50 protein-coding genes and 1 tRNA gene (2 of these 51 cut by a window edge) are annotated in these 57671 nt (G+C 45.2%); 32 read left to right on the top strand and 19 right to left on the bottom strand.

The features are described 5' to 3' along the window. From AC07M6_RS01360 to AC07M6_RS01345, 4 genes are all read left to right on the top strand, one after another. Positions 1-115, top strand: partial view of a DUF4905 domain-containing protein gene (locus AC07M6_RS01360; protein ID WP_494886933.1) — the end only. Its footprint begins 653 nt before the window's first position; only the last 115 of its 768 coding nucleotides appear in the window; the start codon falls outside the window, past its left edge; its stop codon occupies positions 113-115. A gap of 13 nt (positions 116-128) precedes the next feature. Continuing rightward, a complete protein-coding gene (locus AC07M6_RS01355; RefSeq protein WP_494886931.1) occupies positions 129-1313 on the top strand; it encodes a DPBB and LysM peptidoglycan-binding domain-containing protein in 1185 nt (394 codons plus the stop codon). Continuing rightward, complete coding sequence (locus AC07M6_RS01350; protein ID WP_494886929.1) at positions 1300-1941, top strand: uridine kinase family protein; 642 nt, start codon at positions 1300-1302, stop codon at positions 1939-1941. The genes AC07M6_RS01355 and AC07M6_RS01350 overlap by 14 nt, the downstream gene beginning before the upstream one ends. 382 nt (positions 1942-2323) lie before the next feature. Continuing rightward, positions 2324-3088, top strand: coding sequence for an SDR family NAD(P)-dependent oxidoreductase (locus AC07M6_RS01345; RefSeq protein WP_494886927.1), 765 nt, complete (start codon positions 2324-2326; stop codon positions 3086-3088). Positions 3089-3352: 264 nt separating this feature from the next. Here the strand turns inward: AC07M6_RS01345 and AC07M6_RS01340 are convergent, their stop codons facing one another. Then, entirely contained in the window at positions 3353-6229 is a 2877-nt protein-coding gene (locus tag AC07M6_RS01340) for a DNA gyrase/topoisomerase IV subunit A (protein WP_494886926.1), read from the bottom strand. A 755-nt stretch (positions 6230-6984) separates the two neighbouring features. Between AC07M6_RS01340 and AC07M6_RS01335 the strand changes: the two genes are divergently transcribed. Next, positions 6985-7344 carry a hypothetical protein gene (locus AC07M6_RS01335; RefSeq protein ID WP_494886924.1) on the top strand — a complete coding sequence of 120 codons (360 nt, stop codon included), beginning with the start codon at positions 6985-6987 and terminating at the stop codon, positions 7342-7344. A 66-nt stretch (positions 7345-7410) separates the two neighbouring features. Here AC07M6_RS01335 and AC07M6_RS01330 read toward each other — a convergent pair whose 3' ends face one another. The 3 genes from AC07M6_RS01330 to AC07M6_RS01320 form a co-directional block, all read right to left on the bottom strand. After that, entirely contained in the window at positions 7411-7821 is a 411-nt protein-coding gene (locus AC07M6_RS01330; protein ID WP_494886922.1) for a VOC family protein, read from the bottom strand. Between the two features lie 270 nt (positions 7822-8091). Continuing rightward, positions 8092-8511: a helix-turn-helix transcriptional regulator gene (locus AC07M6_RS01325; protein ID WP_494886920.1), complete on the bottom strand. Its 420-nt coding sequence runs from the start codon at positions 8509-8511 to the stop codon at positions 8092-8094. Positions 8512-8694: 183 nt separating this feature from the next. Beyond that, positions 8695-9201, bottom strand: a complete 507-nt coding sequence (locus AC07M6_RS01320; RefSeq protein WP_494886919.1) for a YdeI/OmpD-associated family protein — start codon at positions 9199-9201, stop codon at positions 8695-8697. A 163-nt stretch (positions 9202-9364) separates the two neighbouring features. Here AC07M6_RS01320 and AC07M6_RS01315 point away from each other — a divergent pair, with 163 nt between their 5' ends. The 3 genes from AC07M6_RS01315 (at position 9365) to AC07M6_RS01305 (ending at position 13368) form a co-directional block, all read left to right on the top strand. Next, positions 9365-9790 (top strand): nuclear transport factor 2 family protein, encoded by a 426-nt coding sequence (locus AC07M6_RS01315; protein WP_494886917.1) that lies wholly within the window; start codon positions 9365-9367, stop codon positions 9788-9790. 174 nt (positions 9791-9964) lie between these two features. Then, complete coding sequence (locus tag AC07M6_RS01310) at positions 9965-11146, top strand: acyl-CoA dehydrogenase family protein (protein WP_494886915.1); 1182 nt, start codon at positions 9965-9967, stop codon at positions 11144-11146. 110 nt (positions 11147-11256) lie between these two features. Then, a complete protein-coding gene (locus tag AC07M6_RS01305) occupies positions 11257-13368 on the top strand; it encodes a tetratricopeptide repeat-containing sensor histidine kinase (protein ID WP_494886913.1) in 2112 nt (703 codons plus the stop codon). 10 nt (positions 13369-13378) lie between these two features. Here AC07M6_RS01305 and AC07M6_RS01300 read toward each other — a convergent pair whose 3' ends face one another. From AC07M6_RS01300 to AC07M6_RS01290, 3 genes are all read right to left on the bottom strand, one after another. Next, positions 13379-14719 carry a GH1 family beta-glucosidase gene (locus tag AC07M6_RS01300; RefSeq protein WP_494886911.1) on the bottom strand — a complete coding sequence of 447 codons (1341 nt, stop codon included), beginning with the start codon at positions 14717-14719 and terminating at the stop codon, positions 13379-13381. A gap of 298 nt (positions 14720-15017) precedes the next feature. Further along, the gene (locus tag AC07M6_RS01295; RefSeq protein WP_494886910.1) at positions 15018-15467 is read right to left on the bottom strand and encodes a PA2169 family four-helix-bundle protein; all 450 of its coding nucleotides are present in this window, start codon (positions 15465-15467) and stop codon (positions 15018-15020) included. 171 nt (positions 15468-15638) lie between these two features. Continuing rightward, a complete protein-coding gene (locus AC07M6_RS01290) occupies positions 15639-15806 on the bottom strand; it encodes a hypothetical protein (protein WP_494886909.1) in 168 nt (55 codons plus the stop codon). Positions 15807-16053: 247 nt separating this feature from the next. Here AC07M6_RS01290 and AC07M6_RS01285 point away from each other — a divergent pair, with 247 nt between their 5' ends. From AC07M6_RS01285 to AC07M6_RS01265, 5 genes are all read left to right on the top strand, one after another. Next, complete coding sequence (locus AC07M6_RS01285; protein WP_494886907.1) at positions 16054-16281, top strand: hypothetical protein; 228 nt, start codon at positions 16054-16056, stop codon at positions 16279-16281. 67 nt (positions 16282-16348) lie between these two features. Beyond that, a complete protein-coding gene (locus tag AC07M6_RS01280; RefSeq protein WP_494886906.1) occupies positions 16349-17824 on the top strand; it encodes an ATP-binding cassette domain-containing protein in 1476 nt (491 codons plus the stop codon). 71 nt (positions 17825-17895) lie between these two features. Next, positions 17896-19449 (top strand): ArnT family glycosyltransferase, encoded by a 1554-nt coding sequence (locus tag AC07M6_RS01275; RefSeq protein WP_494886905.1) that lies wholly within the window; start codon positions 17896-17898, stop codon positions 19447-19449. Positions 19450-19512: 63 nt separating this feature from the next. Further along, positions 19513-19884 carry a DMT family protein gene (locus tag AC07M6_RS01270; RefSeq protein WP_494886904.1) on the top strand — a complete coding sequence of 124 codons (372 nt, stop codon included), beginning with the start codon at positions 19513-19515 and terminating at the stop codon, positions 19882-19884. Between the two features lie 34 nt (positions 19885-19918). Then, positions 19919-21106 (top strand): hypothetical protein, encoded by a 1188-nt coding sequence (locus tag AC07M6_RS01265; RefSeq protein WP_494886902.1) that lies wholly within the window; start codon positions 19919-19921, stop codon positions 21104-21106. 1 nt (position 21107) lies between these two features. Here AC07M6_RS01265 and rpe read toward each other — a convergent pair whose 3' ends face one another. The 4 genes from rpe to rpsO all read right to left on the bottom strand — a co-directional run bounded on the left by rpe (position 21108) and on the right by rpsO (position 25197). Beyond that, positions 21108-21770 (bottom strand): ribulose-phosphate 3-epimerase, encoded by a 663-nt coding sequence (rpe, locus tag AC07M6_RS01260; RefSeq protein WP_494886900.1) that lies wholly within the window; start codon positions 21768-21770, stop codon positions 21108-21110. 442 nt (positions 21771-22212) lie between these two features. Then, the gene (locus tag AC07M6_RS01255; protein WP_494886898.1) at positions 22213-22491 is read right to left on the bottom strand and encodes a hypothetical protein; all 279 of its coding nucleotides are present in this window, start codon (positions 22489-22491) and stop codon (positions 22213-22215) included. A gap of 160 nt (positions 22492-22651) precedes the next feature. After that, the gene (gene pnp, locus AC07M6_RS01250) at positions 22652-24787 is read right to left on the bottom strand and encodes a polyribonucleotide nucleotidyltransferase (RefSeq protein WP_494886897.1); all 2136 of its coding nucleotides are present in this window, start codon (positions 24785-24787) and stop codon (positions 22652-22654) included. A gap of 131 nt (positions 24788-24918) precedes the next feature. Beyond that, positions 24919-25197: a 30S ribosomal protein S15 gene (gene rpsO, locus AC07M6_RS01245; RefSeq protein WP_494886895.1), complete on the bottom strand. Its 279-nt coding sequence runs from the start codon at positions 25195-25197 to the stop codon at positions 24919-24921. Positions 25198-26147: 950 nt separating this feature from the next. Here rpsO and AC07M6_RS01240 point away from each other — a divergent pair. Genes AC07M6_RS01240 through AC07M6_RS01230 form a run of 3 tightly spaced genes read left to right on the top strand, consistent with a single transcriptional unit; the run spans position 26148 to position 27188 of the window. Continuing rightward, a complete protein-coding gene (locus AC07M6_RS01240; protein WP_494886893.1) occupies positions 26148-26480 on the top strand; it encodes an RNA recognition motif domain-containing protein in 333 nt (110 codons plus the stop codon). Positions 26481-26512: 32 nt separating this feature from the next. Next, the gene (locus AC07M6_RS01235) at positions 26513-26896 is read left to right on the top strand and encodes a hypothetical protein (RefSeq protein WP_494886891.1); all 384 of its coding nucleotides are present in this window, start codon (positions 26513-26515) and stop codon (positions 26894-26896) included. Positions 26897-26903: 7 nt separating this feature from the next. After that, positions 26904-27188, top strand: coding sequence for a GNAT family N-acetyltransferase (locus tag AC07M6_RS01230; protein ID WP_494886889.1), 285 nt, complete (start codon positions 26904-26906; stop codon positions 27186-27188). 222 nt (positions 27189-27410) lie between these two features. Here AC07M6_RS01230 and AC07M6_RS01225 read toward each other — a convergent pair whose 3' ends face one another. Genes AC07M6_RS01225 through AC07M6_RS01215 form a run of 3 tightly spaced genes read right to left on the bottom strand, consistent with a single transcriptional unit; the run spans position 27411 to position 30621 of the window. Continuing rightward, positions 27411-28001 carry a hypothetical protein gene (locus AC07M6_RS01225; RefSeq protein ID WP_494886887.1) on the bottom strand — a complete coding sequence of 197 codons (591 nt, stop codon included), beginning with the start codon at positions 27999-28001 and terminating at the stop codon, positions 27411-27413. After that, positions 27998-30154 carry a xanthine dehydrogenase family protein molybdopterin-binding subunit gene (locus tag AC07M6_RS01220; RefSeq protein ID WP_494886886.1) on the bottom strand — a complete coding sequence of 719 codons (2157 nt, stop codon included), beginning with the start codon at positions 30152-30154 and terminating at the stop codon, positions 27998-28000. The genes AC07M6_RS01225 and AC07M6_RS01220 overlap by 4 nt, the downstream gene beginning before the upstream one ends. Then, positions 30151-30621 carry a (2Fe-2S)-binding protein gene (locus AC07M6_RS01215; RefSeq protein ID WP_494886885.1) on the bottom strand — a complete coding sequence of 157 codons (471 nt, stop codon included), beginning with the start codon at positions 30619-30621 and terminating at the stop codon, positions 30151-30153. Before AC07M6_RS01215 ends, AC07M6_RS01220 begins: the two co-directional genes overlap by 4 nt. A gap of 200 nt (positions 30622-30821) precedes the next feature. Between AC07M6_RS01215 and AC07M6_RS01210 the strand changes: the two genes are divergently transcribed. Continuing rightward, entirely contained in the window at positions 30822-31616 is a 795-nt protein-coding gene (locus AC07M6_RS01210; protein WP_494886884.1) for an SDR family NAD(P)-dependent oxidoreductase, read from the top strand. 432 nt (positions 31617-32048) lie between these two features. Here AC07M6_RS01210 and AC07M6_RS01205 read toward each other — a convergent pair. The 3 genes from AC07M6_RS01205 to AC07M6_RS01195 form a co-directional block, all read right to left on the bottom strand. Next, positions 32049-32119 (bottom strand) — tRNA-Gln (locus AC07M6_RS01205). Between the two features lie 566 nt (positions 32120-32685). Continuing rightward, entirely contained in the window at positions 32686-33702 is a 1017-nt protein-coding gene (locus tag AC07M6_RS01200; protein WP_494886882.1) for a zinc-binding alcohol dehydrogenase family protein, read from the bottom strand. A gap of 16 nt (positions 33703-33718) precedes the next feature. Then, a complete protein-coding gene (locus AC07M6_RS01195) occupies positions 33719-34729 on the bottom strand; it encodes an aldo/keto reductase (protein ID WP_494886881.1) in 1011 nt (336 codons plus the stop codon). 197 nt (positions 34730-34926) lie between these two features. On the opposite strand from AC07M6_RS01195, the gene AC07M6_RS01190 reads away from it, so the two are divergent. The 11 genes from AC07M6_RS01190 (at position 34927) to argS (ending at position 51725) form a co-directional block, all read left to right on the top strand. Then, positions 34927-35349: a secondary thiamine-phosphate synthase enzyme YjbQ gene (locus AC07M6_RS01190; protein WP_494886880.1), complete on the top strand. Its 423-nt coding sequence runs from the start codon at positions 34927-34929 to the stop codon at positions 35347-35349. Positions 35350-35432: 83 nt separating this feature from the next. Continuing rightward, a complete protein-coding gene (locus AC07M6_RS01185; protein WP_494886879.1) occupies positions 35433-36368 on the top strand; it encodes a hypothetical protein in 936 nt (311 codons plus the stop codon). A 355-nt stretch (positions 36369-36723) separates the two neighbouring features. Next, entirely contained in the window at positions 36724-38169 is a 1446-nt protein-coding gene (locus tag AC07M6_RS01180) for an arginine deiminase family protein (protein ID WP_494886877.1), read from the top strand. 257 nt (positions 38170-38426) lie between these two features. After that, positions 38427-38639 (top strand): hypothetical protein, encoded by a 213-nt coding sequence (locus tag AC07M6_RS01175; RefSeq protein WP_494886875.1) that lies wholly within the window; start codon positions 38427-38429, stop codon positions 38637-38639. Between the two features lie 178 nt (positions 38640-38817). Beyond that, the gene (locus AC07M6_RS01170) at positions 38818-39648 is read left to right on the top strand and encodes an isocitrate lyase/PEP mutase family protein (RefSeq protein ID WP_494886873.1); all 831 of its coding nucleotides are present in this window, start codon (positions 38818-38820) and stop codon (positions 39646-39648) included. 101 nt (positions 39649-39749) lie between these two features. Continuing rightward, entirely contained in the window at positions 39750-41792 is a 2043-nt protein-coding gene (locus AC07M6_RS01165; RefSeq protein WP_494886871.1) for a polysaccharide lyase family 8 super-sandwich domain-containing protein, read from the top strand. A 99-nt stretch (positions 41793-41891) separates the two neighbouring features. After that, the gene (locus AC07M6_RS01160) at positions 41892-44612 is read left to right on the top strand and encodes a carboxypeptidase regulatory-like domain-containing protein (protein ID WP_494886869.1); all 2721 of its coding nucleotides are present in this window, start codon (positions 41892-41894) and stop codon (positions 44610-44612) included. 516 nt (positions 44613-45128) lie between these two features. Then, a complete protein-coding gene (locus AC07M6_RS01155) occupies positions 45129-46676 on the top strand; it encodes a DHA2 family efflux MFS transporter permease subunit (protein ID WP_494886867.1) in 1548 nt (515 codons plus the stop codon). Positions 46677-46857: 181 nt separating this feature from the next. Next, positions 46858-47466 carry a TetR/AcrR family transcriptional regulator gene (locus tag AC07M6_RS01150; protein ID WP_494886865.1) on the top strand — a complete coding sequence of 203 codons (609 nt, stop codon included), beginning with the start codon at positions 46858-46860 and terminating at the stop codon, positions 47464-47466. 437 nt (positions 47467-47903) lie between these two features. Further along, positions 47904-49826 (top strand): PAS domain S-box protein, encoded by a 1923-nt coding sequence (locus AC07M6_RS01145; RefSeq protein WP_494886863.1) that lies wholly within the window; start codon positions 47904-47906, stop codon positions 49824-49826. Between the two features lie 132 nt (positions 49827-49958). Next, positions 49959-51725: an arginine--tRNA ligase gene (gene argS, locus AC07M6_RS01140; protein ID WP_494886861.1), complete on the top strand. Its 1767-nt coding sequence runs from the start codon at positions 49959-49961 to the stop codon at positions 51723-51725. Positions 51726-51943: 218 nt separating this feature from the next. On the opposite strand, the gene AC07M6_RS01135 is transcribed toward argS, so the two are convergent. Beyond that, positions 51944-52984 carry a quinone-dependent dihydroorotate dehydrogenase gene (locus AC07M6_RS01135; protein WP_494886859.1) on the bottom strand — a complete coding sequence of 347 codons (1041 nt, stop codon included), beginning with the start codon at positions 52982-52984 and terminating at the stop codon, positions 51944-51946. A gap of 92 nt (positions 52985-53076) precedes the next feature. Here AC07M6_RS01135 and AC07M6_RS01130 point away from each other — a divergent pair, with 92 nt between their 5' ends. From AC07M6_RS01130 to abc-f, 3 genes are all read left to right on the top strand, one after another. After that, positions 53077-53829: an SGNH/GDSL hydrolase family protein gene (locus tag AC07M6_RS01130; RefSeq protein ID WP_494886858.1), complete on the top strand. Its 753-nt coding sequence runs from the start codon at positions 53077-53079 to the stop codon at positions 53827-53829. A 118-nt stretch (positions 53830-53947) separates the two neighbouring features. Continuing rightward, entirely contained in the window at positions 53948-54355 is a 408-nt protein-coding gene (locus AC07M6_RS01125) for a hypothetical protein (RefSeq protein WP_494886856.1), read from the top strand. 131 nt (positions 54356-54486) lie between these two features. Further along, on the top strand, positions 54487-56412 hold the full coding sequence (abc-f, locus tag AC07M6_RS01120; protein WP_494886854.1) for a ribosomal protection-like ABC-F family protein: 1926 nt from the start codon (positions 54487-54489) through the stop codon (positions 56410-56412). A gap of 76 nt (positions 56413-56488) precedes the next feature. Here the strand turns inward: abc-f and AC07M6_RS01115 are convergent, their stop codons facing one another. Next, a complete protein-coding gene (locus AC07M6_RS01115; RefSeq protein WP_494886853.1) occupies positions 56489-57280 on the bottom strand; it encodes a hypothetical protein in 792 nt (263 codons plus the stop codon). 161 nt (positions 57281-57441) lie between these two features. On the opposite strand from AC07M6_RS01115, the gene argH reads away from it, so the two are divergent. Next, on the top strand, positions 57442-57671 hold the beginning of the coding sequence (argH, locus tag AC07M6_RS01110) for an argininosuccinate lyase (protein WP_494886851.1). The gene runs 1105 nt beyond the window's last position; 230 of the gene's 1335 nt are visible here — the first part of the coding sequence; it begins with the start codon at positions 57442-57444; the stop codon falls past the right edge of the window.

The raw sequence follows: 57671 nt of genomic DNA, 5'->3' as shown, positions 1-57671 counted from the left end.
TTTATTAAATACCGGCATACAAAAATTACAGCCCGAGGCGTTTGTATTACATAATAAGCATTTGATTTACTTAAGAAATAAGGTTGAGTTAAATGTAATTGATTTAGAAAACTGAATAAGTAAACGATATGAGGTTTAAAATTTTATTGATTATTTGCCCCCTGTTCATATTAACAAATACCATTTTTGCAAAAACCGTTTTTGATTCGGTTGGTGTTGAAAATCAAAACGGTAAAAAAGTTATCCTGCACAAAGTTGAACCCAAAGAAACTTACTATGGCATCAGCCTGCGTTATCATGTAAAAGTTGGCGCTGTTATCCAGTTTAATAACAACATTGTTTTGCAACCGGGTGCCATTATGAAAGTGCCAACCGAGTTGCCCTTTGCCGAAACTGCTACCAAACCCGCTATAGTAGCCGAACATAAGCCCGAGGTGAAGACGACGGTACAGCAATTCCGCGTGTCGGCCGGCGAAACCTTGTATTCTATTGCCAAACGCTTTGGTACCACGGTTGACGATATCAAGGAAACCAATGGATTAAAATCGGATATACTATCGCCCGGTCAGGTTTTACAAATCAGGTCATCAGGCGGCAGCCAGCCAAAACCAGCCGAAAAGGAAAACGTTGCCGAAACCAAGCCGGTACAAGCCCCTCCGGTTGTGCAGCAAACCAGGCCGCAGGTACAACCGCCGGTAGCCCAGCCAACCGTACAAAACAATACCCAAACCGCTCAAACCACACCGGTAAATACGCAAAACACACAACAGTATAAGGTTTCGGCCGGCGAAACTTTGTTTACCATTGCCAAAAGGTTTGGCACCTCGGTTGATGATATCATTGCGCTGAATAAACTACCCAATAACAACCTTAGCCCGGGCCAGATCCTGATTGTGCGCAATGGCATGCCCCCTGCCCCTGTAGTTGAAAAACCAAAAGAAATAATAGCTAAGCGCGATACTACCATGGTAGCCCTGGCCGATAGTTTGGCCGACCGCCATATCCCGGCTAACCGTTACGGCTTGTTTTTAAAAGATGAGAAAGGCCCGGCCACCTGGATGGACGATCCCAGCTTTGACCCTAAAAAGCAACTGGTACTGCACCGCACCGCTCCCATTGGCACCGTAATGAAGATCACCAACCCAATGACAGGCCGTAGCGTTTTTGCTAAGGTAGCCGGCCGCTTTGCTGATAATGAAGCTAATAAGGATGTGATTGTGGTAGTGACCAAAAACGTTGCCGATATGCTTGGCGCGATGGATAAACGTTTCCGTGTTAATTTGAGCTACGGTGTTCCAAATGAGCAGCAATAAACCTTATATTATTGGTATTGCCGGGGGAAGCGGATCTGGCAAAACCTTTTTCTTAAAATGTTTCCTGGCCCACTTTACCGACGCCGAAGTATCGCTGGTATCGCAGGATGATTATTATATCCCTGTAGCGCATAATATGACACCGGAGGAGAATAAGCTTTACAACTTTGATCTGCCATCGACCATAGACCGCGAGCATTTTTTTAACGATATCAGCAGCCTGATCAATGGGGAAACTGTTGTTAAGCACGAGTATACCTTTAATAATCCTAATGCCGTCCCCAAGGTGTTAGAGATTAAACCGGCCCCTATTATTATTGTAGAAGGCTTGTTTATTATGCATTTTACCGAGATTGCAGATTTGCTGGACATGCGCATCTTTATCGATACCGAAGAAGACATAGCCCTAAGCCGCCGCCTTAAACGCGACCTGCTGGAGCGCGGCTACTCGCACGATGATGTGATGTACAAATGGCATAACCATGTGGTACCGGCTTATAAAGAGTTCCTGCTGCCCTTCCGCGATACCAGTCACCGGATCATCACCAATAACACCCATTTGCATGATGATATGATAGCCGTGACGGATGAGATATCAAGGGAGTTGCGAGAGAAGGTGTTGAGTTAAGCTTGCGGGATCTTTTTAACTTCTATGTCCCAGAGGGACTACCTGTTTATAGAAAGTCGGACTAAATTTTCCTTGCCCCGGATGGGGCTACCCTTCTATAAATAGGTAATCCCCTCCGGGGACAGAATTGCATGTTTCAGAAATCGCTTACTATCGCAGGTTTAGCATAGCGTAACCTGTGGTTACCTATTACTGAAGTCTTAGACTTCAGCCATCCAAGGCACAAGTTAATCCATCACACTACCCCGCCCTTAAACTTGCGCCAGCAGTATGAACAACAGCCATGATTTGAATTTTGCAAACATTGGATTGATGCTTGCAAACACAGGCCTGTTTATGGCCTTACCTTTGTGCTGTTAAATCATATTAAACAATAACACAAATGTCAACAAGCAACAAAATAGCACTTATCACTGGCGGCAGCCGCGGATTGGGCAAAAACATGGCCATTAGCCTGGCACAAAAAGGTATCAACGTCATATTAACTTATAACAGCAAACAGGATGAAGCCCAGGCCGTAGTGGCCGAAATTGAAAAGGCCGGGGCAAAAGGCGCCGCGCTGCAATTAAACACCGGCGATATAAAAAGCTTTGATAGTTTTTTTGAGCAGGTTAAAACCGTATTGAAAGGCACCTTTAATACCGATAGGTTCGACTTTTTAGTAAACAACGCGGGTATCGGCATCCATGCCTCCTTTGCCGAAACTACCGAAGACCAGTTTGATCAGTTGATGAACATCCACTTTAAAGGTGTTTTCTTTCTTACGCAAAAAGCATTGCCTTTAATTAATGATGGCGGCCGTATTGTTAATTTATCAAGCGGACTGGCGCGTTTCAGTAACCCGGGCTATGCTGCTTACGCCGCTATGAAAGGCGCTATTGAAGTATTGAGCCGCTACCAGGCTAAAGAATTAGGCGCGCGGGACATTGCTGTAAATGTTGTTGCCCCCGGTGCAATTGAAACCGACTTTGGCGGTGGCCTGGTAAGGGATAACGATCAGATTAATAAAATGATTGCCGGTGTAACCGCCCTTGGCCGTGTGGGTTTACCCGATGATATTGGCCCGGTAGTAGCCTTTTTATGTACCGACGATGCCAAATGGATCAACGCGCAACGCATTGAAGTTTCGGGAGGAATGAACGTTTAATATAGCCGGGAGATGGTAATCCCAAAAACAGGGAACACATATTTCACCAAACGTTCCGATGGAACGTAGGCGATATACTCCCATCACTACCAACCAAACATCCCTCCGGGATGAAGAAAGAATAACCGTTCCATAGGAACGGCTGGTTGGTAGCAAAGTAACCAGCGATTTATTACGTTCCATCGGAACGTTTGGTGCCGTCTGTCTTGAAAGCTATTACCAAAAAAGAGGCTGTCATAATTTTAATGACAGCCTCTTTTCTTTTTAAAACAAACCCAGTTGCCCCTTATCGTCAATCTCAATATCATCCGGGTTGGTGATCTCGAAATCTATCTTTTTGGGAGCCGGTGGTTCCGGTTCTTTTGGCGGTTCTACTTTTGGCGGTTCCACCGGTTTTTCTTCTGATTTCACCGGTTCTGTTTTTGGCGATTCTACCGATACAGGTTTTTCGGCTTCCGGCTTAACTTCCATAATAGGCGCCGATGTTTCTTCGGGCTCTACCATCGGTTTTACCGCTTTGGCCGGCGGCGTATCTGCTACTGCCTTAGCTTCGGGCGATACTACTATTTCGGTTTCCTCAACTGTATTCGGTTCCGGATCGGGTACATCGGCCGCATCATCATGCTCGGTGATCAATACCACGCTTTGCACCACATGGGCCGATAGGCGGTTACCCATAGCTTTCATGCCCTTCACATCTATCAGATCGGCCAGGTTCATTTCGGCCGTTTCGGGGATCATGGTTTTACCTTTTAACTGCTCCACTTTAGCAATCGGTTGTGCCGCGCCCGAGATGAGGATGAGTTTTGACCCCGGCTCTTCACTAATAAAGCTGGTTTGCTTGCCAATAACCGTGTTCTCGAACATAAACCGCTTCACCATATAGTTTTTTGATTTACCCTCAAAATACACTACGGTATAAACCTTTTCAGGATTATACTTTTCGATCATTTGCATTTTATCATCAAAGTGGTTATTCAGGTCAAAGCTGGTCAGCTCATACACGCCATTGCTTAACAGGGTAAATATCTTATCCTCACCGTCAAACTCGCCCAGGTATTTGCCTCTGCCGTCGGCATTCAAACGCTTCAATATCTCATCGTACCAGATCTTCCGACCGGCTAAGGTAGATACGCCTTTACTTTTCAGGATGATCTTTTTAACCGGATATTTGGTAATGATGTTACCCATGCTTCCACGGCCTTTGATGGCCAGTTCGGCAAAGTCCTCGTCAAATTGTAGTTTCTTCAGCTTAGAGTGCGGTTTCAGTTGAATATTCACCACTTCGGCCTCGCCGTTAGGGTTAGCGCTGAAGTACAGCACCCGGCTGCCTTTACTGCCTTTGGTTAAATCATACTCCTTATCGCGGGTAACGCCTACCACACTAAAACGCTTAATGTAGGATACGCCGCTTTGGCCGTCCTTATAGATCATGTTGTAAACCGTGCGCTCGTCGTTCTTTTTAAATACGGCCACATGCAGGATATCCTTACCAACAAATACCTTCTCCTGCACTTTGGTGATCAGCATTTTCCCATCCTCGCGAAATACAATAATTTCGTCGATATCCGAGCAATCGCATACAAAGCTTACCGCTTCATCCTTTTTCAAGCCCGATCCGATAAAGCCGTCTGTACGGTTAACATACAGTTTGATATTGGCCAGCGCCACTTGTGAAGCCTCTACCCTATCAAAGGCCCGCAGTTCGGTTTTACGGCCGCGGTCTTTACCAAACTTGGCTTTCAGTTTTTCAAACCAGTCAATAGTATAATCGGTCAGGTGTTTCAGGTGATGTTTCACCTGTTTAATCTCGTCGTTCAGGTTTTTGATTTGCTCATCCGTTTTCTTAAAGTCGAACCGGGTGATGCTGCTCATCGGCTTATCGATCAAACGCTTGTAATCTTCAGCTAAGATCTCGCGATAAAACCGCGGGAAGAAGGGCGCGAACAAACGGTTCAACACTTCTACTACCAATTCAAAGGTCGACGAACTTTCGTAATCGGGGTGCTTGTACATCCCCTCCTGTATAAATATTTTGAGCAGCGAGCTGAAGAAGATCTTCTCCATCAGTTCACTCAGCTTAATTTCCAGTTCCTGCTTCAGCAGTTCTTTAGTGAACAGGGTACTTTCTTCCAGGATATCGTTCACACTCATAAAGTGCGGCTTATCGCCTTTAATCACACAAGTGTTTGGCGATATGGAAACCTCGCAATCGGTAAAGGCATACAACGCGTCGATAGTTACATCGGGCGAAATGCCCGGCGCCAGGTGGATCATGATCTCTACGTCCTTGGCCGTATTATCCTCGATCTTTTTGATCTTGATCTTGCCTTTGTCATTAGCTGCTATCACGCTGTCAATTAACCCGCCGGTGGTAGTGCTGAAAGGAATCTCGGTAATAGCCAGCGTTTTTTTATCGCGCTCCACAATTTTGGCCCGTACCCGGATGCGCCCGCCACGCTGCCCCTCGTTATAAGCCGAGCAATCGGCCATACCGCCGGTGGGGAAATCAGGGAGCAGATCGGGCCGTACACCGCGCAATATGCCGATAGATGCATCAATCAGCTCAATAAAGTTGTGCGGCATAATTTTGGTAGCCAAACCCACAGCAATACCCTCGGCCCCTTGTGCTAACAACAACGGGAACTTTACAGGCAAGGTGATCGGCTCTTTGTTACGGCCATCATAGCTGGCTTGCCAAACGGTGGTATCGGGATTAAAAACAACTTCCAGCGCAAATTTTGATAAGCGCGCCTCGATATAACGCGGCGCCGCTGCCGAGTCGCCGGTTATAGGGTCGCCCCAGTTACCCTGGCAATCAATCAGCAGGTTTTTCTGTCCTATCTGCACCATGGCATCGCCAATGGAAGCATCGCCATGCGGGTGATACTTCATGGTATTACCAATTACGTTGGCGGCCTTATTAAATCGCCCGTCGTCCATCTCCTTCAGCGAGTGCAGGATACGGCGCTGAACCGGCTTCAAACCATCATGAATATGCGGAACGGCACGGTCAAGTATTACGTACGATGCATAGTCAAGGAACCAGTTCTCGTAAAGGCCATCCAGCGAGATGACGTTATGCAGGGTATTCTCTTCGTTATTAACAGGCGTATCATTCGCGCCTAAATCTTCACTCATTAGCAGCTAAAAATTATGGATGGGTAAATATAAATATAGTTGCCTGATTGCGGGAAACGAGTTTTAAACAAAATGGGCGGGATGTGGAATGCGGTGAGGGTGATTGTGTGTTGTGATGTCGGTGATTTAACCACGGAGGGCGCAGAGGTAAGGAACACAGAGGGCACAGAGATTTGCTTCTTGCGCTCGCTTGTAACGGGTGCTTAAAACTTTCGGGCGATTGTATCGCGCGTCGCAGCCGCTTGACCATGTTCAGCACTTGTTACAAACGAGCTCAAGGAAAGGAACATACAGATTTGAACCGGTGGAACTGTTTTTTTGGTCCAGGCGGGGCAAAAACGTATCAGATTTAGGGCAGCAGCAAAAAAGTATAGTTAAACTCACTTTTAGGGATGTCGTAATTAATTGGGGCAAATTTCTCAATTCGGTCGAAACAACAGCATTTAACTAAAATAGAATACAATTATCGTAATTATAAATTATTGTTCTTATTTAGAAATTATCGGTATAACATTTGCAAGATGGTGCATACACTAACAATGTTATATTATGGTACATTTCCTTTCTCAGGCACTTCACATCTTTATAATGGCCGTAGTCATTCTTTTCGGCATTATGTGCGTTATCGGTGGTGGCGGCCGGTTTGACCACTGGAATACGCGATTGAAAGGCAGGGCACGACGAGTAATGGGGACCCCTACCCCATAGTCCATATAGGGTAGTTTAACAAATATATTTTCAGGTACTTAAATAGTATGGTTATCGATTTCTATAATAAAAATGTCCCGAATGCACAGTTTAAGATTTGCTGGGGAAATGAACAATGCACGCCCATATTTTCATTAAAAGCTGGAGCAACGGGAAGTTACGATTTAACTTTCAGTCATTCCATCCAGCCTGGCACCCAATGCCGGGTTTATGCATGGGATGGAATGATAGATAGTTTTAACAAGGCTATAACTTTTACTTACGAAAAAGGCAAAAAGATGAGCGAGGCATTCAATTTTTTCATTAATGACTTAACACAAAAAGCGGATCTTAAAAAGATTGATCGGTCTTTTAAATATAGAGCCTGGTATTCATTTGCTCAAAAGTTAGTGAAACCAAGAGATTAACCGAAAGTTTGAAGTTTTAATCTCCCGTCATCTGCACATCTGATATCCGCACATCTGTACATTTACCTACTCCTTCTGCCCCAGCGAAAACCAATTGCCTGAATCATCTTTAAACAGGGCTTCGTAACCGTAAAATTCTTTGGTTGGCTCTTTAGTAAACTCTACGCCTTTGGCTTTTAGTTCCTCATAAGTGGCCAGCAGGTCGTTACACTCAAACACACCGAATCCGAAGGTGCCTTTGCTTACCAGATCGCGCATTTGTGCGGCAGCTTCTTTTTTAAACATCATGCCCTCGCTAATAGCCATCAGGCTTATTTCCAAATCGGGTTGCTCGGGCGGGCAAACGGTGAGCCAGCGCGCGCCGGGGCCCATAGCGGCATCGGTGTGGACAATGAAGCCCAGTTTATTTACATAAAAATCATAAGCACTGTCCTGATCCAGGACGAAGATGCTAACGTGGTTCATTTTTGTGATCATCGCTTCGTTTGTTTATATCCAAAGATGCTCACTTAAACTGGGTTCAACTTCTTTAAAATTGCTATTTATTAATGCACACCGCTGCCCGCAAACACGGAACCTTACCCGCCACATAGGGTTAACACAACTTAACATAATTCGGGCATTATTTCATATAAATAATTGACAATCAGAATGTTAACTTTTATTAGTGTTAACCCAAGATGATTTTCTAATTAACTAACAATCAACATTTTACATTTTAAGTGATAAAACTACTTTTATGACGGGTTATTTATCAACCCAACCATTTTGCTGCGCGAAGCAATTGGGGATAAACTTGAGGGGGGCTTTGCTTATTTCTTCCGCGCGTTGTAATTGCCGTGTACGATATTGCGCCGGACTTGCCGAGGTATGCTTTTTAAACAAGCTGGTGAACGACCCAATGCTATCAAACCCTACTGCAAAACAAACCTGCTGCACCGGCACATCGGTCTTTAGTAGAAGTTTAGCCTTTTCAATTCGCACTACAGTTAGGTACTGGTGCGGGGTTTTGTCGTATATCTTACTAAACAACCGGATAAAATGATACCGCGAAAAATAAGCCTGGTCGGCAATAGCATGCCGATCGATAGCCTCGTGATAATGGCTATCCATATACAGCTTAGCCTGTACAATGCGGCGGTATAAATATATCTGGGGGTATGTCATTGGATCATTGGGTCATTGGGTCATTGGGTCATTGGGTCATTGGGTCATTGGGTCATTGGGTCAAAATGCCTGCGGCATTTTTTAGACTAACTATTTAATGACTCAATGACAGCGAAGCGCAATGACTCAATGACAGCGAAGCGTAATGACTCAATGACGCGAAGCATAATGACACGAAGCCAGTTACCTTTTCCTCATCGCCCGTATCATCTGCCCATAGTCCCACTTATTTACCATGGCGTTAATGGTATTGGCAATACGGATAGCCCGGGTAGGTTCGGTTTTGGCGCTGTTTATCCAGTTCACAAAATAACGGCGGTGGCCTTCGGCCAGGCTGTTAAAATAGTCCATCCCCCCGGGCTCGTATTCAAAACATTCCTGCAAATCATCGGGGACAATTACTTCCGTATTATTATCTACCTCTAAAGTAACCTGCAGCATGGCGCCCGCGCGTTTATGGATCCCTTTGCGCATACCGGCATTAATGGCCATAATAAAAGCGCCCTCGCCCATAGGCATCAATGCAACAGCTTTAATTGGGAAACTATCCAGCATGCCTTTTACCCTGAACGATTTTTTGTTACCGGGCTTTAACTGCTGCGCTATATCAGCCGGGATATCAATATAAGTCCACCCGGTTTTCTCGCCCTGATCTGCAAACTGCAATATAATGGTAGTGTATGTTACCATAGTTTATCGTATACCTAAACTTAAAAAGCCAGATTTGTTAATTACACGCTAATTTGTTAAAAAATTGTTAAATCTCACCATTCGCCATCAAATGCTGTAACGTTTTGTATTCTGAAGGCATCTTATAGATATAAATTAAATAACAACCTTAAAATACAATATTATGAAAAGTTTAAAATCAATTGCCTTAGGCATCGCATTATTAGCCACTGTTTGTGTTGCCAAAGCAGCAGATAAACCAGTAGAAAGATTAACAAAGAATTACGCCATTAACACTTATATAGATGCTATGAGCCGCGGTAAACTGCAAGGCATGAATGAGGTGCTTGACGCGACTGCTAAATTTAGCATGTTACGTGGTACAAAGGTAATGAGTTATGGCAAAGCAGAAATGCTGGGCTTTTTAAAAGCCAACCAAAATATTGAGCAAACCTGCACAATCAGCACATCAGTAGTTGAAAACAATGAGGATGTAAGCGTAGTAAAAGTAGATATGCAATATGATGGCTTTGTACGCAGCAATTATGTAACCGTAGCCAACACCGGCGAAGGATGGAAAATTACCAACGTGTACAGCGTGTTTAAATAAATAATAGTTTATAGTTTTGTTTGATGAGGGCCCCGGTGTTACCGGGGCTTTCTTTGTTTATAGCTTTATTGATCCGGCCCCGCAAGCATAAATCCTCCAGTGCAAAGTCTGCTCCGGCAATCCCTTCGCAGACACAAAATTTTCATTAGATTTGCCACTATAAACCACCTATTTATGGCCAGGACAGACCTTTTTGAATCGCCCGATTATTATTTAATGGATGAATTATTGACCGATGAGCATAAACTTATTCGCCAAACGGTTAGGGATTGGGTAAAAAAAGAAGTGTCGCCCATTATAGAGGATTATGCCCAGCGTGCGGAATTTCCCAAACAATTAATTAAAGGATTGGCCGAAATTGGCGCCTTTGGGCCAACTATCCCAACCGAGTATGGCGGCGCGGGATTGGATTATACCGCTTACGGCATTATTATGCAGGAGATAGAACGCGGCGATTCGGGCATCCGGTCAACCGCGTCGGTACAGGGATCGCTGGTGATGTACCCTATTTATGCCTATGGATCGGAAGAACAGAAAAAGAAATATCTGCCCAAACTGGCCAGCGGCGAAATGATGGGCTGCTTCGGCTTAACCGAACCCGACCATGGATCGAACCCGGGCGGTATGGTAACTAATATTAAAGATGCCGGCGATCATTATATCCTCAATGGCGCCAAAATGTGGATCTCAAACGCGCCCTTTGCAGATATGGCCGTGGTTTGGGCTAAGGACGAAAGTGGCAAGATCAAAGGCATTATCGTAGAGCGCGGTATGGAGGGCTTCACCACGCCCGAAACGCACAATAAATGGTCGTTACGGGCATCAGCTACCGGCGAACTGGTTTTTGACCATGTAAAAGTCCCCAAAGAGAACCTGTTGCCGGGTGCATCCGGACTGAAAGGCCCCCTGGGTTGTTTAAACCAGGCCCGTTATGGCATAGCCTGGGGCGCATTAGGCGCGGCGATGGATTGTTATGACACCGCCCTGCGCTATGCCAAGGAGCGTGTACAGTTTGGCCGCCCGATTGGCGGCTTCCAGCTGCAGCAGAAAAAGCTGGCCGAAATGATCACCGAGATTACCAAAGGGCAACTGCTGGTTTGGCGCTTAGGCACTTTGAAAAGCGAGAACCGGGCAACAGCCGCGCAAATATCTATGGCTAAGCGCAATAGTGTAGAAATTGCTATCAACATAGCCCGCGAGGCCCGCCAGATGCTGGGCGGGATGGGCATTACCGGCGAATACCCGATTATGCGCCACATGATGAACTTAGAATCGGTAGTAACTTATGAGGGGACGCATGATATTCATTTACTAATCACCGGGCATGATGTTACCGGGTTAGATGCCTTTAAATAATCGTTTTTAGCAGCTTTAAAAAACCGATACAACGATTAAGAATGATTTTTACTTATAAAATTGGATATCAGGCGGGCAGCTATTATATTTGTTTCAGACTATTATCGTGAATGCCCTCATCAACTGCTAAAAGTCCTGCGCCTAATTTCCTTATCAACAGTCTGTTACGGCTGTGTGTTTTGTTAGCAGCTATAATTACTTCGTGTAACGAAAAATCTGAGGATATTGAATTCTCTAAAGGCTTTAAACCTGTTTATGACTCCACCAGCCGTTTGTTCGAATTAAACCAGGAAGACAAGGGTCTACGCTATCTTGATTCCTCGGTTCAACACCTTTCTGACCTTACGCCAACAGATAAATTCCGCAAATACGGGTTTCATTATGTGTATCATAATAAGATAAAACATACTAATGAGGAGGCCTTGCTGTATGCAGACAGCATGATAGCGGCAGCCAGTCTGCTCACCAACAAACAGCGTTATATTTCGTTTTTGGGCGAGGCAAACTTTGCACGTGGCGACGCCTTGTTTGAAATGGGCCGTTATAACGAATCGTACAGCAGCTATTACCAGGGCTACCTGTTAGGTAAAAACAACCTGGATAATTGCACCCTATCAGCTTATACCTATCGCATGGGGATGATTACCTATAAGCAAGCCAATTATAAAAACGCGGTAACCTATTTTAAGGAAAGCTTTAAGCAAAATAAATCGTGCAAGGATGAATTTGTTTCCTTTTACCGCCAGCAGGAAGTATTAGATAATACCGCTTTAGGATATAAGAATCAGGGAATGCTGGATAGCGCGCTGGCCTATTTTAATTTGGCACTGCAATATATTAACGATAAAGGCACAAAATACCAGTCGCGGGCTGATATACTGGAAGTAGCGCGGGCCGTAATTTATGGCAACATGGCCGATGTATTAAGCATGGAGGGGAAATATACCCAGGCTGTAGCATTACTAAAAAAGAGCATTGCTACCAACCTTAAAAAAGGCAACGATAACCATGATGCAGAGCTATCTGAAATAAAGTTGGCCCGCTTGTACATGAACTTACATCAGGATGAAGAGGTATTGCTTTTATTAAACACCATACGCACCCAATTAGACTCGGTAAAAGCCAGCGATGCCGAAGCCGGCTGGAACTTAATGATGGGTACTTATTACAAAAACAAAAAGCAGCTGGCCCAATCCATGCCTTACATGGAGGCCTATCATCATCTTAAAGATTCGTTAACCGAACGTACCCGGTCTTTAAAAGAAAATAATGTGAACGAGCAGGTGGCTAACCTGGAAAAACAATACCAGATTGTAGATCTGCGCAACAAACAGCGGATCTATATGTACGCCGGGATGATCTTCGTGGCCATGTCGTCTGTCATTATTTTCCTGATCTTCCGTAACTGGAAAAGATCGCGGCGCGAAATGGAGGTGGTAAGTGCGCTTAATACCCAGGTAAATATGCAGAAAGGCAATCTGGAAACGACGCTGACCGATTTAGAACAAAGCAGCCAGGAAAAAGACCGCATACTGCGCACCGTAGCGCACGACCTGCGTAACCCGCTTGGCGGTATAGCCTCACTAACCGGTGCAATGGTAGAGGACGCGGATTATAACAACGAGCAGATAGAACTATTGAAGATCATTAAAGAAACCGCTTATGATTCGCTGGAACTGATCAATGAAATATTAGAAGCCACCAGCAGCGCCCCTGCCGAATTGCAAAAGCAACCTGTTGATATTAATATGCTGTTGAATAACAGTGTAGAACTGCTGCGTTTTAAAGCTGCCGAAAAAAATCAAAAAATTGTATTGAATACCCTGAGCGCGCCGGAAGAACTCATGATCAGCCGCGAAAAAATATGGCGGGTTATCAGTAACCTCATTAGCAATGCGATCAAATTCAGCCCCATTGGTGCAGAGATATATGTAAGTGTAACCGATGAGGTGAACGAAGTTGAAATTGCGGTTAGAGACAATGGAATAGGCATCCCCGAAAACATTAAAGGCAAGGTATTTAATATGTTTACCGATGCTAAGCGCCCGGGCACATTAGGCGAAAAATCATTTGGCCTGGGTTTATCAATCTGCCGCCAGATCATTGAAAAGCATGACGGTAAGATATGGTTTGAGAGTGACATCAAAAATGGCACAACCTTTTATGTGCGCCTTTCAAAAACCAATATTGCTGTTAGCGATGTTGTGACAGCCCGTGTATAAACGCTTCTGGTTATTTTAAAAACTGCCCATACCATTTTCCCGAAGCTTTGATCCTGCGCTGCTGTGTTTCAAAATCAATATGGATCAGTCCAAAGCGGGGGTGATAGCCTTCGGCCCATTCAAAATTATCGGTAAGCGTCCATACAAAATAGCCTTTTACATTTACGCCATCGTTTTTTGCCTTTAAAACCTGCGCTATATGGGTTTGCAGGTACTCCACACGCTCTGCATCATTAACATCCTCGTCGGCTAATTCATCAGGAAACGCGGCCCCGTTCTCGGTTACATAAATCGGTTTAGCGGTATCATAGGCGGCAAATTGCTTTAATACCTGGTATATAGCGGGGGCATGCACTTCCCAACCCATTAAGGTAGTGGGCACATTGCGTTTGGCGGCCTTCACCAGGCGGGCGTAGACATAAGGAGTGAACAAAGAAAACCTGACAATTTCGCGGGTATAATTCTGTATCCCGATAAAATCAAAATCAAATGTCATATTGGCTTCATCGCCGGGCAGGGTATGTTTGGCTATCCCTTTTAAAGCAGGCACTTCCGTAGGATAACCCAGCCCCAAAAGCGGCTCAATAAATAAGCGGTTTAACAAAGCATCAACCCGGATAGCGGCATTAATATCCCGTGTTTTTTGCGAATACGGTTCAATATGCGAGCAGGAAAAAGTTGTACCTATCATAGCATCCGGCAACATTTCCCTCAGTTTTTTTGCAGCCGATACGATGCTGAGTACCGTGTGATGTATAGCCGGTAAAAAGTTTTTTAAACCGGTGCGGCCCGGCGCATGTAAACCCAGGAAATAGCCGGCCCCCGTAAAAACACCAGGTTCGTTCATCACCATCCAGTGCTTTACTTTATGGCCAAAGTGCCGGGCGCAAATGGCGGTATAATTAGTAAACCAATCTATAATTTTGCGGTTTGTCCAGCCGCCCTGTGCTTCCAGGTTTTGGGGCAGGTCCCAGTGATATATGGTTAGCCAGGGTTCGATACCCTGCTCCAGGCAATAATCAATTACCCTGTGATAATGATCTATACCCTGCTGGTTAACTTCGCCATCACCATTGGGCAATATCCTTGCCCATGCAATAGAGAACCTGAAATTGGGGATATTCATTTGCCTGATCAGGTCGATATCCTCGCGATAGCGATGATAGAAATCGCAGGCTATTGCAGCAGTATCACCATTCAGCACTTTGCCTTTTTTGGAAGTAAATTCATCCCAAATAGATTGCCCTTTGCCATCTTCATCGCATGCCCCTTCTGTTTGGAAGGCCGCGGTAGATACCCCCCATGCAAAATCATCCCCAAAAAGCTTTTTACTGAGTTCTTCGTGTTCCATTTAGACTGAGCCGCCGGCCCGGCCCAATTTGTTGATTATTACCGGATAAAAAAAGAATATGCCCGACAATATTTTAGTGCATAAATGACGAACGCATACTTTTGATCATCAGCCTTTCGCGTAATACGCCTATCAGGCTTAAAATATTTGCAATTAATCTCATGGCTATCAGTATTTAATTACACTAAGCTACAAGTATGGCATAAAGTGGTGATTACATTAATGTGATGTTATTGTTAACAGTTGTTGGTATCATAAAAAAACTCCCGGCGTTACCGGGAGTTTTTTAAGGGACTTATTATTGTTGATCGCGCAGGGCTTTTATTTTATCGTGCGCTGCTTTTAATATGGCTTGCTGGCGGGTTAAAGTAGCCTGCAGGTAAGCCGGCATCGTATCATCTTCCAGCACTGTTCTATAGGCTTTTTGCGCGGCATCCTCGCCAAATTCACAACTCTCTAAAACTGTTTTGTCCGAGCTTCCAAAGGCGTCTTTTAAACCCATCCAGGCGCGGTATACTTTTCCGCTCATGGTAGTACCGGTTTCAATTTCGCCGCCTAAAGCCTGCACTTCGGTACCCAATTCCATTTTAAACCGATGGCTCTCACCTATCAGGTTGGTAAAAAGGGTTTTAAGTTCTGAATTACTGTCTTTAAGATCATTAATCGCTTTTTCGTATCCTGCAATACGATCATTATGGATCTCGATCAGATCGTTTAAATTCTCAACTGTTACGCTTGTAGTTTCCATATTCTTGATGTTTTATAATAGAATAACGCCCGCCATCAAGATTTGTTTAATTTAAAAGAAATTTTTTTAATCAAAAACGAGCGCTTTACAACAAACTATCATACATCACCTGTCTGCAATTGCAAACAAATAAAGCGTAATCAGTACAATTAAACTGATCAGCATAATATTTTAGCTTCTTCCCCTAAAGGCCGATATTAGCCAAATAATCAGGAATACAACTATTAGTGTAACTATAATTCCTACGGCAAATCCGGCTTTTGCTATTCCGCCAATTACCTCGCAACTGCTTAAAGTAGCTACTACTAAAGCAAAAAGTAAAATGTTAAGTTTTTTCATACGTTGGATAATGTTGCTACGGTTAATTCAAAAACTATACCTTAAAATATCCGGGCAACGTTACCGTTAAAAAAAACGTACTATTAGTATATGATGTGCGTCTCTGTATACAGTTGATTTAAAATATAGAAAAAAATAAATCCACAAATACTGACTTATCGTACATATTTGAAAATAATAATGGTCCTGCTATTTAAACCTTTGTTACCTTTGCTTGTCAAAGTGCTAATAATATATTTAATAGAATATGAGTTACGAAATACAGCCGGGAATTGATTGTGAAAATTGTATTAAATGTGGCACAAGGCCTGTAATTGATGAAGCTAAAAAAGGCGGATGGGAAGTAAAATGCCCTAACGAAGCGTGTAAAAATGTAGTAGCAAGTCCTTTGGTAGATATCGAAACATGGAACCGGCTTAATAAAAAAAACGTTAACTTATCCCGCGGCGATAACAGCCTGATGCGGTCGGCATAATTTCCTCGTTAAAAATCCTTTCATGATATAGTTTTAACAACGATAGCCTATATTCGGGGCTTTATCTATGTTAACTTCATTTCTCACTATCAGGCAAGGTGTTATTGGCTATTCAAACCAGCCGGTCATCAACGATGTTTCCCTGCAAATTAAAAAAGGGGAACACTGGGCCATTACCGGTCAAAGCGGATCGGGCAAAACCACATTGCTGAATGTTATTGCCGGTAACCTACAGCTTAAAGCAGGAGAGATCATCCGCCATTTTGCGCAAAATGATAAGGGTGTAACAGATTTCCATCTGCTCATCGGCTTTGTAGCTTCCAAACATCATTTCCGTAATTTATCTAACACTTCAAATTTTTATTATCAGCAACGCTATAATTCCTCCGATTCGGACGACTCCTTTACGGTAGCTGACTACTTGAATAGCATTTCCACTCCCCTGTCAGTACACCATTACTGGGATATGGATAAAGTGATCCGCTTGCTTAAACTTATACCGCTGGCCGATAAGCAGCTGATTAAACTATCGAACGGAGAGACCAAACGATTGATGATAGCGGCCGCCCTGCTTAAAAACCCTTTATTACTACTGCTGGATAACCCCTTAGCCGGCCTGGATATAGCAACCCGTACCCAATTTAATACCATCATAAACCAAATTGCAGCCAGTGGCATTACCATTATAATGGCTACCGGTATACACGAAATACCCGAAGCTATAACGCATATAGGCGTATTGCAAAATGGTAGTTTTAATACCGCCGCGAAAAAGGAATTAGACACGGATAAGCTATTTGCCGAACAAAATAATTACAACGCTTTTGACCTGAATGGCTTGCTGAACAAGTACCCGGCCCCCTTATACCATGCTGTTGTAAATATGCAGCAGGTAACTATCCGCTATGGCGAAAAAACGATTTTAAGCAATATTAACTGGCAAATTAATCAGGGCGAACGCTGGGCTTTGCTTGGCCCTAATGGTGCCGGAAAATCTACCCTGTTAAGCCTCATCAACGGCGACAACCCCCAGGCTTATGCCAATAACATTGTACTGTTTGATAAAAAGCGCGGCAGCGGCGAAAGTATCTGGGATATCAAAGGGAAAACTGGCTTTATATCGCCCGAGTTGTACCAGTATTTCCCTGCTGATACGCTATGCCTGCAGGCCATAGAATCGGGATACTATGATACCATGGGGTTATTCCGCCCCTCAGACAAAGCTAAAACCGACCGTGCCCTGCAATGGATGAAAGTACTGGAAATAGACCGATATGCCCGGCAACCGTTAAAGAATATCCCCGCCAGCGCGCAACGCCTGTGCCTGCTGGCCCGCGCCATGATCAAATGCCCGGCCCTGCTTATTTTGGACGAACCTTGCCAGGGGATGGACAACCACCAGATACAGCATTTTAAGGCCCTGGTTGATACGATTTGCCGGCAAACCAATATTACCCTTATTTATGTTACGCATTACACACAGCACATCCCTGATAGTGTACAGCAGATCTTTAAATTAGCAAATGGTTATATGGTTGACTGAATTGGTAACCCAAACTGTATTAATCTAATCAACTAATTATTACCTTTAACAAAAAACCTGGTAAAATCTTCATGATTTCAAGTAAACGGCCCAATTATAATTGGTTAATACTACTGTTTGTTGGGATAAAAATAATTTTGAATTTGCTGGCGATAGCTCATTTTGGGTTTCACCGCGATGAACTGCTACATTTGGTACTGGCCGATCATTTAGATTGGGGCTATAAAGAAGTACCACCATTAATTGCTGTACTAAGCTATATTACAGTGCATGTGTTTGGCACCTCTGTTTTTGCGGCACGTATTTTAACTACGCTTTGTGCCGGATTGATAGTTTGGCTTACCGGCCAGATCACCCTGGAACTGGGCGGCCGTAAATTTGCGATAAGCTTAGCCTGCATATCGCTGATATTTGCCCCTGCATTTGTAGCCAGCGGTTACCTATTCCAACCTGTCGTGTTCGATCAGTTTTGGTGGGTGCTGGCCGTTTGGCTGCTGGTTAAATATGTGAACACCCAGCAGGCAAAATACGTGTACTGGCTGGGTGCTGCTGTTGGTTTTGGTATGCTGACCAAGTACACCATGGCGTTTTTTACTTTTGCCCTGATATTAGGCATCCTGATCAGTAAACAGCGCCGTATATTGTTTACCAGGCACGTGCTGATAGCCGCCCTGATAGCCACACTGATATTTTTACCCAATGCCATCTGGCAATTTGCGCACCACCTGCCGTTTATTACCCACATGCGCACCCTGGATGAACAGCAGCTACGCTATAACAACCCTGCTGGTTTTATTATACAACAATTTTTGGTGAATGGTACGGCCTTGTTTGTTTGGCTGGCAGGTTTCTTTTTCCTGCTGTTCTCGTTCCGTTTACGTAAGTTCCAGTTTTTAGTATTTGCTTACCTTTTAATCTTTCTTTTTTTAGTACTGATGCATGGCAAGCAATACTATTTATTTGGCGCTTACCCTATGCTGTTTGCAGCCGGTGGTTTCGCGTTTGAACGGCTGCTAAAATCGTGGCGGCCGGCTTTGCGTAATACTATAGCGGTTTTATTGATAGCTCCCAATTTATTGCTTTTACCTGTTTTGCTACCGGTATTGCCGCTTAACCAAACCCTGGCATGGTTTAGGTTTACCGGGAAAATGCATTTCTTTGATTTTGCCATTACCTGGGAGGATCACAAAAAGCACGCTACAACTCAGGATTATGCCGACATGTTCGGGTGGGACGAAATGGCTAAAAAAGTTGCCGCTGCCTACCACCAGCTTACCCCCGGGCAGCAAAAACAGACCATTATATTTGGTAGCAACTATGGGCAGGCCGGCGCCCTGCACCAATACGCCAGGCAGTACAACATACCCGATGTGGTAAGCTTAAACAGCAGTTTTGCCCTATGGGCGCCCGACAATCTGCATTTTAAATATATGATATATGTAGACAATCACTTTCACTCGGATATATCGGCTTTAACACCAATGGTGGGATACGTCCGTAAACTGGGCGAAATTGAGACCCCTTTTGCGGTAGAAAAAGGCACCGGTATTTATCTGCTGACCGACCCGAAACCGGCTTTGCTTGAACGATATGCACAGGAATTAGCAAAGAAACGTTTGGAGTAATGCCTTAACCCCTCTTTGGGGTGAATTATAAAACAATATTAAATTATCTGCATTAATGTAGCTATGCGCGGACTAAAAACCATCATCTTTCTTTTAATATCCAACACCTTTATGACCTTTGCCTGGTATGGGCACCTTAAATTTAAAGATTACGACTGGGGCAAAAATATCGGGCTGATAGCCGTGATCTTTATTAGCTGGGGACTGGCATTTTTTGAATACCTGTTTCAGGTACCGGCTAACCGCGCCGGCTTTAAGGGCGATGGCGGCCCTTTTACCCTGGTGCAGTTAAAAACCATACAGGAGGCTATTACGCTAACCGTTTTTATGGTATTTAGTATCATCTTTTTTAAAACCGAAAAATTTGGCTGGAACCATTTGGTAGGCTTTGGCTTGATTGTACTGGCGGTATTTGTTATATTTAAGAAGTGGTAGGTTAGTGATTAGTTAATGAGAGATTAGTTTTAAAATGAAGTATATATTCAGCATTGTCGCTTTATTAGCGGTTCAAAGTATTTTCGCGCAATCTAAGCTGCCGGTTATTAAAGCTACATCAAAAAGTGTAACCATTAACGATGGCGGTTTTTTGGATAAAAATGCCTGGTCGCTTTCGCCGGGGATAAGGCCAGATATTTATACGGCCGACAGGACAAGAGAAACCAAATGGGTTATCTTTTATACGGATATAGATTCGATAAGGGTAAAGGTAAAGCCAGGCACAAAGTATAACTTTATTGTATTGCTCAACGGCAAAGATTCCTGTTACACACAAATTGCCAGCGCACTCCCTCCTGTAGATAAACTAAAAGGTAAAACAGTCAAAAACGACACCATTCCATTTACCCTTACGGCTAATGACGCCATCGCTGTAAAGGCTATTATTAATCAAACAGATACCTTAAACCTGCATTTTGATCTCAGTTCGTTCGATTTTCATTTAACGCGTGATGCGATACTAAAAAAAACAAAGTTGCTTGCTAATCAGCCCGATGCCCTAGCCGGGAAAACAACACCAAACTATAATAAGCTGAGCAAGGTATTTAGCTTACAAATGGGTAATAGGTTTTGGACCGACCCGGTAGTGTTACCAACAGTTACAACCGCAAGCGAAATGGACGGGCGCTTTGGCGGGAACCTTTTTGAAGGCAAGCAAGTTGAAATTGATTACGATCATAATCTGCTTATTATTTACCCGGTTTTGCCAAAGGATATGCAGGGCTACGTTAAATCCAAACTGGAGTTTATGCGTTCGTATGCTACAGTTAAAGGATCGTTTGAAATAGGCGGCAATAAATATGCAGGGAGTTTTTCAATGGATACCGGATCGGGACTGGCCATTATTTTAGATAGCGCCTGGGCAGCTAAACATTATTTTACTAAAGATTTGAAGCTGATTAAATCATCATTCCTCAGTGATCCCCGTGGAGTAAAATACGAAACAAAAACAGTTCTTGCTTCGTCTTACACCATCAACACATTTAAGCTCACTAATATCCCAACTTTGGTTTTGGGCAGTAAAAACCCGATGGGCTTTTCTGTTAATTACCTGGGGAACGGGCTTTTAAAAAGGTTCAACATCATCCTCGATTTTAACAAAGATGAGATCTATATGAAGCCCAACCATTTAATAAACCTGGGTTATAAAGATAATTCTTAGATTAAATACCCAGATCTTTCATCGCGGCTATCGTCGCCAACTGATCTTTAGCCGAAAAAACAAAGTTACCGGCCACCAGTACGTTTGCGCCCGCATTTATTAACTGGGCTGCATTTTGCTGTGTTACGCCGCCATCTATTTCTATGTACAGATTAGGGTTACGCTCCACCGCTAAAGCCTTTAATTCTTTTATCTTTTTGTAGGTATTTTCAATAAAACTTTGTCCGCCAAAACCCGGGTTAACCGACATGATCAATACCGTATCCACATCGGCAATAATATCATCCAACAGCGCTACGGGCGTATGCGGGTTAAGCGCCACCCCTGCCTTGCAGCCTAAATCCTTTATAGCATGTATAGTGCGGTGCAGATGTGTGCAGGCCTCGTAATGTACGGTGATATGATCGGCGCCGGCATCCTTAAATGCCTGCAGGTAACGGTCGGGGTCAACTATCATCAGGTGTACATCCAGTGGCTTTTTAGCGTATTTTTTTACCGCCTTCATTACCGGGAAACCAAAAGAGATATTGGGCACAAACAGGCCATCCATAATATCCACATGGATCCAGTCGGCCGCGCTGGTATTGATCATTTCAATATCGCGCTGCAGGTTGGCAAAATCGGCAGCTAAAATAGATGGGGCTATCAGGTGGAAATTGGTCATTGGGTTATTGGGTCATTAAGTCATTGCAAATATAGAGGAATACTCCGAAAGTTGGGAGACCGAAAGCTTTTGGGACACTGACCGTTCATTATAAACCTGATAGTAGTGGAAAGCCCGGAGTGTAGCGCAGCGAACGAGGACTTGGAACGGATAGCAGGACTACCGATGCCTAAGAACTACTGGCTTTCATTTCCAAAACAAAAGCATGTCATTGTGAGTTATCAAATCCCGGCGGGACTTTAAAGGTGGAGTAACAAGGAGGAGTGGCTGTCACCCTGAGCCCGTCGAAGGGTGTGTGCGAGGCCTGCCTACCATGGTTCGACAAGCTCACCATGACACCCTACGCTCGATTTGCCATTGCGAGGTACAAAGCAATCGCGAACTATGCAAGACCGCTCTTTGGGTGTGCGATTGCTTCGTACCTCGCAATGACATGAGGTAATCAGTCACAATTCTGCAGCAGATCGTAATATTTACGTATCAGTTCGGTATCGTAGTTAACAAGGGAGTTATAGGCTTCGGCAACCAGTTCGGTTAGTATGGATGCGCCTAATGCGCCGGCGCCGTTGGGGATGTCTTCGTAATACCTGATCAGATCTTTTACACGAATGATCTCGTATAGTAATGCCTGGATCAAATCTGTTTGCGCATTACCGTGACTCCCCGACGAAGGATGATAGCTAAGGAAATCTAAGGGATCATTGGTATTAGCAGAAGTCATTTTAAATGTGGCACGCGCTTATTGATTAGAAGATTTTGGTTCTGTCACTTATTTAAGGAAATACTAAAAAAAGGTTTTTGTTTTAATTATTTTATTTTTTTTTCAAAAAACTAAAAAAGCCCCTTAAAAAGGGGCTTTTGTTAACTTATTGCTAATAAAATTAATTAGTGGCGGCTGGTCTTTCCGGGCGCGGCATTAAAGCCTTGCGCGATAATTTCAGCTTACCTTGCTTATCAACTTCTAATAGTTTCACTTTTACTATCTCGCCAATCTCAAATACACCATCCATAGATTCGATCCGTTTGTGGTCGATCTCGGAAATGTGCAGCAAGCCGTCTTTACCAGGCATAATTTCAACAAATGCACCGAAAGGCATGATCGAACGTACTTTACCTTCGTAAATTTCGCCAACTTCTGGTTTCATAGCGATAGCTTTAATGCGGCCAACGGCGGCATCAATAGCGGCTTTATCGTCAGCAAAGATCTGCACTACACCCTGGTTGCCAACTTCCTCGATAGAGATAGTAGCGCCGGTTTCGCGTTGCATTTCCTGGATAATTTTACCACCAGGTCCGATAACGGCACCGATGAATTCTTTATCAATACGGATGGTAACAATACGTGGAGCGTGTGGTTTGTAATCTTCACGAGGGGCTTCCATGGTTTTAGCCATTTCGCCTAAGATGTGTAAACGACCGGCTTTTGCCTGATCTAATGCCTTAGCCAAAACATCGTATGAAAGGCCGTTGATCTTTAAGTCCATCTGGCAGGCCACGATACCGTTTTTAGTACCGGTTACCTTAAAGTCCATATCACCTAAGTGATCTTCGTCACCTAAAATATCCGAAAGGATAGCGTATTTGGTACCCATTTCGTTAGTGATCAAACCCATCGCAATACCTGATACAGGCGCTTTGATTTTGATACCGGCATCCATCAGCGCTAATGTACCCGCGCAAACGGTAGCCATTGATGATGAACCGTTTGATTCCAGGATATCCGAAACGATACGGATAGTGTATGGGTTCTCGTCGTCAGCAGGTAATACCTGTTTTAACGAACGCATAGCCAGGTTACCGTGACCGATCTCGCGACGGCCTGCACCCCTGTTAGGGCGAACCTCGCCGGTTGAGAAACCAGGGAAGTTATAGTGCAGCAGGAATTTTTGATAACCGTTAATGAACGCGCCATCAATCATTTGCTCATCGTCCTTAGCACCTAAAGTAACAGTGGTTAATGCTTGTGTTTCGCCACGGGTAAATACGGCCGAACCGTGAGCAGCAGGTAAATAACCAACTTCGCTCCATATCGGACGGATCTCGGTAGTCTGACGACCATCTAAGCGTTTACCTTCGTCTAATACCAGGTTACGGATAGCATCATACTCCACATCGTGGTAATATTTTTTAGCCAGGAATTTAGTAACGTCGTCAATTTCGCCTAAGGTTGCAATATAGTTATCGCGTACTTCCTTAAACTTAGCCGAACGCTCATCTTTACCCGAAGCAGAAGAAGCAATAGCGTAAACCTGCTCATAAGTAGCAGCGTAAATAGCTTTCTTCAGATCTTCGTTATGGTTTTCGTGGCTGTAGGTACGTTTTTCAGTTTTGCCAACTTCAATGGTCAGTTCTTTTTGTACAAAGCATTGTACTTTAATGGCTGCATGGGCAAATTTCAATGCCTCAACCATTTCGTCTTCCTGAATTTCATCACACTGGCCTTCAACCATATTGATGTCAAACTCGCTACCGGCAACTATAAATTCTAAAGTTGCTTTAGCTAATTCGCTCATCCGTGGGTTAATCACCAACTTGCCGTCAATCTTAGCAACACGAACTTCAGAGATAGGGCCATTGAAAGGGATATCAGAAACAGCTAACGCTGCCGATGCTGCCAAACCGGCTAAGCAATCAGGCATAATATCTTTATCAGCTGATATTAAAGAGATCATCACTTGTGTATCAGCGTGATAATCTTCAGGGAATAATGGGCGCAGGGCGCGGTCAACCAAACGCGAGATTAAAACCTCATAGTCTGATAAACGTGCCTCGCGGCGTAAAAAACCACCCGGGATACGGCCTGTTGCAGCGTATTTCTCCTGGTAGTCAACAGAAAGCGGTAAAAAATCAACACCTTCCTTAGCTTCAAACGATGAAACAACGGTAGCTAATAACATGGTATCACCCATTTTTACTACTACGCTGCCATGCGCTTGTTTGGCCAGCTTACCGGTTTCGATCTCAATGGTGCGGCCGTCACCTAAATCAATAACCTTTTTAATTACATTTAAACTCATTTGTTTGTTGTTGTGATGCACCTTTCATCTTTGGGGGCGCACCGGTTTTTATGTTGTGTAAATTGTTTCAAACAAAGTAAAAAAGCCATTCGACCAATTGCGAACGGCTTTTTCAGTAAAACTGGGAAAACTTATTTAATGATATCCCTTAGCTCAAGAGCCTTGATAATAGCACGATATCTTCCGATGTCTTTTTTGTACAGGTAAGCCAGCAATCCGCGGCGTTTACCTACTAATTTTTGCAGCGATAACTGGGTTGAAAAATCCTTACGGTTTTTTTTCAGGTGACCGGTTAAATGCGCGATGCGGGTGGTGAATAAAGCAACTTGTGCTTCTGTTGAACCAGTGTTGGTAGCAACGCCACCGTGTTTTGCAAAGATCTCTGCCTTTGCTTCTTTACTTAAATACATTACGTGAATAATATTAAAGCGTAAATAAATTTGTTAATTGTGGCGCAAAGGTAGTGATAGTGTTGCATATATACAAGGGTTGTTTATTATACGCCTGTCATTGCGAGGTACGAAGCAATCGCACACCCAAAGAGCAGTCTTGCATAGCTCGCGATTGTTTCGTTCCCCGCAATGACAATGAGGCTTAAGAGAAGAACACTTCCGTGTCTTCGCAGGGTCTCTCGGAGAGGACCCTGCGTTACCATGCAGGTCCGATAAGCGTGTTCGCTTTGCAAACGTGCGCAGGGTCCTCTCCGAGAGACCCTGCGGGAACACAAAATGGGTACTTACTTGTTTGGAATATTTTTCAGCATTTCATTAGGCCGGGTAAATCAGTTATGAAAGCCGGTGGATGTTACTTTTTTTTTTCGCAAAAAAGAAAGTAACCAAAGAAAAAAACCGCGGCTTGGTTATCTTCTACGAACAGTCAGTGCTTGGGCAGGGACAGTGATACCCGAAGATTCCCGATGCCGCATTTAGGACGGTTATTAAAGGTTCGTCACAACAGTAATCGCAAATCCAATTGGCAAGAGGCTGATCAGGAGCGCGGGCCTGTCAAAAAAGCGGGCCAGCGTTGGCGGGAATGCCCTTGGCAACCGCCTCCGGCGAGGAGTTGTCAAGGCAGGGAGCGTGGAAGCTTTTTTTGACTTGACTTTTGGTTACTTTGTGTCGAAGACAAAGTGACTTGGCCCCTGCGGCTAAGAGCAGACCAACATTAATTAAAGCACAAACATTCATATAATGAAAATGAACGTTCAGCATTTCATAGCTGCTTCCCTCCTGCTTTCTGTCCAGGTTTTGCGCCTGTCGCGTAGACTAAACAGCGGACATCCCTCAGCTTAAAAGTATTATTTACTAAAGCTTTATGTTGCGATAGTGAATGCTTAATTTTACCTTGCACACTAATTGATATGATGGTTAAACTATTTGTCGGCGGTTTCCCGTTAGAAATTACCGAACTGGAACTGGTCCAATGGATCAGTCCGTATGGCACCGTGGTTACTATAAAAATTGTAAGGGATAAAAAAACCCGGATATGTAAAGGCTATGCTTTCCTTGAAATGGAGAGCCGCCAGGATGCAGAACAAGCGATGGAAGCATTGGATGGAACCACCTTCCTTGGCCGCGAAATGCGGGTGAATATAGTAGAAGAACAACCCGAACCGGTTAAACCCGTGTACCGTAAAGTTGAAAGACCCGGCCAGGGCGGCTTTGTCAGAGCCAAACGGCCAAGGAAGATCTAAGCTGAATTAATTATAATAGTATTACCCCTGATATGAAAAAAAGCACCCGTTACATTCTTTTAACCATCGTTTTATTACTGCTGGCCGGCTTTTTCTATTACCGCTATTATTTTGTTTTTGGCGATGGCACTAAAGCCGGCACCATGAACTATTTTGTACATAAAGGTTATGTTTTTAAAACCTACGAAGGGCGGCTGATCCAAACCGGCATCCGCACGCCAGTGCAGGGCGCTGTGCAATCAAACGAGTTTATGTTTTCGGTAACCGACCCTAAGGTGGCCGCCATTTTAAATAAAAGCGCGGGGGCTTTCCTTGAGCTGCATTATAAAGAATACCTGCATGCCCTCCCCTGGCGCGGTGTAAGCGTTTTTGTGGTGGACAGCGTATTATCTGTTAAACCCATCAGCGCGTATTAATAATTGTATGGACTATACTGCAAACCAACTTATTAACAATACGGCGATCCACAACTTCGAATTATTTGTGGACGGTCAGCGGGCTTTTATCGACTATAAACAAAAAGACGATAAAGTATACCTTATCCATACCGAAGTACCCACCGCGTTAGAAGGCAGGGGTGTTGCCGCCGCTATTGTAGAAAAAACCTTTAGATATATGGAAGAACACCATTTAAAGCTGGTGCCTTTATGTGTTTATGTAAAACACTACCTAACCGTCCATCCCGAATGGAACCGGCTGTTGGCCTAAGGATTGCTTTAGCCGATGCACCCATGAAATACAGGGTATCAATTCACCAAACGTTCCGATGGAACGTAACAATTTTCCATATCATTTCTACCAACCAAACATCCCTACGGGATGAAGGATAAAAGTCGTTCCGTAGGAACGATTGGTTGGTAGCACATTTAAACCCATTTCTTACGTTCCATCGGAACGTTTGGTGAATCTACTTCATGATAACTTACCCACCTATTTAGCCGGCGCGTAAGCCCCTTTATCAATCCATAATTTTACCTGTTTGGCAAACTCGGCATGGCTAAGTGGAGGCAGCGTACGCCCTTCGCCGGGGCGCCAGGCCCACATCACCAGTTCATCATGGGCATGGGCAATCAACTGCTGCCTGGTTTTGCCTCCGTTTTGTTTCAGATCCAATAGCTGCAGGGCCAGTTGCCTTGGGGTACGCCCCTGGAAAACCATTGGTGTTTTGGCAGGCGGCAAGGCCCACTTAGGGTTGCCCGGCGGCGCATGCAGGCCGGCAGTATTTTGCGGCTGATGGCAGTTACTGCAGCGCATAGCGTACAAGCCTTTACCGTCAATACCCCGTTTTACACCCATGGTATGTAAATGGCTGTCATCGCCCTGCAGGGGAACATTGCCATTTGGATGGCAATTCATACAGCGTGGGCTCATCAACACCTTATAAACCGACATAAACGCTTTAACCGAACCTACACTATCCTTAGGCGACGGCGCAGGCTTTGCAATATGCTCTGTTTTAAAAGACAACACCGCCATACTTAACGTAAACAGCGCGATGCATAAATAAACTAACTTTTTCATGCCTGTTCTTTTAATGAGGTGTTCATAAAAGGAAGTTGATAAACGCGTTTGCCAGTAGCGGCAAATATGGCGTTGGCTATGGCCGGCGCGGTTGGCGGTACGCCGCATTCGCCCGCACCGCCCATTTTTTCGTTGCTATCTACAATATGCACCTCTATTTCGGGGGACTCATTCATCCGGGCAATGCGGTAATCATAAAAATTACTTTGCTGTACCTCCCCCTTATCCAGGGTTAGTTCGCCATAAAGCGCCATGGTGAGGCCAAAAATGATACCGCTTTCCATTTGGGCACGCACGCCATCCGGATTAACGGCCAGGCCGCAATCAATGGCGCAGGTTACTTTATGCACCCGCAGTTTGCCGTTATCTATACTAATCTCGGCCACCTGGGCCACAAAACTACCAAACGACTCGTGCACCGCTATGCCTTTATATCTGCCTTTAGGCAAAGTGCTGCTCCAGTCCGCCTTTTTTGCGGCCAGGTTCAGTGCTGCCAGGTGGCGCGGACTATCTTTCAGTAATTGCTGGCGATACTTAAGCGGGTCCTGCCCGGCGGCATGGGCCAGTTCATCTATCATGGTTTCCATTACATAGGCGGTATGCGTGTTACCTACCGAGCGGAACCAGAGCACCGGAACAACCTCGTGCGTGGTATGCAAGCCAACAAAATGATCGGGCACAACCTTAAGGTAAGGCGAATCGGCAATACCCTCCACCGAGGTTGAATCGACACCGTTTTTAGCATCAAACGGAGTGCCTTCCATAATTGATTGCCCAACTATACTATGCCGCCATGCCACCGGGATCCCTTTGGCATCCAACCCGGCATTAACGCGGTGTACAAATACGCTGCGGTAATAGCCGCCCTTCATATCGTCCTCGCGGGTCCAAACCATTTTAACAAATTTGCCGCTGGCTTTGGCAATCTGCACCGCTTCGGATACAAAATCCGAGGTCATGGTAGCCCGGCGGCCAAACCCACCGCCCAAAAAAACCACGTTCATGGTTACCTGTTCGGGCTTCAGCCCCAATATTTTCGCGGCCGACAGCTGATCGATCCCGGGCAATTGGGTGCCTGTCCATATTTCGCATTTGTCCTTGCCTATTTTAACGGTGCAGTTCATCGGCTCCATTGGCGCATGCGCCAGATATGGGAACACATATTCGGCATCTAATACCTTGCTGGCCTTTATTAAGCCGGTTTGTATATCGCCGGCGGCAGCGGCTTTTGTCCCGTTGGTGGCTGCCAGCTTTTTATAGGCGGCAACCTGGGTTTTAGTATTCAGGTTAGCGCCGGGCCCGTTATCCCATACAACCTGCAGGGCTTTGCGGCCCTGACTGGCTGCCCAAAAATGATCGGCAATAACGGCTACGCCCGTAGGTATTTGCACTACCTGCCGCACGCCAGGCACGGCCTTAGCTTTGGTGGCATCAAAAGATTTAACCTTGCCGCCAAATACCGGCGCATGGGCCACCACCGCGGTCAGCATCCCGGGAAATTGCACATCTATCCCAAATATAGCTTTCCCGTTAGTTTTTGATGACGCATCCAGCCGCTTTGCTCCTTTACCAATCAGTTTCCACTCAACAGGCGGGCGCAAGGGTATATTTTGCGGTACGGGCAATGTTGCCGCCTCCGCCGCCAATTCGCCATAGCTTAATTTTTTGCCCCCGGCCGTTACAAAGCCATTTTTGGTGGTGCAATTCTCTATCGCAACACCTGTTCTTTTGGATGCGGCTTGCTTTAACATTACCCGCGCGGTAGCCCCGGCAGTGCGATAACGGTCAAACTCAGACCAGGTAGTACTGGACCCTCCGGTGATCTGGATCCCGTAAACAGTATGGTTATAGGCCTTATCGGCCCCGCTGTGTATCACTTTGATATGATCCCAATCGGCATCCAGTTCTTCGGCAAGGATCATGGGTAAGGTTGTCCAGATCCCCTGCCCCATTTCTACGTGGCTTAATATTACGGTGATGCTGTTATCGGCACCGATGCGCAAAAACGCGTTAGGGGCGAAAGTCGCGGCGGCATCAGCAACCAGCAGACGGTTGGCCTGCGGTATGGTAAAGGAAATCAATAAGCCCCCACTCAATACGGCCCCGGCTTTCAGGAAATTACGGCGACTGATGTTTGTTTGTTCCACGCTCATGACCGGCCTCCTTCTTTTTGTAGTTGCGCTGCTTTATGAATAGCCTGCCGGATACGCGGATAAGTACCGCAACGGCAAATATTGCCCGACATGGCATCATCAATATCCTGATCGGTTGGGTCCGCATTTTCACGCAGCAATACCGCGGCCGACATCAGTTGGCCCGACTGGCAGTAACCGCACTGCGGCACATCAAACTCGGCCCAGGCCTTTTGCAGCGGGTGATCGTTGTTTAAGGATAATCCTTCGATGGTGACGATCTTTTGTCCCTGCGCACGGCTTACTTTGGTAACGCACGAGCGTACCGCTTCGCCATTGAGGTGCACGGTGCAGGCGCCGCATTGGGCAACACCGCAGCCAAATTTAGTCCCGGTTAATCCCAGCAAGTCGCGCAATACCCACAGCAGGGGCATATCCGGACTGGCATTTACCTGGTACGATTTGTTGTTGACGTTTAATGTGATCATAAGCAATTGAATAAGAGAGGCATTAGGGGATAAACTAAGATAACAAAGTATAATTTGTAAACAGTATAAAAATGCGTTTTGTTTGACAACCTACCGGGACAAATCCATCAGATTGTTATAATCCTGTTATAATGTCAACCACATCTCCTATTTAGGCATCAAAAAGAAAACTATTATCCATAACATTTAGTTTTGACATTATGGATTTACAACTCAACAACAGAATAGCATTAGTAACAGGATCGACCGCCGGGATAGGTTATGCCATAGCCAAACAACTGGCAGCCGAAGGCGCGAAAGTAATTGTGAACGGCCGCACAGCCGAAAGGGTGAACGCCGCCGTAGCGCAAATTAAAGCCGATACCGGAAATACGGAAATCAGTGGTGTGATAGCCGATTTTACCAAGCCCGAACAGATAGCCGAACTGATTAAACAAGTACCTGAAGTAGATATCCTGATCAATAACGTAGCGATATTTGAGCCCAAGGCTTTTAAGGATATCCCCGATGAAGACTGGCTGAAATTTTACGAAGTAAACGTAATGAGCGGCGTAAGGTTATCCCGCGCTTACTTCGGCCAGATGCTGCAAAAGAATTGGGGGCGTATTATTTTTATTTCCAGCGAATCGGCTTTGCAGATCCCTACCGAAATGATCCATTACGGCATGACCAAAACAGCGCAACTGGCCATAGCCCGTGGCCTGGCCGAAATGACCCGCGGCACCCATGTAACCGTCAACTCGGTATTGCCCGGCCCAACACTTTCGGAGGGAGTGGGTGGTTTTGTGGAGCAATTAGCCAAAGACCAAAACAAAACGGAAGATGAAGTAAAAACCGAGTTTTTCCAGACCATGCGCCCAACCTCTATCATCCAGCGTTTTTTAAGTACAGATGAAGTTGCCAATATGGTGGTCTATTTAGCCAGTCCGCTGGCTTCTGCAACTAATGGCGCGGCGATAAGGGCTGAGGGTGGATTGTTGAAGACGATGGTGTAACGTGAGTTTGGCCCATATTTATGAGTTATAATCTGGCTTAGACTTAAGGGAGGAATCGACACTTAGGCGCCGATTATTAAAACCAGTTCATTATGAGTTATGAAATTCCGGCGGCCTTTGACGGTGTGTATGACATTAAAATCACGTTGTCATTTCGAAAGAGCTGGGGTAGGAATTGCGGGGGAGGGCGAAAGAGAAATCTTATACATGCGATAGGTAAGCCGTATAAGATTTCTCCTCACCCCCCTGCCTATACCCTCTGCAGGTTCGTTCGAAATGACAACACGATTAAACAACATGTCATGGGTAACGTAGTGAAAAATCCACCGTAAGCAGAGCGGATATGCAAATCTGCATATATAGTGAGAGATTCTTCACTACGTTCAGAATGACAAATAAAAAACGTCATTGCTACCAACTCGCGTTAATATGTTCCCATGCATGGATTCGAACCACGACTAACAGAGTCAGAGTCTGTTGTGCTACCGTTACACCACATGGGAATTATGAGCGGGCAAATCTACTATTTTTCCGTGATTTTTGTATAAAAAACTGCTCTGCAGTCACTCGGCTGGAGCCGAGTGACCCTTATTATCCGGCCTCTGGCCGGTGTAAACAGCTAATTTATACTTCACAGCGGCCGGAGGCCGGGAAATAATCATCACTCGGCTGGAGCCGAGCGATTGCAGGAGAGAGCTAACGTGTATCCACATCTTTAAAAAGGCTTCTATGCCCTGTAAGGGCTACCTGTTTGTAGAAAAAGATGCAAATTTGTTATTGCCTCGGAGAGGCTACCCTGGTGAAATGCAGGCCGGTGAAGGGTAGTCCCGTCCGGGACATTGCCGTTTCGATACTCAAGCTGCTACAAAGAGGTAGCCCTTACAGGGCATAGAAACTTGTAAGTACGGGAGGGGTGCGGTTGGCTGTGTTGTGGTTTATTACGCTTGCCGAAACCCCTCCCTACACCCTCCCGATGGGAGGGAATCGCACAATCCCACCCTTTTCTAATCTTCCGAACATCACTCGGTTGAAGCCGAGCGATTGCAGGAGGGGGCGATTGCAGGAATATTTACTCAACCTCCACCATTGCCTTAATCACCCCGTTAGCCGGATTCAGCCAGCTCTCAAACTGATCTTTCACCTCGCCGAACTTTACACGGTGGGTAATATAGTTGGTGGGGTCAACCAATCCTTTTTTCATACTGGCAATCACGTGCTCAAAATCGGCACGGGTAGCGTTGCGGCTGCTCATCAGGGTAGCCTCGCGTTTATGAAACTCGGGGTGACTGATACTGATCTCGGCCTTTTGCAGTCCGACCAGCACATACCTGGCCCCATGCGCCATATACTGGAAACCGCCGTTAATAGCACGCAGGTTGCCGGTGCAATCAATCACCACAGTTGGCATATCGCCATTGGTAATTTCGACCAGGCGTTCCATTACGTTTTCAGTTGATACATTAATCACGTGGTCAACTTTCAGGCGGTCGCGGCAAAAATCAAGGCGGGCTTCGTTCATATCCATGGCAATCACTTTACCGCCGGCTATACGGGCAAACTCCATGGTGCCTAAACCAATGGGGCCAGCGCCTATCACCAGCACAAATTCGCCCGGCTCCACACCGGCGCGGCGCACGCCATGGGCGCCAATGGCCAATGGCTCAACCAGCGCCAGTTCATCATAACTTAAACCCTCGCCATGCACTAAGGAATAGGATGGCACAGCCAGATACTCCACCATGCCGCCATCCACATGCACGCCGCAAACTTTTATGCTGGCACAGCAATTAGGTTTGCCACTGCGGCAGGCAATACATGTACCACAATTAAAATAAGGGATAAAAGTAACCGCCTCGCCTTTGGCAAAACCTTCGGCACCGTTAGGGTCAACCAAATTGCCGGCTAACTCGTGGCCTAAAATCCTTGGATAGCTAAAAAATGGTTGCGTACCCTCAAAAGCGTGCAGGTCGGTCCCGCAGATACCTATACGCTTGATCTGTATCAGCGATTCACCCGCTTGTGCAACCGGCGCTTCCTTCTCACTATAAGCCAGTTTACCCGGTTCTTCGCAAACTAATATCTTCATGTTATGTATTTGTCGCTTACAAGTAAGCGTAGTTATTATTAATCAATCCTTCGGCTTTCATTTCCTCCCAAAATCCAACGGGAATAATTACATGGGCCATATCCACATTTCCTTTTACACGCGCGGCATTGGTGGTATTTAACGCTATGCTTTTAACACCCGGCGCATGCAGCCCGAAAGCCACACAGGCTTCGGCGGGTTTTATGCTATACTTATCGCAGAGTTTAAAAAAACTGTCGCGCCATTTGTACAGATCAGCATTGGCCGCTCTGTCCATTTGCTTATAATTATAAATATCCGACCCGATTAAAAAACCGGCATTAAACACCGCCGAATTAATAATAGCAATGCCCTTCCTGTCCAGCTCCTCCATAAAGGCTATCAGATCGGCAGGATGGCTATGCACCGTCATGCTGTTGGCTATCATTACCCAGTCCAGGTCAACGTCCTTTGTGATCTGTTGGATCATGCGCCAATCTTTCGACCCTACACCTATGGCTTTTACCTTGCCCTGCGCTTTCAATTCGCCCAGCGCGCGATAGGCTTCCCGCACATCGCGGTAACGCTGTACCTTATCCTGGGGACCGGTAGCCGCGGCTAAATATTCGTCCGGATCATGTACCGATACCAGTGCGGCTTTGTAACCGTTCAGCAGTTCGTTGCCCTGCTCGTAACAGGCTAAAATACCATCGTAGCTGATGTTTTGCACGGCATCGTATTTCAGGTCTATCCATACGCCGGGCTCAAAGGTAGGCTCGGGGGTTTTTAAATCTGTCCTAAGCCATCCCAGTTTATTGCTGATCAATACTTCATCCGGCTTTACGCCTAACTCTTTCAGGCATTTCCCTAAGGATTCAAGCGCAAGGCCCGCCCCATATTTCCCTGCCGAATCGAACACCACCGGTTTTTGCGAATGGGCTATACACGCCTTTACAATAGCGCATTTGGCTTCGTCGCTCAGCGCAACAAACAGGTTCCCCAATCCGCTGGTACCGAAAATCACTTTAGGCAATGGTATATTTTGCATATTTAATCCAGGTATAATCTTATCCAAAATTAGTGAAATATGTCATTAATACAGTTAATAACCCGGCTAATATAGTTTACTGTGCTTCATTTGCAAGGGGCGGTTGACTAATTCTGATATATTTGCGCTCAAATCGACCACATCAGGTAGATCAAATTTAAAACATCACCAGGCTTATTGCTGTATTATACAACAAGATGAAAATATTTCAGCAAAGTATCCAATTGCGCCAGCGTAAACGCGGTTTCCACCTCATTACTAACGAGGTAGTACACGCCCTGCCGCAAATAAGTGAACTGCAAACCGGCATGTGCCAGGTGTTTATCCAGCATACCTCGGCTTCGCTTACCATAAACGAAAACGCCGACCCCACCGTGCGTCAGGATTTTGAAATGTACTTTAACAAAGCCGTCCCCGAGAACGATCCCGATTACCGGCACGATGACGAAGGGCCTGATGATATGCCCGCCCATCTGAAAGCCGCCATGCTGGGCAGTTCGGTAACTATCCCTATCAGCAACGGCCGCCTGGCTTTAGGCACCTGGCAAGGCATTTACCTGTGCGAGCATCGTAATTATGGCGAGGCGCGGCGATTAGTGATAACGGCCTGGGGGATGTGAGGATTAGATTTAACCACCAAAACACTAAGATTTTTGTTACATCCTTAAACGTTTGCGATGGTTTATTATCTTCGCCATACAGAATGAATATCCGCAATAAAATATATAAAACCCTGCTTTTACCCGCAGCCTGCATCATACTAAACGCCTGCCAGCAACCACCCAAACCGCCTGCCGAAAAACCGCGGGCATCGTTTAAAAAAGTTTGGGGACGCAGCTATACCGAAGTTCGCCGTTACTTTAACACCGGCTATAGCTTTAATGAAAAAGGTTACGAACTGGACCCCAACTGGCGCCTGTCGTTCCCGTCGGACGACTCGGTGAATATTTATAACCCAAAGCGTAAACGGTTTGTGAACGCGCCGCTTTTGTTCGATCATGATTCGGTTTTTAACGTGGCCTGGGCTTACCTTCGCTTAAAAACGCTCAGTAAGGATAGTATCATTTTCCAGGTTTTGCGGGTTAACGGCCGTGTGATCGATAACGAAGGTTCAACCGTTTATATGACCTTGTACGCCAACGATTATATTAAAAATGTATTACACAAGGATCCCTTGCAGATACAGGGTTTTACCCGCAGGGATACCCTGCTGATCCAAAAACTGACCGACCGGGCACGCAAAGACCCATCCAAAGCCTTCGCGGCGCGCAAAATTGCGGAGATCACCAGCAAAACCCCTTTGGTTAAGGTTGAAAATGTAGTCAACGACGACCGTGCCGATACCGATAACGACGGGCCGCCGATTGATTACCTATCGCCCGAGTACAATATTACCATTAGTAAGGCTTATGACGATTTCAGGTATTACTTCACCATTTTGGTAGATGAAAAAGGCGATATCAGTTTCGGTAAACCAATGACACCTTTGGTACCGCCGTTCTCTGAAACCTATCCAAAAATCATGAAGGCTATTACCAATGGCTACCTCAAAGCTTACCTGAAAATCAAACCCGGTACCACACTGGGCATCCCCCACACCAGCGAGGTAATTGTTAATGTGAGCGGGACGAAAAAGTAGGTTTGGCGCTTATTAGTTAAACTATCAGGGCAACCTCTTTAGATGTGCCGTTAGGCACATTTGGTTGGTAGTATTACATTGTCGCTATTCACCAAGCGTTCCTGTCGGAACGCCCCGGGCTCGTTATTTTGTTTTCTACCAACCAAAAGTTCCGCTGGAACTTGAAAACAGTTTGTTAGTATAGACGCTGACATTTAAGTCATTTTATGTCAACCCCGAAAAGTAGTTAAATATCTGACTGTTAATTACTTAATAAATTGAAAAATTGAATTGTGTTAAGTTGTGTTAACCCTATTTTTAGCTTTAAAATCCAAATAAATCGGATAGCTTTGTATTAGTCTATCTGATACCGTATATGCTTTTCGATAAAGATTTTCAACTCGATGTAACTTCCGAAATTGGCGCCCTGCGCGCGCTGTTAATCCATAGCCCTGATAGCGGCCTGGGCAAAGTGGTGCCCAGCAAAGCGCAGGACTGGCTGTTTGAGGACATCGTACACCTGGATACTATGCGCAAAAACGAGTACGATTACTACGTTAAGCTGCTGATGTATTTCCTTGATCCGGGCAAAATAAAAGGCAAGCTGGAGGAGATTAACTCGCGGGCCGCCGAGCGGGCGTTTTACAAACCCGATGATGCCGGCTTCCATGCATCCACCAAAGTAATTGAACTGCAAACCCTGCTGGCCGATATCCTGGATGATAAGCGCATCCGCGAAAAGCTGGTAGCTTCGGTTTGTGCCATAGAGGGGTGCAATTACCGTTTGCAGCAAAGGCTGGTAGCTACAGAGCCGGTAGCGTTAGCCAAAATATTCATCTCGGGCGCAATGACGGACGACGAGATGATCTTTGCCCCCATCCCCAACCTCATATTTTCGCGGGATATCGGTATTGTCATCAACAAACACATCCTTATTAATAAACCGGCTAAAAAGGCCCGCTCGCGCGAGACTTTGCTGGTGCGCTATATCTTTTTTAACCACCCGCTGTTTGCCGCTTACCGCGATAACATTTTAGAGATCCCCGAAACCGTGCAGCATTTCCTGCGCCCCGGCGAGGACAGCGACGGCAAAACCACGCTGGAAGGCGGCGACGTGATGGTGGTTAGCCCCAACCATGTTATTATCGGCTGCAGCGAGCGTACATCCGTAAGCGGGGCTAACGAGGCTATTAAATTACTGTTCGAGAATAAGGTGGTTAATAAGGTCACTATCGTAAAGATCCCTCATAAGCGCGATTATATGCACATTGATACCGTTTTTACCCAGGTAAAGCGCAATATGTGGGTACTGTTAGGTTCGCTGGGGCGGATGGAAATTGATGTGGAAACGGCCGAGCCCATTGCCTGGTTTGGCGACAAAAAATCGAAGGAAAAAACCGAGATACTGCAATTTAAAGCCGGGAAGCAATCTCCCAAAACGTTTAGTTGTATTGAGGACCTGCTGAATGACATCAGCCAAAACGATCTAAACAGTGCCGAACCTACTCAATTCATTTACTCGGGTAACAACGTTTTCCCTTACGATTCGCGCGAGCAGTGGACCGACTCCTGCAACCTGCTGGCCCTGCGCGAAGGGGTAGTTTTAGGTTACGATCGCAATACCAAAACCGTAGAGGCCTTTAAGAACAACGGCTTCAAAGTGTTTAAAGTAGCCGACCTGCTCCAAAAATTTGAACGTGATGAACTGGATCCGCAAACGATGAAAGATACTTTAGTGCTGATGCCATCTGCCGAATTATCCCGGGCACGGGGTGGTTTCCATTGCATGAGCATGCCGGTGTTAAGGGATGTGGTTAGTTAATAGCAGGGTGTTTGCCTGAGTTATGAATCCCGGCGGGATTTTAAAGGTGGAAATAAAAGCGGGGATTGTCAGTCTGAGCCTGTCGAAGACTGCGTGCGGTAGGCCCGCCCACCATGGTTCGACAGGCTCACCATGACACCCAGCTTTTAAAATGTCATGGGTAGCCTGTCCTATTGATGGAATAGCAAGCTTTAATGATTTAAAACTTTTACAATTATTAATAGTTGTAATAACATAAATCAATTAACCCCATAACCATGAAAAGAGTAACCAGCCTATTTTTAGCCTTGATTTGCTGCATAAGCATGACCTTTGCGCAAACCAAAACAGAAGTTGTTAAAAACGAAACCAAGACTAAAAAAACCAGCACCCTTCCGCAAAAGGTGCATAACATGTTTAGCAAGAAGAAAAAATACAGCGGCACTAAAACCAAGCATGTGGTAAAAGTGGCCAAGGTAAAAACTAATTAATAGCTTAAAGCTGTGCATCCCGGAAATGGTTAACCCCGTTTCCGGGATTTTTTGTTTATAGTCATGCTGAACTTGTTTCCGTACCCTGCATACAATTCAGACCACAATTCATAACTTCGATTTTGTAAATGAGATCCCAAAACAGGTTTGGGATGATGTGATCTATAAAAAACGCCACATGGAAAACAGCCAATTAATTAAAGCCCAAAAACTACAGGCCCTGCACCAGCGCCCGGGTATATTTGTTATCGCTAATCCCTGGGATGCCGGATCGGCAAAGATACTGGAGAGCCTGGGGTTCGAAGCGCTGACAACCACCAGTGCCGGGCTGGCTTATTCGCTGGCTAAGCAGGATGGTAAAGGCCTGGTTACCCGGGACGAAACTTTAGAGAACGCCCGTGCCATTTGTGCCGCTACCCACCTGCCCGTTGCCGCCGACCTTGAAAACGGGTATGGCGATTCGCCTGAAACCTGTGCCGAAACCATTTTGTTAGCCGCAAAAGCCGGATTAGTTGGCGGTTCTATTGAAGATGCCACCGGTCGGGCCGATGATCCTATTTACAATTTCGACCTGTCGGTAGCCCGCATACAGGCCGCTGTAGCAGCCGCCCGCAGCCTGCCATTCCCTTTTACATTAGCCGCCCGTGCCGAGAACCTGATACACGGCCGCCCCGATTTGCCGGATACCATTAAACGCCTTAAAGCTTACGCCGAAGCAGGCGCCGATGTACTTTTTGCCCCCGGCTTAAAAACCCGCGAAGAGATTGAAACCGTAGTGAAAGCTGTAGCGCCAAAACCAGTAAATGCAGTTATTGGCTTAGGAAGCGCCACGTTTTCGGTTAGCGAGCTGGAAGCTTTGGGTGTAAAACGGATCAGTCTGGGTTCAGCGCTGGCGCGCGCGGCTTACGGGAGTTTTATTGATGCGGCTAAGGAGATCAAGGACAAAGGCACTTTTGACTTTACCAAGGATGCTATTCCGTATGCGGAGATCGCGAAATTTTTTATGTAACGCTGGCATAAGGAAATCTTATCTCACCGGATATATCGCGTGTATAAGATTTCGCCCCCGGCCGGATGACATTAAATTTAATGCCTAAATTAGCGCCCGCCATGAATAAACTATCCGCGCTATACCTGTTATTGTTCTGCCTGGTGTCTTTCAGTAGCCATGCCCAACAGCCACCCGCTGCTTCACTGCGGGATATACGCATACAGTGCCGTAAATTATTACTATCAGATACCGCCTACGCTACCGAGCAAAGCTTCCGTTTAACTGATGATGTAAAATACAACACCGATGCCGCAGGCTATTTTAAAGCCTTAAGCCCGGATGGCAGCTGGAAGGATCTGGATTATACCAACGATAGTCCCAGTGCGTGGCCGCCCTGCTGGCACCTGTACCGCCTGATGCTGCTCTGTCGCGAATATTACAAAAACAACAACCCGCAATACCTGGCCGCCATACACCGGGCATTGGCCTTCTATATCAAAAACGATTTTAAATGCAGTAACTGGTGGCAAAACGAGATCAACATACCATTTTGCTACAGTAGTATTATGCTGATGCTGGATAAGGACGCCACTGCTGCCGAAACCGCTTATTTAAACGATGTACAAGTTGGCCGCGCGCTGCAGCAAAAAAATCCGACAGGGCAAAATAAGATTTGGCAAAAAGATATTGAGGCGCGAATGGCCTTGTTACATAACGATCAGGCCGCGTTCGTTGCTTCGATAAACAGCATGCAGTCTACCATTACGGTATCAACAGCCGAGGGCATCCAGCCAGATAATTCTTTCCATCAGCATGGGGCTATGCTGCAAATTGGCAATTATGGGTTGCACTTTGTAAACAGTCTGCTGTTTTGGATAAAGTTAACCGCCAACACGCCCTTTGCTTTTGATAAGGATAAACAGCAGATCATTTTTAACTATTGCTCGGATGGTTTACGCTGGACGGTTTTTAAAGGATCAATGGATATCCCGGCTGTTGGCAGGCAATTGCGGCCAAATTTCACGGCTAAACGCGGCGTTAATCTGTACGATGATTTTAACCTGATCAAATCGTTTGATAACAATCCCTGCAACTACTACCTGGATGGTTTTACGCCCGATGCACAGTGTACTTTGGCTGGCAACAAAGGCTTTTGGCGCAGCGATTATATGGTGCAGTTGCAATCGGGCCAATACATGATGAGCGTTAAAACCCACGGCCCGTTTGTTAAACGGGTAGAATCCATCAACGGTGAAAACCTGCAAGGCGCATACCTGAATGATGGGGTAAGTTTGATACAGCGTACCGGTAACGAGTATAAAAACATCCAGGCCATCTGGCGGTGGAACATGCTGCCCGGTACTACTACCGATACCACCCTTGCTGTTACCGATGCTAAGGTGCTGACCAGCAAAAATGAGTCGGGCTTTGTGGGACAAATCTCAAACGGAACCATCGGCGCAAGCGCCATGTATTATAACCGGCTGGGTGTAAGCGCTTACAAAGGTTATTTTTTTATTAACGATATGATGGTGGTTGTGGGCGCGGGCATTACATCGGCTAAAAAGGAAAACGTGGTGACTACGGTTAACCAGCGCCTTTATAACAGCAAAACCGGCAAGCATTTGAAAGGCGAAAACTGGGTTTGGCATGATGGCATCGGCTATTTTTTCCCCGACATGAACACCGAACTGAAAACAAAAATAGAGCACCGCCAGGCCGATTGGGGCAGTGTAGACAGATCATCAACCGGCATCCTATCCGCCGATTCGGTAATTACCTGGTACATCGGCCATAATAACACAGATAAGTATCAGTACATGATCAAACCCGCTTTTGGTGTGGTTGATACCCGCAAACTGGCCTACCATTTACCTGTGAGGGTGATAGCTAATACTAAGGATATCCAAGCCGTGCAATCAACCGGCACCGTTATGGCTGTATTTTACCAGGCCGGGACTTTATATATGAGCGGATCGCAGCGCATTCAAACCGACCAGCCCTGCATGCTGATCTATAAAACCGGCGCGGGTGATAGCGGACTTTGGGTATCGGACCCTACCCGTAAGTTGCAAACTGTTAACCTGCTTATCAATAAAAAACCGGTACAGGTGCAATTGCCACAGGGTGAAATGCTGGGTTCGGTAATAAAGGTGTTATAAATGTCTATTTGTAAAAAAATGTTAAATAAAGCAGCAGATTTTACGTTATTGCCTTTATAACGGTATATTCAGCCATCCATTTTCTGCTTTAATTTACTGATGAGTTACAAGAAACTTTTACCTGCTTTTACTTTATTGTTTTTAACCTGCCTTTCTGTTTTTGCGCAGCGCGATACATTAAGCCTCAATACAATCATTACCAAATCGGTAAAATTCTCTAACGACTTCCCGATTGAAAAGGTATATGTGCATTTTGATAAGCCTTATTATGCCGCCGGCGATACCGTTTGGTTTAAAGCTTATACTACGGTTGATATTCACCTGCCATCGCAATTAAGCAAAATTGTATATGTTGATGTGTATAACGACCAGGACTCGATGATGACATCCCTTAAATTGCCCCTGGTAAATGGCGTAGCACCAGGTATGATCCCGTTGCCGGTACAGGGTTATAAACAGGGCAATTACCGCTTAAGGGCTTATACCAACTGGATGCTTAATTTTGATGGGGCTTACCTTTTCAACAAAGTATTAACGATAGGCAACCCGGTTGATAAAGAGGTGCTCACTAACGTATCCTATAGCAATACCGGCGGCGCACAGCCGGCGGTAACCGTTAAGATCTTTTATAAAGATGCCAACGGTAAACCCTATGCCAACCAAAAAGTAAGCTGGCGCACCGAAGCCAGTCATGACGAAACCGGTAAAGGCCGCGGTACAACTGATCAGAATGGTTATCTTACCATCACCCTTCCTCCCACTCCCTCTATTACCTTAAGTGGTTCAACGCTTTTTACTACGCTGGATATAGGTACAAAAAGTATCACTAATATTTTCCCGCTTAAATCTGCCGCGCCCGGTAAAGATGTGCAGTTTTTTCCCGAAGGTGGCCAGTTAATAGCAGGCATACCGTGCAAGGTAGCCATAAAGGCTATCAAAGCCGATGGTTTGGGTATTGACGTAAAAGGCACTGTAGTTGATAACCAGGGACAAACGGTTTGCACTTTAACGTCGCAGCATTTAGGCATGGGCGTTTTTGCCATGCAGCCCGAAGCCGGGAAAACCTATAAAGCCAACATTACCTTTGCCGATGGTTCGCAGGCAAGTTACGACCTGCCCCGTGTACAAGCCAGCGGGATTACCCTGATGGTAGCCAATGGCGATGCCGATAACCTGACCATAAGGATATTGGCCAGCGAATCGTACTTCCAGGCTAACCAAAATAAGAATTTTTACATTATTGCACAGGCAGGCGGTTTTATCAGGTACGCGGCGCAAACCCCGCTGCAAAAGCAGGTTTATTCGGCCATTATACCCAAAACCAAATTTCAGTCGGGCACTTTGCAGGTCACGCTTTTTGGCCCTAACGGCTACCCGGTAAGCGAGCGTATTACCTTTATACAACGCCCCGATCTGATGAACTTAACCATTAATACCGATAAGCCGCTTTATATCCACCGGCAGCCCGTAAAAATGACTTTGACCGCAAAAAATGGCACACTGCCAGCCGAAGCCAATCTGTCGGTAGCGGTAATTGATGAAAGTAAAGTAAAGGTTGATGAAGATGCCGAAACTACTATTTTAAGCAGCTTACTATTAACGTCGGACCTGCGGGGTTATGTTGAAAAACCTAATTACTACTTTAAAAAACCGGATGAAAAAACAACTGCCGATCTGGATGTACTGATGCTGACACAAGGTTACCGCCGTTTTGTATTCCGGGATGTACTGGCGGGTAAAAATCCTAAAATATCCGTAATGCCCGAGCAGGGGATTACCATTACCGGTACGCTGCGCAACCGTACCGGTCTGCCTATCTTCAGAGGCAACGTGAGGTTGCTGATCCCTGATAAAAGCTTCTCGATGCAAACCACTACTAATGCCGACGGACAGTTTAAGTTTGAAAATGTAATCGTTAACGATTCGACTAAGGTAGTGATCAACGCCCGTGATAATGTTAACTATAACAGCCTGATGCTGATGGTCGATGGCTCAGCCTATCCTTCGGTATCCCGTATTACCAACCTGCCTGATGAACGCCTGAATATTGACAGCACCATGCGCGCTTACCTGGAAAACAGCAAACGCGTTTACAATAACACACACCAATTAAAGGAGGTAGTAATTAAAGCAGCACCGGCGCCAAAAAAATTGGGCCACCTGGAGCATGGGTCTTTAATGGGCCTAAACCCGCAACCCGATCATCTATTGGATGGGGAACGCTTTAAAGGTTGCACATTTTTTATTAGCTGCCTGCAAAGTATGGCTTTGGGCCTTACCTATTTAGATAATACTTTTTATGTGACCCGGGATTATAATGCCGGTATAAAAAAGCCAATGGAAGTTTACATGGACGGTTTACAGGTAGATATGAACTACCTGCAAACCGTTAATTCTGCTGATGTGGAATCGGTAGAAATATTTTTCAAGGATGGCATGAGCGGCATTAACCAGCGCGACGGTACAAATGGGGTATTGGTAATTAACAAAAAGAAAGCACCAAAAGGAACACCAATGAAGTTGGCCGATCTGCAAAAACTGCTGCCCAGCCCATATCAGGTTGACCTGTACCCGCATGGCTATACGGTTGTTAAGGAGTTTTACGCGCCAAAATACGATCCGCTTAAACTGAATGCAGGCGGTGTAGATCTGCGCAGCACCATTTACTGGAACCCAAAAGTTGTTACCGACAAGGTAACCGGCGCTGCTACCCTGCAATTTAATAATGCTGATGGCGTTGGCAGTTACCGCGCCGTAGTTGAAGGAATTGACAAGGATGGAAACATCGGCCGGTATATTTACCGGTATAAGGTACAATAGGTTTAATAACCCATTACTGAGAGGCACAAAGTATTGTGCCTCTTTTTTTGTGCTTAAAAATCTTGTTATTGTGCGTTATCAAATCCCGGCGGGGACTTTAAAGGTGTGGAAGATGTTAAACCACCATGTCATTTCGATAGAGCGGAGCAGGGATTGTGGGAAGAGCGAAAGAGAAATCTTCTACACACGGACCAGCTTTACGTATAAGATTTCTCCTCACCCCAACCCATAACCTCCGCGGGTTCGTTCGAAATGACATGGTGGTTAAAACAGATCTGTCATGGGTACCGTAGCGCGGCAATCTCGTAATTTGTCTGCGTGTACGAGATTCCGCGTCGCCTCAATACCCACCCACCACATCATCCTCAGAACGACAAAACAACCCTAAATTATGACAATAAAAATACCAATTGGTATTTTTTATAATGTAATATTGCGACGCTATTTAAAACACCCGGACGCGCTCCGGTTTTATTATCACATTTAATATACCAATTGGTATATAATATTATCACCATGAACCCACTGACACGGAAATTGCTGATCCTCACCGTCCTCTGCGCGGCGGTGATGGAATTAATTGATATCTCAATTGTTAACGTAGCCCTATCGCACATGAGCGGCAATTTAGGCGCTACTATCGAAGATACCAGTTGGGTGATCACTTCCTATGCTATTGCCAACGTCATCATCATCCCTATTACCAGCTTTTTAACGGCAAAATTGGGCAGGCGTAATTATTATATCAGTTCAATTATACTGTTCACTTTCTGTTCGTTTATGTGCGGCAACGCCGATAACATTTGGGTATTGGTATTTTTCAGGTTTTTCCAGGGTATTGGCGGCGGCGCCTTGCTATCCGTATCGCAGGCGGTGATGTTTGAGTTATTCCCAAAAGAAAAACAAGGCATAGCCAGCGCCATATTTGGTATCGGTGTGTTTATCGGCCCAACCATAGGGCCCACTTTGGGTGGTTTTATTACCGAAAATTACTCGTGGCCATGGATCTTTTATATCAATATCCCGCTGGGCATAGCTACTGCGATATCCTGCTATTTTTTGCTGACCGAACCGCCCATTAAACCCAAAGTAAACGCGGTGGACTGGACAGGCATAGCTTTGTTAGCCATTGGCGTAGGCACCCTGCAAACCGTTCTGGAACGCGGCGAAACCGAGGATTGGTTTGCTACAGGGTATATTATCGTATTCACGGTTATCGCCATTATTTCCTTAACCGCCTTTATTATCTGGGAGTTGCGCGTACCCAACCCCGTGGTAAACTTGCGGGTGCTGAAAAGCAAAACACTCAGCATATCGGCAATCCTTACTTTTATTACGGGGATAGGTATGTTTACCTCTATATTTTTAACCCCGGTTATTGCACAGCGGCTACTGGGCTTTACCCCTACCGAAAGCGGGATGCTTTTACTACCGGGTGCTATACTGGCATTATTCGCCCTGGTTATCTCGGGCAAACTATTACAGAAAGGCGTATCGCCTATCATTATTGTGGCGGTGGGTTTTGCTATGTTTATGCTGTTCAGCTGGAACATGAGCCGCATTAATCCCGAAGTTTCTGCGGCGGCTATTAGTCTTAATTTAATTTATCGTGCCATTGGGATGGCTTGCTTAACCGTCCCGCTTACCTCGCTGGCTATTTCATCTTTAGAACCCAAAGATATCCCGCAAGGCGCATCGCTCAATAATATGATGCGGCAATTGGGCGGCTCGTTCGGTATTTCTATTGTCAATACTTACTCGGCACACCGGTATGCATCTCACCGGGTCGATCTGATCACCCATATAACGGATACCAATCCGGCAACCATCAGTCGCCTGAATGGTTATACGGGTTATTTCCAAAGCAAAGGCATTAGTTTAATAGATGCCAAACACAAGGCTATGGCCCTGATAGATCTATCGGTAGTAAAGCAGTCTACTTTATTAAGTTATTTGGATGCCTTCCTGCTGATTGGCTTACTGTTTGCACTTACCTTGCCCCTGCTTCTATTTGTCATCGGCAAAACCAAAAAGGGGCCGGTTGTGGTAGTATCTGATCATTAAGTCGTTATATTTATTTAACCACAAAGATCACAGAGGGAGAAACACAAAGGGCACAAAGCCTTAATTATTTAATTATTCTGATCTTTGTGAACTTTGTGTTAGCCACAATACTATTTCTTTGTGAACTTAGTGGTTCAATCCTCAACTTGTTTTTTAACATACCAAATGGTATTTTTACAATATGGATAAGACATTATCAAAAGCCGAACGTACACGGAAGTTTATTATTGAAACCACGGCGCCTATCTTCAATACCAAGGGGTACGAGGGCACTTCCATGTCGGATATCACCGGGGCTACCGGCCTCACCAAGGGCAGCATTTATGGCAACTTTGAAAACAAGGAAGAAGTAGCGCTTGCCGCATTTGATCATAACCACGGCTACATCAAAAAACTCATTGTCGAAAAAATAGGTCAGGCCACCACCTATCACGATAAACTGATGGTTTACGCTACGGTATACCACAGTTTTACCCGTAAATCGGGTTTTATAAAGGGTGGCTGCCCGGTATTAAATACCGCTATTGAGGCAGATGATACCAATCCGCCGCTGCGGGATAAAGCTGCCAATGCCATCCAAAACTGGAAAAACAGCATCGTCAATTTAATAAAAGCCGGTATTGCCTCGGGCGAGTTTAAGCCGGATATCGCCCTCGAACAAACCGCCTTATCCATTATAGCGCTGATTGAGGGCGGCGTAATGATATCAAGAGTGACCAACACCCCGGCCAGCCTGGATACGATACTGAAAACAGTGGCTAACCTGATAGATCAATTAAAAACTAATTGAGTTTAATGGGGTAAGCGCTGTTTATCGTACTTTAGTATAAGGCTTTATACATCCCGATATGACTAAAAAAATGCTGAACCTGTTTGTGCAAAAGGTAGTACAGATAGACGGCGAGGGCAAGGCAAACGTTGCGCCAGCTCCAGTACAGGTTTTTGAATGGGCGCCTGCAAAAAAATAAACTATTATGAATTAAGTATAAGCGAATAAAGCAATATTACAGAAAATAATAAACCCAAATAGGACCATATAACTGATAAACTCAACCTTACGGGTTAATTATATTTAAAATACCTTTATGGAAATAATTATAAATACATGATTATCAATAGATAATGAAATTATGCGATTATAATTAATTTAAACGAAAACTTTTTTTTTGTTATTAGCAACAGAATATTCTATATTGGGATAGCTTTTAACAATACATATTATATAAATTGCCAAAAACCAATAATCCTAAAGCTAACCTACTTAATCAAATTGATGAAAAACTCTTCCGGCTATTAATAGACCGTATAGAAGATTATGCCATTTTTATGCTCGATCCAAACGGTTATATCCTTAGCTGGAACCGGGGGGCCGAAAACATGAAAGGCTATACCGCCGATGAGATTATTGGTCAGCACATAGCTGTTTTCTACACTGAAGAAGATAAACAGAATGATAAACCGCGCGATAACCTGAACAAGGCCCTGAAGAACGGCATCCACGAAAGTGAAGGCTGGCGGATAAAAAAGGATGGCTCAAGGTTTTGGGCCAGCATTGTTTTTACTACCCTGTACGATGAAAACAAGCAGCTGATAGGTTTTGCCAAAATTACCCGGGATATTACCGAACGCAAGTATAACGAAGAGCAGAAAAGCCTGATCAGCGCTGAGTTAGAGAACCGTGAAAAAGCCAGTACCGAAAGAATTATAGCCAGCGAACGCAGGTTTCGTAAACTGATAGAAAACAGTTATGACGGGATAGCACTATTTGACAAAAACCTGATGGTTTTTTACCGCAGCCGGTCGGCACAGCGTATTAACGGCTGGACGAATGTTGAAAGATCGGAACAAAGTTTTGATTTGCTGGTACATCCTGATGATCTGGAAAAGGTAAGGCACCTGTTCTCCGAAATATTGGTCCATCCCGATCGTCCTGCCATAACCACTTACCGTACCATGCATAAACAGGGGCATTATATATGGATAGAATGCCTGCTGAACAACCGGCTGGACGACCCCGATATCGGCGCGATTGTATGCAATTTCAGGGATGTAACTGAAAGCGTAAAAGCCGAAGAACAGATAAAGGATAAAAACAAGCAAATTGAAAATATCCTGGATAGTATCACCGACGGATTTATAGCCCTGGATAAAGATTACAATTATACTTATGCCAACCGTAAGATAGGTGAAATGATGAATTGTGATGCTAAATCCCTTATTGGCCATAATATATGGGCATTATATCCGGATACGGTTGGCTCGGCCACTTATAAGGCGATGCAACAGGCCAGGCAAACCAAACAGTACACCTGGAATGAAGACTATTACGCACCGCTTGACCTTTGGCAGGAGAACCACATCTATCCTACCGGCGATGGATTGTCTGTTTTTATTCGCGATATTACCGAAAAGAAACAGGACGAGCTGGAACGCGAACGGATAACAACAGACCTGATACAGCGTAATAGCGACCTGGAGCAGTTTACCTACATTGTTTCGCATAACCTGCGCGCACCGGTGGCCAACATCCGCGGGCTATCCGAAATGCTTGCTGATATGGAGGTTGCACCCGGTAACGAAAACGCGAAAGCACTAAAGGCATTATCTACATCGGTATGCAACCTGGATAAGGTGATCCTTGATCTGAATAATATTTTACAGATCAGCAGTACCACAAATGATACATTAGAGATGGTTTCGCTGGCATCGCTGATAGATGAGGTAAAATCGGCAACCGGCCGACTGGCCGAGCAAAACCGGGCAGTAATTCATTATGATTTTAGCGGGGTAGCGAAACTAATGAGCCTGAAGAGTTATTTATACAGTATTTTCCAAAACCTGATCGTTAATAGCATTAAGTATAAAAGGCCCGATACCGATCCGGTGATCAACATCAGCAGTAACCTGGAGGGCGACAAAGTCTGCATCTATTTTAGTGACAATGGCAAGGGTATCGATCTTGAACGTTACCGCACCCACTTATTTGGTTTATACAAGCGTTTCGACTTAAGCGTGGAAGGCAAAGGCATTGGTTTATTTATGGTTAAAATGCAGGTTGAACGCCTGGGTGGTACAATAAGTGTGCAAAGCCGATTAAATGCAGGTACCGAATTTAAGCTGGAGTTTCCCTTAAAAGCCGGTAACCGATAAAATCAAACCGTTGATTTTAAATGATGGCGTTGATTTCGCTGATAAAATCAATGTCCTGAGCAAAATCGATAAAATCAACGTAATCCGTGAAATCATTTAAAATCAACGGTCATTTTTGATTAATTTTGCCCGATGGATTTTATTACCGACGCTACCCTTAAAGCAATAAAACACTTATACCAGGCCGATCTGGCCCCTGCCGACATTAGTTTGCAGCAAACCCGCAAGGAGTTTGAGGGCCAGGTTACTATAGTTACCTTCCCGTTCACCAAAGTATCGCGCAAATCGCCCGAGCAAACCGGGGCCGAGATAGGCGCATTCTTAAAAAATGAACTGGCCGAGGTTTCGGACTTTAACGTGATCAAGGGTTTCCTGAATTTATCCATCAGTGATGCCTATTGGCTGGGCCAGTTTTATAACCATGTACTCCCTGCCGACCATACCGTAGCCGAACCGAATGGAAAAAAGGTAATGGTTGAATATTCATCGCCCAATACCAATAAGCCTTTGCATTTAGGCCATGTGCGTAACAACCTGTTAGGCTATTCGGTAGCCCGGATTTTGGGGGCAGCCGGTTACGAGGTAGTAAAAGCCAATTTAGTGAATGATCGTGGCATTCACATCTGCAAGTCAATGCTGGCCTGGCAATTGTTTGGTAACGGTGAAACCCCGGAGTCAACAGGACTTAAAGGCGACCACTTGGTGGGTAAATACTATGTGATCTTCGATAAGGAATACAAAAAACAAATAGAGGAATTGAAAGCCGCCGGGCAAACCGAAGATGAGGCTAAAAAACAAGCCCCGGTAATTATACAAGCCCAGCAAATGCTGCAAAAATGGGAAGCCGGCGATAAGGAGGTTATCGATTTATGGAATACCATGAACAGTTGGGTTTATGCAGGCTTTGATAAAACCTACAAAGCGCTTGGCGTTGATTTTGATCAGTTTTATTACGAAAGTAATACCTACCTGTTAGGTAAAGATATTGTTGACGAAGGCCTGGAAAAAGGCGTTTTCTTCAAAAAACCGGATGGCTCGGTTTGGATAGACCTAACCCCGGATGGCCTTGATGAAAAGCTGGTGCTACGTGCCGACGGTACATCGGTTTACATGACCCAGGATTTGGGGACCGCACAGTTGAAGTATAACGATTTCCACATGGACCAATCGCTTTATGTGGTAGGTAACGAGCAGGATTATCACTTTAAGGTGCTGTTCCTGATATTGGATAAACTGGGCAAAAGCTGGGCTAAGGGACTGTATCACTTATCGTACGGAATGGTGGACCTGCCATCGGGCAAAATGAAATCGCGCGAGGGTACAGTGGTTGATGCCGACGACCTGATCCGCGAGATGGAAGATACTGCCAAACAGCATACCGAAGCCTTAGGCAAGGTAGACAGCTTTGATGAAGCCGAAAAAGCCGAACTGTATCACACCATCGGCATGGGTGCGCTCAAGTATTTCCTGCTAAAAGTTGAGCCTAAAAAACGTCTGCTGTTCGATCCGAATGAGTCGATCGATTTCCAGGGACATACAGGGCCTTTCATCCAATATACCCATGCACGTATCCGTTCGGTAATCAGTCGTGCCGAACTGCAACTGGAAGAAATTATGCCGTTGACAGAACTGTCGGCTGTAGAGCGCGACCTGATCATCACCCTTACCCAATATCCCGAAACAGTAAGCATTGCCGCCGAAGGATATAATCCGGCTGCTATTGCTAATTATGTTTACGAACTGGCGAAAGCTTTCAATAAATTCTATCACGAAAAATCTATCCTGCAAGCCGAGGATGAGGTATTGAAACGATTCCGTTTGCAATTAGCCACAGCATCCGCCAATATTATTAAAGTGGGCATGGGCTTGCTGGGGATAGATGTGCCGGAACGGATGTAATCTGCAAATCAATAAAACATGTCATTTCGATCGAGCGGCGGGTGAGGTTGTGTAGTGGGGCGAAAGAGAACAGTTTCTTGAGCGGGTTGTGGCAGGCTATCACGAGCGAAAAAATCTTATTCGTGCAGAAAGCCTTATCGTATAAGATTTCTCCTCACGCTGTCACACAGCCAGCCCGGGTTCGTTCGAAATGACATTAGTGGTTATCCCAATCTATCTTACTTTAACAAAGCCTTATTGATCTTACCGATCAACCCCGGTCCTTCGTAAATAAAGCCGGTGTATAACTGAACAAGTGAAGCGCCGGCTTTTAGTTTTTCCAGAGCATCCTCGGCCGAGTGGATCCCGCCTACACCGATGATCGGAAACGAACCTTTTGATTTTTTATGCAGATAGCTGATCACTTCGGTTGACCGGTGTGTTAATGGCTTGCCGCTTAATCCCCCTGTTTCGGCCTTCAATTCGGCAGGCGATTGCAAATTATCGCGACTAATGGTTGTATTGGTAGCTATAACGCCTGCAATACCGCTTTGCTGTACCATATCTACAATATCATCCAGTTGTTCATTGGTCAAATCCGGGGCTATTTTTAGCAGGATGGGACGTGATATTCCGTTTTTATGATTGCGTTGCTGCAGCGTGTTTAAAATATGTAATAACGGCCCTTTTTCCTGCAACTCACGCAAGCCCGGCGTATTGGGCGAACTTACGTTCACCACAAAATAATCTACCACATCAAATAACTTATCGAAGCATATGATGTAATCGTTAACAGCATCCTCGTTAGGGGTGACCTTATTTTTGCCGATGTTGCCGCCTATGATTACCCTTTGGCTTTTAGCAAATGAAGTAGCCCGGTAATCAGCTATCCTTTGGGCCATAGCATCAACCCCCGCATTGTTAAAGCCCATACGGTTAATCAATGCTTCATCATCAGGCAGCCGGAACATGCGCGGCTTGGGATTGCCCGCTTGCGATAAAGGCGTAACTGTACCCACCTCTACAAAACCGAAACCCATATTGGCCATTTCTTTGATCATTAACCCGTTTTTATCAAACCCGGCGGCCAGGCCAACAGGGTTTTTAAACTTCAGGCCAAAAACCTCGCGCTCAAGCTTCTTATCTTCTACGTTCCATATCAACCGGCTGATGGCGCCCCCGCCTGGTACACGGTTAATAAGGTGCAGGCTATCGGTAACAAAGTAATGGATATTTTCAGGATCGAATTTAAAAAGGAGAGGCTTGATCAGTTGATACATAGTGCAAATTTACCGCTTTGTGTGTTAAGATATTGATAATATTTATAATTTAGCACAAGCAGTCCAAGGACTTTAATAAACCAATAACCAAAATGAAAAACACCCGTCGCTCCTTTATTACTAATGCCGCTATTGGCACATTGGCCGCTATCGCTATCCCCGAAATTGCGTCGGCCGCATTTGCCGAAGCAAAAGGCAAAAAGGTTAGTCTGAATGCAAATGATATCATCCTCTTTCAGGGCGATTCCATTACCGATTCGGGCCGTGATAGAAAGCAAACCGTGGCTAACAATGTGGCTTGTATGGGCAATGGTTACGCGCTGGTTGCCGGTTCAAGCTTGTTAAAAAACAATCCGGATAAAAACCTGCAGATCTATAATAAAGGCGTCAGCGGGAACAAGGTTTTTCAGCTGGCCGACCGTTGGGACGCCGACTGCCTGCAACTAAAACCAAATGTACTGAGCATATTTGTAGGTGTAAACGATTACTGGCATACCATCAACAATGGTTATAAAGGCACTATCGAAACTTACCGCGACGATTATAAAAAATTGATAGAACGCACCAAACAGGCACTGCCTGATGTTAAGCTGATCATTTGCGAACCCTATGCCGTAAATGGCGTAAAGGCTGTAACGGATGCCTGGTACCCTAAATTCCCCGAATACCAGGTGGTAGCGCGCGAAATGGCGAATGAATATAACGCGGCCTTCGTCCCTTTCCAGGCCGTGGTTGATAAAGCCATGAAATTGGCCCCGGGCAATTACTGGACCGGCGACGGCGTGCACCCTAATATGGCAGGTATAACCTTATTAGCCCACGCATGGCTGGAAGCGGTGAAGTAAAGGGGAAAGGTAAAAGCTGAAAGGCGAAAGCTGAAAGCAAAAATTGAATTAAACAAGAATGGAACGCAAGTGTACCGAGCTTTATGCTTTCGGCCTTTAGCTTTCAGCAAATAAAAATATGACAAAACTAATTTTAATACTGGCATTGGTTACCGGTTTATGGGCTGATAAATACCCTAAAGATGTAACCGGTAAATGGGCCGTTGATAATGTAGAGGTTGGCGATTTGGGTAATAAGGTGCCGGCCGACAAGAAGGATATGCTGGTGATTATGATGAAGGAAACATTTAAAAACGCCATCTTTACGTTCGGGGCCGATCATCGCTGCTCGGTATCGGTAAACGTACCGAACATGCCTCAAAACAGCACCTGGGAGTATAATCCGGCCAATGGTATCATCACCATAACTAATATCACTAAGGATCAGAAAAAAGTTTCGGGCCAAATACAGGTTACCGATAAAGGCGGTAAAATATTTTTTACCATGAAAGCAGCGCCCGTAATTTTGCAGGTGCATAAGGTGTAGATGTGCAGCAATGTAGTTTTTAAAACTTAAAATACGCCTTTTTTACCCGCAAACATGCCCCTCTATCCTATCTATTCCTTTCGCCTTTAACCCTTTAGCTTTCGCCTCAAAAACCGTATCTTTGCGGCCAAATGATCGCTATAAATAATCTTACGTTCGAGATAGGTGCAAGGGCATTATATGATGAGGCTAACTGGCATATTAAACCCGGTGAAAAAATTGGCCTGATTGGCGCCAATGGTACCGGAAAAACAACGCTGCTGAAAATAATTGTAGGCGACTATAAACCTACATCGGGCACCATATCTATGGCTAAGGACCTGACCATGGGCTACCTTAACCAGGATCTACTCTCCTACTCGTCTGATAAAACCATCGTTCACGTAGCTATGGAGGCCTTTGAACGCCAAAACCAGCTGCACGATGAGATTGAGGTTTTACTGCAAAAGCTGGAAACCGATTATAGCGAAGACCTGTTGCACAAACTAAGCGACAAGCAGCACGAATTTGAGCTGCTTGACGGGTACAATATTGAATACAAAGCACACGAAATTTTAGCCGGCCTTGGTTTTAGCGAGGCCGATTGCCACCGCAAGCTCAGCACCTTTTCGGGTGGATGGCGGATGCGTGTGATGCTGGCTAAGATCCTGTTACAAGCCCCTGATATCCTGCTGCTGGATGAGCCTACCAACCACTTAGACTTACCGTCTATCCAATGGCTGGAGGATTATCTGAAAGCCTTCACCGGCGCCATCATCATTGTATCGCACGATAGATGGTTTTTGGATAAGGTGATTAACCGCACGGTAGAATCGCGCAAAGGCAAACTGAACGTTTACGCCGGTAACTATACTTTCTATTTAGAAGAGAAAGCCTTGCGGGCCGAAATTCAGCGTGGTGAGTTTAAAAACCAGCAATCGAAAATTAAACAGGAAGAGCGTTTGATCGAACGTTTCCGTGCCAAAGCGTCAAAAGCAAAAATGGCGCAGTCACGCATTAAAATGCTGGATAAAATGGAGCGTGTGGATGATGTGGATGATGATAACCCCGAGGTTAACTTCAGTTTCAAATTCAGCAAGCAATCCGGTCGCCACGTAGTGATGATCGAGCACCTGACCAAAAAATATCCAACCATTGATATTTTGGAGGATGCCGAAGCGGTAATCGAGAAAGGCGATAAGATAGCCCTGATTGGTGCTAATGGTAAAGGTAAATCAACCTTGTTGCGGATTGTTGCCGGTGCCGACAAAGAGTATTCGGGCACATCGCTAACCGGGCATAATGTTACCCAAACCTTCTTCGCGCAGCACCAGTTAGAATCGCTGCACCTGGAGCACCAGATCTTACAGGAACTGCAGGCCTTCGCGCCAAAGCATACCGATACCGAGTTGCGCTCGATATTAGGTTCGTTCCTGTTCACCGGCGATGATGTGTTTAAAAAGATCAAGGTACTGTCGGGTGGCGAGAAATCACGCGTGGCACTGGCTAAGGCGCTCACCGCTGATGCTAACTTCCTGGTACTGGATGAGCCTACAAACCACCTGGATATGGCTTCAGTTAATATCCTGATCCAGGCTTTGCAGCAGTACGAGGGTACCGTGATCGTAGTATCGCACGATAGGTATTTCCTGGATAACGTAGCCAACAAGATCTGGTTTATTGAAGATCAGAAGATAAAAGTTTACCCGGGCACTTATGCCGAGTACGACGAATGGCTGGCTAAACGCAAATTAGAGCCTAAGGCTGCTATCCCGGTTGCAGCCCCTAAAAAAGAAGAGAAAAAAGAGGCTGCCCCGGTTAAGCAACAGCCATCCGAAAATAAGTTCCAACAGCTAAAAAAGTTGAACCAGGATTTAAGCAAGATGGAAGAACAAATTTCCGCGCTTGAAAAAGAGGTAAAGCAACTGGAAGCCAAACTGGCGGATAGCACCATATACAACGACGGCAACAAGTTAAAAGAAACAAAAGCCGCCTATCAGGCCAGGCAAGGCGAGTTAAAATCACAGCAAGCCAAATGGGAAACTTTGGCCGAGCAGATCATGGAGATGGAGGCTTAACCGCTGATTTTAATTGATTAACATGATTTCGTTGATTTTTTAGGATAATCAACGGAATCAAAAAAATCATCCTAAATCAACGGTCTTTCTTAGCCAACGTATAAGTCGCTGTAAAATAGGTGGGCGAAGTATCATATAACAAACCATGCGGTATGGCTTCTACCGATGGTGTGGCAGGACTGCCGGACGCACTGCCACCAACAATTACCGTTGTTTTCAAATCTATCCCGTTCACTTGCACACGGTAGGCAAAAGTCCCCTTGTCATCTATCAAATGCTTTATGTATGATAATGGCAGCACCATTTCGCAGGTATAATTCTTCTGATTATCTAACAGGTGGGCTCCTTTTATACCCAGGTCATTATAAACTGATATCGACCCATCCGGAATAGACGCTACCCCGGTGATCTTGATCTCTTTCAGCTGATTGTTGATCTTTTTATTCAAAAATTTAATATCGGAATCTTTAACCGGTCCGGAGGGTTTTAACAGGTAATCTACTTGCGAACTCATCCACGGCACCACCGGGTAATTAATAGATACGGGAGTAATCCCGCTCTTTTTATCCGTGGTACTAACAGTGAATACGATACCCCCGGTAATGATTTTTTGGGTGACTTCCGTTTCGTTAGAGCGGAAAATAAGGTAAAGATTATCCTCGTCATTTGAAATGGTGTACCAGGTTTCCACGGCATGGTTGTAGGCCTGAAAATTATCATTCCATTCTTTAGCGGTACCATCTATCTTAATATCTGCCGGTGCATAAATGCTGGTTTCTTGTTTATTGGGCAATTTTTGGCCTATGGCAAGGAAATTAAAGCCCGATAAAAGGACTATTAAAATAGATAGGAGGGGGAGTTTTTGCATTGGGTAATTATTGGTAACCAATAATACAACTATTTTCACATATCTACGAAATAATCGTAGATATTATTTACTTATCTTACTCTAACGACTTAATAACGATCAGTTGATTTGAGAACTGGTTTAATAATGTATTTTTGCGCATAATTAACATCACAACACCCATGAGCAAGATCTGGCAAAAAACAACCGACGTAAACGCATTGGTAGAAAGTTTTACCGTTGGCCGCGACCGCGAGTTTGACCAGCAAATGGCCGCCTTTGATGTGCTGGGATCGTTAGCGCACACGCAAATGCTGCAAAGCATTGGCCTGATGAGCGCCGAAGACCTGCAAGTTGTTCAGCAGGAATTAAAAGCTATTTATAAAGATATTGCAGTCAACGGATTTGTGAT

This window comes from Mucilaginibacter sp. GW821-FHT07H05 (assembly GCF_059418485.1).
Note: the sequence above shows the minus strand (reverse complement) of the source record. Positions and strands in the feature narration are given on the sequence as shown.

What these genes read in the sequence shown, in the direction of transcription:
- AC07M6_RS01355 (WP_494886931.1), top strand. Translation starts at nt 129, where the DNA reads ATGAGGTTTAAAATTTTATTGATTATTTGCCCCCTGTTCATATTAACA.
- AC07M6_RS01350 (WP_494886929.1), top strand. Translation starts at nt 1,300, where the DNA reads ATGAGCAGCAATAAACCTTATATTATTGGTATTGCCGGGGGAAGCGGA.
- AC07M6_RS01345 (WP_494886927.1), top strand. Translation starts at nt 2,324, where the DNA reads ATGTCAACAAGCAACAAAATAGCACTTATCACTGGCGGCAGCCGCGGA.
- AC07M6_RS01340 (WP_494886926.1), bottom strand. Translation starts at nt 6,229, where the DNA reads ATGAGTGAAGATTTAGGCGCGAATGATACGCCTGTTAATAACGAAGAG.
- AC07M6_RS01335 (WP_494886924.1), top strand. Translation starts at nt 6,985, where the DNA reads ATGGTTATCGATTTCTATAATAAAAATGTCCCGAATGCACAGTTTAAG.
- AC07M6_RS01330 (WP_494886922.1), bottom strand. Translation starts at nt 7,821, where the DNA reads ATGATCACAAAAATGAACCACGTTAGCATCTTCGTCCTGGATCAGGAC.
- AC07M6_RS01325 (WP_494886920.1), bottom strand. Translation starts at nt 8,511, where the DNA reads ATGACATACCCCCAGATATATTTATACCGCCGCATTGTACAGGCTAAG.
- AC07M6_RS01320 (WP_494886919.1), bottom strand. Translation starts at nt 9,201, where the DNA reads ATGGTAACATACACTACCATTATATTGCAGTTTGCAGATCAGGGCGAG.
- AC07M6_RS01315 (WP_494886917.1), top strand. Translation starts at nt 9,365, where the DNA reads ATGAAAAGTTTAAAATCAATTGCCTTAGGCATCGCATTATTAGCCACT.
- AC07M6_RS01310 (WP_494886915.1), top strand. Translation starts at nt 9,965, where the DNA reads ATGGCCAGGACAGACCTTTTTGAATCGCCCGATTATTATTTAATGGAT.
- AC07M6_RS01305 (WP_494886913.1), top strand. Translation starts at nt 11,257, where the DNA reads ATGCCCTCATCAACTGCTAAAAGTCCTGCGCCTAATTTCCTTATCAAC.
- AC07M6_RS01300 (WP_494886911.1), bottom strand. Translation starts at nt 14,719, where the DNA reads ATGGAACACGAAGAACTCAGTAAAAAGCTTTTTGGGGATGATTTTGCA.
- AC07M6_RS01295 (WP_494886910.1), bottom strand. Translation starts at nt 15,467, where the DNA reads ATGGAAACTACAAGCGTAACAGTTGAGAATTTAAACGATCTGATCGAG.
- AC07M6_RS01290 (WP_494886909.1), bottom strand. Translation starts at nt 15,806, where the DNA reads ATGAAAAAACTTAACATTTTACTTTTTGCTTTAGTAGTAGCTACTTTA.
- AC07M6_RS01285 (WP_494886907.1), top strand. Translation starts at nt 16,054, where the DNA reads ATGAGTTACGAAATACAGCCGGGAATTGATTGTGAAAATTGTATTAAA.
- AC07M6_RS01280 (WP_494886906.1), top strand. Translation starts at nt 16,349, where the DNA reads ATGTTAACTTCATTTCTCACTATCAGGCAAGGTGTTATTGGCTATTCA.
- AC07M6_RS01275 (WP_494886905.1), top strand. Translation starts at nt 17,896, where the DNA reads ATGATTTCAAGTAAACGGCCCAATTATAATTGGTTAATACTACTGTTT.
- AC07M6_RS01270 (WP_494886904.1), top strand. Translation starts at nt 19,513, where the DNA reads ATGCGCGGACTAAAAACCATCATCTTTCTTTTAATATCCAACACCTTT.
- AC07M6_RS01265 (WP_494886902.1), top strand. Translation starts at nt 19,919, where the DNA reads ATGAAGTATATATTCAGCATTGTCGCTTTATTAGCGGTTCAAAGTATT.
- rpe (WP_494886900.1), bottom strand. Translation starts at nt 21,770, where the DNA reads ATGACCAATTTCCACCTGATAGCCCCATCTATTTTAGCTGCCGATTTT.
- AC07M6_RS01255 (WP_494886898.1), bottom strand. Translation starts at nt 22,491, where the DNA reads ATGACTTCTGCTAATACCAATGATCCCTTAGATTTCCTTAGCTATCAT.
- pnp (WP_494886897.1), bottom strand. Translation starts at nt 24,787, where the DNA reads ATGAGTTTAAATGTAATTAAAAAGGTTATTGATTTAGGTGACGGCCGC.
- rpsO (WP_494886895.1), bottom strand. Translation starts at nt 25,197, where the DNA reads ATGTATTTAAGTAAAGAAGCAAAGGCAGAGATCTTTGCAAAACACGGT.
- AC07M6_RS01240 (WP_494886893.1), top strand. Translation starts at nt 26,148, where the DNA reads ATGATGGTTAAACTATTTGTCGGCGGTTTCCCGTTAGAAATTACCGAA.
- AC07M6_RS01235 (WP_494886891.1), top strand. Translation starts at nt 26,513, where the DNA reads ATGAAAAAAAGCACCCGTTACATTCTTTTAACCATCGTTTTATTACTG.
- AC07M6_RS01230 (WP_494886889.1), top strand. Translation starts at nt 26,904, where the DNA reads ATGGACTATACTGCAAACCAACTTATTAACAATACGGCGATCCACAAC.
- AC07M6_RS01225 (WP_494886887.1), bottom strand. Translation starts at nt 28,001, where the DNA reads ATGAAAAAGTTAGTTTATTTATGCATCGCGCTGTTTACGTTAAGTATG.
- AC07M6_RS01220 (WP_494886886.1), bottom strand. Translation starts at nt 30,154, where the DNA reads ATGAGCGTGGAACAAACAAACATCAGTCGCCGTAATTTCCTGAAAGCC.
- AC07M6_RS01215 (WP_494886885.1), bottom strand. Translation starts at nt 30,621, where the DNA reads ATGATCACATTAAACGTCAACAACAAATCGTACCAGGTAAATGCCAGT.
- AC07M6_RS01210 (WP_494886884.1), top strand. Translation starts at nt 30,822, where the DNA reads ATGGATTTACAACTCAACAACAGAATAGCATTAGTAACAGGATCGACC.
- AC07M6_RS01200 (WP_494886882.1), bottom strand. Translation starts at nt 33,702, where the DNA reads ATGAAGATATTAGTTTGCGAAGAACCGGGTAAACTGGCTTATAGTGAG.
- AC07M6_RS01195 (WP_494886881.1), bottom strand. Translation starts at nt 34,729, where the DNA reads ATGCAAAATATACCATTGCCTAAAGTGATTTTCGGTACCAGCGGATTG.
- AC07M6_RS01190 (WP_494886880.1), top strand. Translation starts at nt 34,927, where the DNA reads ATGAAAATATTTCAGCAAAGTATCCAATTGCGCCAGCGTAAACGCGGT.
- AC07M6_RS01185 (WP_494886879.1), top strand. Translation starts at nt 35,433, where the DNA reads ATGAATATCCGCAATAAAATATATAAAACCCTGCTTTTACCCGCAGCC.
- AC07M6_RS01180 (WP_494886877.1), top strand. Translation starts at nt 36,724, where the DNA reads ATGCTTTTCGATAAAGATTTTCAACTCGATGTAACTTCCGAAATTGGC.
- AC07M6_RS01175 (WP_494886875.1), top strand. Translation starts at nt 38,427, where the DNA reads ATGAAAAGAGTAACCAGCCTATTTTTAGCCTTGATTTGCTGCATAAGC.
- AC07M6_RS01170 (WP_494886873.1), top strand. Translation starts at nt 38,818, where the DNA reads ATGGAAAACAGCCAATTAATTAAAGCCCAAAAACTACAGGCCCTGCAC.
- AC07M6_RS01165 (WP_494886871.1), top strand. Translation starts at nt 39,750, where the DNA reads ATGAATAAACTATCCGCGCTATACCTGTTATTGTTCTGCCTGGTGTCT.
- AC07M6_RS01160 (WP_494886869.1), top strand. Translation starts at nt 41,892, where the DNA reads ATGAGTTACAAGAAACTTTTACCTGCTTTTACTTTATTGTTTTTAACC.
- AC07M6_RS01155 (WP_494886867.1), top strand. Translation starts at nt 45,129, where the DNA reads ATGAACCCACTGACACGGAAATTGCTGATCCTCACCGTCCTCTGCGCG.
- AC07M6_RS01150 (WP_494886865.1), top strand. Translation starts at nt 46,858, where the DNA reads ATGGATAAGACATTATCAAAAGCCGAACGTACACGGAAGTTTATTATT.
- argS (WP_494886861.1), top strand. Translation starts at nt 49,959, where the DNA reads ATGGATTTTATTACCGACGCTACCCTTAAAGCAATAAAACACTTATAC.
- AC07M6_RS01135 (WP_494886859.1), bottom strand. Translation starts at nt 52,984, where the DNA reads ATGTATCAACTGATCAAGCCTCTCCTTTTTAAATTCGATCCTGAAAAT.
- AC07M6_RS01130 (WP_494886858.1), top strand. Translation starts at nt 53,077, where the DNA reads ATGAAAAACACCCGTCGCTCCTTTATTACTAATGCCGCTATTGGCACA.
- AC07M6_RS01125 (WP_494886856.1), top strand. Translation starts at nt 53,948, where the DNA reads ATGACAAAACTAATTTTAATACTGGCATTGGTTACCGGTTTATGGGCT.
- abc-f (WP_494886854.1), top strand. Translation starts at nt 54,487, where the DNA reads ATGATCGCTATAAATAATCTTACGTTCGAGATAGGTGCAAGGGCATTA.
- AC07M6_RS01115 (WP_494886853.1), bottom strand. Translation starts at nt 57,280, where the DNA reads ATGCAAAAACTCCCCCTCCTATCTATTTTAATAGTCCTTTTATCGGGC.